The sequence below is a fragment of the Sphingomonas floccifaciens genome (assembly GCF_042681125.1).
GTDB lineage: Bacteria > Pseudomonadota > Alphaproteobacteria > Sphingomonadales > Sphingomonadaceae > Sphingomonas > Sphingomonas floccifaciens.
In genome coordinates this window covers 447,585-504,503 of the sequence record NZ_JBHUFC010000006.1, presented here as the reverse complement: position 1 = coordinate 504,503, position 56,919 = coordinate 447,585, and the positions used below count along the sequence as shown (strand labels likewise).

The window sequence follows — 56,919 nt, the reverse complement described above, 5'->3', positions numbered from 1 at the left end:
TTCCGGACTCTTACTGAGCCTGCCGAAGCCCCGTGCTTTGTGTCGTGAGCCGTGCGCGAGTGTATCGCAGAACGGTGCTTCGACAGGCTCGGCACGAACGGGTTATCACGGAAGCAGCCTTGCGGTGAAAGCAGCGGGAACAGAGTGTGCCGCTTGCTGTGTCGCCGCGAACCGCGGCGCTTTGCGCGTTTCGCGGGGGCCGGGAGTGGCCAATCCGCGAAAAAATGGTGCCCCCGGCGAGATTCGAACTCACGGCCTGCGGTTTAGGAAACCGTCGCTCTATCCGGCTGAGCTACGGGGGCACGCGATGGCCCTGTTAGGCAGCGCAGGCGCAAATGAAAAGGGGCGCCGGCACACGCGTGCCGACGCCCCCGATCATTATCCGGGGATCGTTCAGCCGTTCGCCGGCATCTCGATCGCGCTCGGTTGCTGCGGCGCGCGGCCCGTGGCCATCTGCTTGGCGAACACGTCGCGCATCAGTGCCAGCGAGAACAGGTGCGCATAGACCAGCGGCAGCATGCCCGACTGCGCCATCTTGCGCAGCTGGTCGCCGCGCAGTTCGGACAGCTTCTTCTCGTCGACCATCTGGAAGCCGCGATAGACGAACGGCTGCGCCGAGCCTTCCGGCTGGATCGAGACTTCGCCGTCGATCAGCAGGTCATATTCCTTCAGTTCGCGAACGAACTGCGCGGTCTTCTGGCCGGCCTGTTCGAACTGTTCGGCAAAGCCCAGGATCGCCTTGGTGAATTCGGTCGGCTGGCCGTTCTCGAACAGCTTCTCGCCCTCTTCGAACGCGCCGATCGTCTCCGACGACGGGTCGAAGCACAGGCTCAGCTCGTTGGCGTCCGGGGTCAGGCGCGCGAGCATATAGGGATAGCGGCGGATATAGGCGGGCACGTACAGGTCGTCGTTGACCAGCTTGCCCTCGGCATCGATGAAGACGTTGACGCCCTCGTTCAGGCCCATCAGCGCCAGCGGCACGGGATCGTCGCCGACCGCGAAGATGACCGGCATGTGACGCGCGACCAGCGGAAATTCCTCCACAGTGACCGGCACGGCATGCTGGTTCGCAAGGAAGGGCGCCGCCTGCGCAGGCTTCACGCGCCAGTCGGCATGGGTCTCGCTCGAGAGCGGTACGAGGTCGTTGTAGAACAGCGGGAGGGCTGTGGCGTCAGGCGCAGAGGCCATCGTCAATCTCCGAAAACGAAACCGAAGGAACTAAATGTGCCGCCAGGCGTATGCGCGCTCCGGCGGGCGGTCTGATTAGGACAGGGGGGGAATACGCGCAACGGGTAACCATACCATGAAGCCTCCCGCGCCTGTCGCACTGCTTTACAGATTCCTACCCCTCGACTAAGGCCCGGTTAGCCATGCGACAGGGCGGGGAGCGGCTTCTGGGACAGGGTCTGGGGCGCCGTCCGGGATCGTCGGAGCACCGGTTTCGCGTGATCCTGATGGTTCGCCGAGGCGATAATGGATGTGACAGGAGCACCGCCGTCTTGAGTTTGCGGTCCCGCGGCCGATCGGGTGCGTCGATCCTCTCCGTTGCTCTAGCGCTGTCGCCGGCCGCTGCGGCCGCGCAGATCGTCGCGCCTCCGTCCAATTCGCTCGTCGTCGACCCGCAACAGGGCGCGACGCCGCGGCCGATCACGCCCGCGCCATTGCCCAGCACGCCGGCGACGACGCTGCCGCCGCTCGACGCGCCTGTTCCGACGCCGCCGCAACAGCCGCCGCCCGCCATCCCGCTCCAGTCCCTGCGCGGCGAGATGCCCGATGCGGGCGTTCGGGCACAGCCACTACCCGCACCGCGCGAAGGGGCGTTGCCGACGCCGTCGCGCGACCCGCTGGCGCTCGATCCCAAGAGCGACCCGATCCTGCGGCTCGCCATCGCGTCGGCCGATCCGTCGGCTTTCCGCGACGCCATCCGCGGTGTCGTGGCGCGCAATCCGAATGCGGCAGAGGCGTTGGCGCGGACGGACGAGGCGGAGGCGGTGCGCAACGAGGCGCGGGCCGCGCAATATCCCGTGCTCGACCTGTCCTTCTCGCACTTCCGCGTGCTCGACCGCGCCTTCTCGAACGATCCGCAGAATGTGCTGGAGCGGTCACGACCCTCGCAGCGTACCGATGCGATCGCGCGGGTGCAGCAATCGGTGATCGACTTCGGCACCGCGCGCAACCGCATCGCCGCCGGCAACCGCCGGATCGAGGCTTCGGTCGCGGCGATGGACGATGCAACGACCCAGGTCGCGCTGCGTGGGATTGCGGTCTGGTATCAAGTCTTCGGCTATCGCGCTCTGGTGTCGCTGAGCACCGCCTTCGTCGACAGCCAGACGCAGCTTCGCAGCGCGATCGAGCAGCGGGTCCAGCAGGGTTATGCCGCACCGGGCGACGTCGCGCAGGTCGAAAGCTATATCGCCGCGGCGCAGGCGCAGCTCGCAAACTATCGCCGCCAGCTGTCGAGCGCGGAGGCGCAATATCAGGCGCTGACCGGCATGCCCGCACCGGCAGGGTTCGGGCGAGCACCCGCCGCCGACATGCCGGTGGTATCGCAGGAGCGCGCGAGACAGGACGCTGAGGCGGTTCCCGCCGTCCGTTATGCGAGAGCGGCGGCGGAAGCGGCGCGATTTGACGTGAAGACGGCGAAGGCGAATGCCCTGCCCGGCGTCAGCGTCGGTGTCGATGCCGGTCGCTACGGCGTGTTCGAAACCCAGAAGGACTTCGATATCCGCGGCACGGTGACGTTGGCTGCGCGGCTGGGTGGGGGCGCGAAGCAGCGCGTCGACGCCAGTGCAGCCCGCGCGCGGGGGGCGGAGGCGACCTATGAGCGGATCCGCCAGGACGCCGTCCGCGACGCCGCGATCGCCTGGGCCGACGTCGACGCGCTGGAGGCGAGCGAGGCGGCGATCCGCGACAACTACCTCGCCACTCGCCAGTCGCGCGACGTGCTGGCCGAACGTTTCCGCGTCTCGCGTGGGACCTTGTTCGACCTGCTGGGCGCGGAAGCCAATTATTTCAACGTCGCCGCGCGCTATGTGGAGACGGTGACCGAACTCGACATCGCGCGCTATTCGCTGCTCGCGCGGCGGGGTAAATTGCTCGACGCCTTCGGGATCGAGCCTGCGCGACTGGATCGCTGACCATGACCAACCCCCTCGCGCCGCACGGCGGCGACCATCAGCTGGCCGAGATCCGACCGCCGCGCTTCGCCGCCTGGCTGGCCGAGCCGATGCTCCGCAACAAGTCGGTCTATATCAAGGTCGCGCTGGCCGCGGCGATGATCAACCTGTTCGGGCTGGTCGTGTCGCTGTTCACGATGACGGTCTATGACCGCGTCATCCCGAACATGGCGCTCGAATCGCTGACCGCGCTGACGATCGGCATCGCGATCGTGCTCGTCTTCGATTTCATGTTGCGCATCCTGCGCGCCTATTTCGTCGATATAGCCGGCGCCGATATCGACCGGGAAGTCGGCGGCACCGTCTTCGACCGGCTGATGCGCATCCGCCTCGACATGAAGCGCGGGTCGACCGGGGCACTCGCCAGCATGATGCGCGAGCTGGAGACGCTGCGCGACTTCTTCGCCTCCGCCTCGATGACCGCGCTGGTCGACGTGCCGTTCATCCTCATCACGCTGATCTTCATCGGCGTCATCGGCGGCTGGCTGGTGATGGTGCCGCTGCTGGTCGTGCCGCTCATCATCGGCGCAGGCTATTTCACCCAGCCCGCGATGGACCGGCTGTCGGCGCGGACGATGAACGAGGGGATGCTGAAGCAATCGGTCCTCGTCGAATCGCTCGGCAGCCTGGAGATGGTGAAGACCTCCAACGCCGCTCCGCTGCTGCGCCGGCGCTGGCTGAAGGCGATCGACGAACATGCCGACAGCTCGCTGCGCGGACGTCTCGTATCGAACATCGCGGTCACCATCGCGTCGTCGGGCAATTCGATCGCCTATATCGGCGTCGTCGTGGCCGGTGTCTTCATGATCGCCAGCCGCGACCTCACGACCGGTGGGCTCGTCGCCTGTTCGATCCTGTCGGGCCGCGCGGTGCAGCCGCTGGCGACGATCGCGCAGCTGCTGTCCCGCCTGTCGGCGACGCGCACCGCGTACAAGCAACTGAACGCCGTGATGCAGAGCCCGCCCGAAGGGCCGGTCGCGGGCGGCGGTCTTTCGCCGGCGCGGCTGTCGGGCAAAATCGAGTTCCGCGGCGTCGCCTTCAAATATCCGGGTGCGCCGGAAAAGACGCTCGACGGGATCAGCTTCACGGTCGAGCCATGGCAGAAGGTCGCGCTGCTCGGCCGCGTCGGATCGGGCAAGTCGACGCTGCTGCGCCTGCTGGTCGGGCTGTACGAGCCGCAGGAGGGGGTGATCCTGCTCGACGGCACCGACACGCGCCAGTTCGACCCCATCGCCCTGCGCAACCAGATCGGCATGGCGATCCAAGAGCCGGTCCTGCTCTCCGGCACGGTGCGCGAGAATATCCTGCTCGACCGACCCGGCTTCGGCGACGAAGAGATGCTGCGCGTCTCGCAATTGTCGGGCAGTCACGGCTTCATGGGGCAGATCACGAACGGCTATGACCTGAAACTCGCCGACCGTGGCGAGGGGTTGTCGGGCGGCCAGCGCCAGTCGATCACCATCGCGCGGTCGCTGGTCGGCAGCCCGCCGATCCTGCTGTTCGACGAACCCACCAGTTCGATGGACGCACAGACCGAGAATGCGCTGATCGACCGGTTGCAGGAGGAGTTGAAGGGCCGCACGATGATCCTCGTCTCGCATCGCAACGCGCTGCTGCGCCTGGTCGACCGGATCATCATCGTCGAAGGCGGCAAGATCGCCCATGACGGTCCGCGCGACCAGGTGCTTGCCGCCCTCCAGCGCCCGCGCGCCGCCTGACCCCGTGTCCGAGGATCGTTCATGAGCACCGAGATCATCGCGGCACCCGGCCACCGGCTGGAGGACATGGCGACGCGGGTTCGCCCGCGCACCGCGTCCAACCTGCTGCTGTGGGGCATCGTCGCCTTCTTCGTCATCGCCGTCCTGTGGGCGACGCTGGCGACCGTCGATCGCACCGTCCATGCGCCGGGCCGCGTCGTGCCGGGATCGCGGATGCAGGTGATCGGCAACCTGGAAGGCGGCATCGTCAGCGAGATCCTCGTCAAGGCCGGCGACATGGTGAAGAAGGGCCAGCCTTTGCTGCGCCTCGATCGCACCTTGGTCGGCGCCGAACTGGGGGCGGGGGAATCGCAGGCCAATGCGCTGGCGGCGAAGATCGCGCGGCTGGAAGGGCAGATCCAGGGTCGCGCCCCGAGCTATCCGTTCGCCGCAGGCAATCCCGCGCTCGCTCAGCAGATCGAGGTCGAACGCGCGCTCTACGCCGCCTCGCTTGCCGACCTGTCGAGCGCGACCGCCGCGGCCAATGCCCGCGTGTTGCAGAGCCAGCGCGCGGTTGCCGAGGCGCAGTCGACGCTGGCCGCCCGTCGGTCGGCGCGTGATGCCTATGCCCAGCAGATCGCGCTCGTCCGCCCACTCGTCGATCGCGGGATCGAGCCGCGGATGACGCTGGTGCAGCTGGAAAACAATCTGAACGTCGCCAATGCCGAGGTCGCGACCAGCCAGGCGACGATCGCGCGTGCGCAGGCGGGCGTGGCGGAGGCGACATCGGCGCTTGCCCAGCTGCGCCAAGACTGGCGAACGAAGGCGGCGACCGAACTGACCGCCGCGCAGGCCGAATATGCCGCACGCCGCACCGCGCTGCCGGCACTCGCCGATCGCGCCCGTCGCACGACCATCCTCGCGCCGATGGACGGCCGGATCAACCGCGTCGCCGTCACCACCGTCGGAGGTGTCATCGCGGCCGGGGCGCCGGTCGTGGAACTGGTGCCGAGCGGCGATACGCTGATCGTCGAGGCGATGGTCAACCCGAAGGATATCGCCAGCATCCGCATCGGCCAGCCCGCGCGGCTGAACATCTCCGCCTATGAGTCCGCGATCTACGGCGGGATGGACGGATCGGTCATCACGATCTCCCCCGACGCCACCGTCGACGAGCGGACGGGCGAGAGCCATTATACGATCAGGGTCGAGGCGCGGGCGGGGACGCTGAAGGACCAGAACGGGCGTGCGCTGCCGATCGGGCCGGGCATGACCGTCGACGTCAACCTGCTGGGCGACAAAAGGTCAATTCTGTCCTACCTCTTCACGCCGATTACCCGGCTTTCCGAACGAGCACTGCGCGAATGACGATGGTTCGATGGGTGGCGGGCGTGGCGCTGGTCGCCATGTTCGCAAGTGGCGCGGGCGCACAGTCGACGGTGCAGGGGCCGCCGAACCCGCGCGCTGTCCCGGAGGCGACGGTGCCGCGTCCCGCCGCGATCAGCCCGGCGCTGTTCCAGGCGGTCGAGCGCGCGACGGAGAATTATCCCTCGATCCGCGCCACGCGCAGCCTGGTGACCGCGGCGCGCAGCGACGTGCGTGCGGCCAAGAACCTGCGCCTGCCCAGCGTCGGCGTGCAGGGCGTGACGGTCGGCACCGGCGGCGGGCTCGGCAGCCAGTTCGTCGTCGATCAGCCGGTCTATACCTTCGGCCGGCTGGAAGCGCAGATCGATCGCGCGAAGGCGTTCCAGCTGGTGCGCGCCGCACAGGTCGACGAGACGGTGATGGCGGTCGCGCTCGACACGGTGAACGCCTATTTCGACATCGCGCGCATGGCCAAGCGCGAGGCGATCCTGACCGAGAGCCTGACCGAACATCGGATGCTGCTGGATTCGATCGGCCGCCGGGTGGAGCAGGAAGTGAGCGCGCGCTCCGACCTCGAACTCGCCCGCTCGCGCGTGGCTCAGCTCGAACAGGATCTGGCGCTGACGGTGGCGCAGCGGCAGGCGACGACGGCGCGCCTGTACCAGCTGGTCGGGGACGAAGGCTATAATCCCGGCAACGTGCCGTCCTATGATCCTGCGATCCACCACCCCGACCCGACCGGAGCCACGGATCAGGCGGTCGCTTGCTCGCCATCGCGCGACCGGCTGACCGCGCAGACCCTGGTGTCGAAGGCGGAGACCAAGCAGGCGAAGCGTTCCTTCTGGCCCCAGCTTTCGGCGCAGTACAGCTACAACAACATCATCGGCTCCCGCGCGGGGCTGGCCGTCACCGCGCAGACGACCGGCGGCCTGTCGAACCTCGCCGCAGCCGATGCGGCACGCGCGCGGGAAACGGCGACCGAACTCGACGTGCAGACGGCCGAGCGCGAGTTGCGCGAACAGCTCGCCAATGATCTCGTCGAGAACGCCGCCGCCCGCGGGCGCATCACCGCCGGGGTCAGCGCTGCCGGATCGGCCGAGAACGTGACGGAAAGCTTCAAGCGCCAATTCATCGCCGGGCGCCGCACCTGGCTCGACGTGATGAACGCGACACGCGAGGCGACCAGTGCCGAACTCGGCTCTTCCGACGCCGAATTCTCAGCAATGGCTTCGGCCGCGCGGATCCTGCTGCGGACCTGTCGCTGGCAACCCCAGCCGCGGCTGGGTCGCGCGCCGGGCCAGATGACCGTAGGAACGGTGCAATGACCGCACGACTGACCGATATCGTCGCAGACCTCGCGCGCGCGACTGCGACCGACCTGGCGCCGCACTGGCGCGATCGGGTGAGCGACAGCGCGGACGATCGCGATGCGCTGGGGCGGCTGTGCGCCGATCTCGGCTGGCCCGCGCCCGAGCAGCTTCCCCGCCGCCCGCGCGCGCACCAGCTGCCTGCGCTCATCTATAGCGACGACACCGGCTGGGCGATCGCGGAGGAATGGGAAGGCCCCGACCTGCTGCGCGTCCGTGTCGGCCATGCGAGCGAGTTGCGACCGCACGACGGCGCGATGCGCTTCTACCGCGTCCGCTTCCCCGACGCCGCGCGCTCGGGCGAGCAGCCGCCGGCGTCGCGAGTTTTTCGCGAGGCGCTGTGGCGGCGCAAGGGCGCGCTGTCGACTGCGCTGGTCGCGACCGTCGTCGTCAACATCATCGCGCTGGTGACGTCGCTCTATTCGATGCAGGTCTATGACCGCGTCATCCCCCGCGCCGGTTTCGCCACCCTGTGGGTGCTGACGGTCGGCGTGCTCGTTGCGCTGACACTCGACTTCCTGCTGCGCACCGTTCGCTCGCTGCTGATGGATCGCGAGGCGGCGGAAATCGATCTCGAAATCTCCGAATATTTCTTCGCGCGCGCGCAGGCCGTCCGCCTCGATGCCCGCACCGGCGGCGTGGGCACGATGGCGTCGCAGCTGCGTGGCATGGATCAGGTGCGGTCGCTCTATTCCTCCGCCTCGTTGTTCCTGCTCGCCGACTTCCCGTTCGCGATCTTCTTCCTGTTCGTGATCTGGTTCCTGGGCGGGATCATCGTGCTGGTGCCGCTGATCGCCTTCCCGCTATCGCTGGGGATGGCGGCGATCCTAGCGCGGTTGATCCGCGATGCGACCGACCGTGCGCAGGTGACCGGCAACCGCAAGAACGGCCTGCTGGTCGAGATGCTCGACAGCGCCGAGACGGTGAAGGCCAATCGCGGCGGCTGGTTCATGCTCAGCCGCTGGAACGCGCTGATCGAATCGGTGATTGCCAGCGAGGAACCGGTCCGGAAATGGTCATCGATCGCCGGACAGGTGTTCGGGACCGTCCAGCAGGTGTCCTACATCGCCCTCGTCGCGTTCGGCGCGATTGAGGTCGCGAAGGGCGGGATGACGATGGGCGCGCTGATCGCCGCGACGATCGTCGCCGGTCGCGTCAACGGGCCGCTGATGGCGCAACTGCCGCAGATGATCGTGCAATGGGGCTATGCCCGCGCCTCGCTGCGTGCGCTCGACAACATCCTGGCGATGCCGGCCGATGGCCAGCTGGGCGCCGGCGCGCTGCGTCCGGACGCGCTGAAGGGCGCGCTGCGCGTCGAACGTGTCGAGTTCGCCTATCCGGGGACCAAGGACGGGTTGCAGATCCCGATGCTCGACATCCGCGCCGGCGAGCGGGTCGGCCTGATCGGCGGCATCGGGTCGGCCAAGACGACGCTGTTGCGGCTGATGGCCGGCCTCTATGCGCCGATGCGCGGAATCGTGACGCTCGACGGGCTGGACATGAGCCGCATCGCCGAGAGCGTGCTGCGCCGCGACGTCGGCTATCTGCCGCAGGAATTCCGGCTGGTGAACGGAACGCTGCGCGAAAACCTTCTGATGGGCCTGAGCGACCCCGGCGACCAGCAGGTGTTGCAGGCGGCGGCGACGACCGGCCTCATCAACCTCATCTCCGCCCATCCGCTCGGGCTCGACCTGCCGATCTCCGAAGGGGGCAGGGGCCTGTCGGGCGGCCAGCGGACGCTGACCGGCCTCACGCGCCTGCTGCTCGCGACGCCAAAGCTGTGGCTGCTCGACGAGCCGACGTCGAACCTCGACATGGGGACCGAGGCGGCGGTGATGAACGCGCTGACCCGGCGGCTGGGGCCTGACAGCACGATGGTGCTGGTGACGCACAAGATCGCGCTGTTGCAGCTGTGTACGCGCACGATTGTGATGGCGAACGGGCGGATCACGCATGACGGCCCGACCCAGGCCGTGCTGAACGAACTGCAACGCCAGGGCATGGCGCAGGTGAAGACCGCCGAACAGGCCGCCGCGGACGAAGCGGCGGCAGCGGACGCAGCGGCGGCGAAGATGAGCGGAGCGGCATAAGCGATGACCCTGTCCAAGCCCCGGCCCGCCGCGGTCATCGTCCTGTTGACGACGCTGTTCGTCGCCGGCTTTATCGCCTGGTCGCTGTGGGCGAAGCTCGACCAGATCACGCGGGCGCCCGGCGTCGTCATCCCGTCCGGCCGGTTGCAGATCATCCAGTCGACCAATGGCGGCGAAATCGCGAAGATCCTCGTGCGCGAAGGCGACCGGGTGACGCGCGGGCAGGTGCTGCTGACGCTCAACCCGACGCAGGTCACGGCCGGCGTCGACGAGGTCCGCGCCCGCGTCGCCGCGCTGAAAAGCCAGCGCGCCCGGATCGAAGCCGAGCTGTTCAACCGCCCCTTGCGCTTCCCCGCCGACACCGCCGGCTTTCCGCAGTTCGTCGCCAACGAGCGTGCCCTCTACGGCAAGCGTCGCGCGGCGCTGGCCGAGCAGCTGGCGGCGCTGAACCGGATGGAGAGCCTGTCGAAGCAGGAACTCGACCTCAACTATCCGCTGGTCAAGTCGGGCGACGTCAGCCGATCCGAAGTGCTGCGGATGGAACGTGCGGTCAGCGATATCGGCGGCCAGCGGGTCAATATCCGCAACAAGTACAATCAGGACCTGCAGGCCGAATATGCCAAGGTGAACGAGGAACTGGTCGGCGCCGAACAGCAGCTGATCCAGCGCGGCGAAGTGCTGAACGCGACCGAACTCCGCTCGCCGGTCGATGGCATCGTCAAGAATGTGCGGCTGACCACGGTCGGCGGCGTGCTGCGCTCAGGCGACGAGGCGATGCAGATCGTACCCACCGGCGATACGTTGCTGGTCGAGGCCAAGGTGCCGCCGCAGGACATCGCCTTCCTGCGCACCGGCCAGTCCGCCGCGGTCCGCTTCGACGCCTATGACAGTTCGATCTACGGCGTGGGGGAGGGCAAGGTCACCTTCATCAGCCCCGATACGATCAGCGAGCCCGCGTCGACGCCGGGGAGCGCAGGCCAGGTCTATTACCGCGTCCACTTGTCGGTCGATACCCGCGGCATGCGCGTTCCCAATCCTGGCGACCGCATCGCGCTGCAACCCGGCATGACCGCGACCGCCGAGATCAAGACCGGCGAGCACACCGTGTTCCGTTATCTGACGAAGCCGTTGCTGAAGACGGTCGGGGAGTCGATGGGCGAGCGGTAGCCCAGCGTCTTAGAGCGGGTTGTCTGCCCACTTTGCCTTGAACGAAGTCGACGGGGGACTCTCCGGAGGGGGACTTCGACGCCGCTCGGCTCGACAGAAAAGCAAAGCCATCGAGCCCGCCGCCGGCGCGGCGCGGCACCGGTTCGGCCGTTTTCGTAAAGAGTTTATTAACCCAATCCCCTTATCGACGGGGCATGGGTATGCTTGGCCTCGATCTGATACCGTCATCGCATCATGATGGCTCACGCCATGCAGCGCCGCATGCAGATGCCCACCGAGACTGTGTTGCGGCACGTAGAAAAGTTCCACGAAAAGTCTCGGAAATCTGCGGATTTTTTACCGTAGAGGCGCTTAATCCTCGCTTGCAACCGTCGGGCTTTCCGTCAATCATCTCCACCAAACACAGTTCGGGCGCACCCGCGTCTGTCTCTATGCGTCCATAAGGGGTTCTCATGACGAAGCGTATCTCTCAAGCGAACACCGCCGTCGTACCCGGTGCCGCCGCTGCAAAGGCCGTGGCCGCCGCGACCCCGGTCGTTCCGGCTGCCGACGCTGACGTCGCTGCTGCCGACAAGGCCGCCGCCAAGGGTGCGGAAACCACCGAGACGACGGTCGTGACGGAGACGGTCGCCGCCGTCGTCGCGCCGGCGCCGATCGCGATGGTCGCTCAGACCGCCGAACCTGTCGCAACGTCGGCGCCGGCCGCACAGGCCGAACCGACGACGACGGCCGGAGCGGCGGCGAGCGGCGGGGGGAGTTCCACGCTTTACATCGTCGGCGGCGTCCTGCTCGCCGGTGGCGGCCTGGCGCTCGCGCTGTCGGGCAAGTCAGAGCCGACCAATTCGGTGACTTTCTCGTCGTCCGCGAGCGCATCGATCGCCGAGAATTCGGCGGTAGGCGCGAACAATGCGCCCGTGCTGGACGTGAACGCCGCTGCCTCGTCGAGCACGTCGGGCGCGATCACCTATACGCTCGGCGGGGCCGATGCGTCGGCGTTCACGATCAACGCGACGACGGGTGAAGTCCGCTTCGTCACTTCGCCGAATTTCGAGGCGAAGCCGGTCTACAATATCACCGTCACCGCCAGCGTCGAGGCGAGCGGAACGACGCCGGCGGCGTCCGCGTCGCAGGCGATCACGATCAACGTCACCAACGTGAACGAAGCCCCGAGCTTCGCCAACGCGACCGCGACCGCGACGGTCGTCGAGAACACGCCGATCACGACGGCGGTCTACACCTCGACCGCGACCGATCCGGATGCGAACACGACGCTAACCTATACGCTGAGCGGTACGGACGCGGCGGCGTTCGCCGTCTCGACGGCGGGTGTCGTCACGCTGCGCGCGCCGGCCGATTTCGAGACGAAGTCGAGCTACAGCTTCGTCATCACCGCGTCGGACGGCCAGTTCACCACCAGCCAGACGGTGACGGTCAACGTGACCGACGCCAATGATCCGCCCGCCTTCACGTCGACCGCGCGGACGACGACGCTGGCGGAAAACACTGCAGCCGGCTTCGTACTTTATGCAGCCGGCGGTGCGACCGATCAGGATCCGAACAGCACGATCACCTATTCGCTGACCGGCACCGATGCCGCGGCGTTGCGCGTCAATGCGACGACGGGTGCGGTGACGCTGGTCGGATCGCCCGACTTCGAAGCGAAGCCGAGCTATTCGTTCAACTTGGTCGCGACCGATCAGAATGGTGGTTCGACTTCGCAGGCGAACACGCTGACGATCACCAACGTCAACGAAGCGCCGACCTTTGCCGCTGCCACCGCAACGGCGACCGTGGTCGAGAACACCGCAATCGCGACGCCGGTCTATACCGCGACGGCGACCGATCCGGACGCGAACACGACACTGACCTACACGCTGGGCGGCACGGATGCCGCTGCCTTCGCGGTCGCGGCGAACGGTGCCGTGTCGCTGCGCGCGCCGGCCGACTTCGAGACGAAGCCGAGCTATTCGTTCACCGTCACCGCCTCGGACGGCTCGCTGTCCACGACGCAGACGGTCACGCTTAACGTCACCAACGTCAACGAAGCGCCGACCTTCACCTCGGCAACGCGGGCGACGACCGTGGCAGAAAATGTCGCGGCCGGGACCGCGCTGTTCACCGCGGGCGGCGCGACCGACCAGGACGTCGGCAACACCGTCACCTATTCGCTGTCGGGCACCGACGCCTCGGCATTCGCGGTCAATGCGGCGACGGGCGCGGTGACGTTCGTCGCATCGCCGAACTTCGAGGCGAAATCGTCCTATGCCTTCAACCTGGTCGCTACCGACCAGGCCGGTCTTGCCACGACCCAGGCGAATACGGTCACGATCACCAACGTCAACGAGGCGCCCAGTTTCGCGGTGGCGGCGCGGACGGTCAGCATTGACGAGAATGTCGCCGCGGGCACCGTCGTTCCGGGGTCTGCTACGGCGACCGATCCCGACGCGGGCGCGGTACTGACCTACAGCCTCTCGGGCGCGGACGCCGGGGCCTTCACCATCAACGGCTCCACGGGTGTCGTGTCGCTGGTCGGATCGCCCGACTTCGAAACGAAGCCGGTCTATAACTTCAACGTCGTTGCGACCGACCAGGGCGGGCTCAGCGCGTCGCAGGCGGTCACGCTCAACATCAACGACCTCGTCGAGCCGATCCGTCTGGACGGCGGCAATATTCCGGCGGGCAGCAACACCAATTTCGATGCCGCGGTCGGGAACGCCTTCTTCACGGACAGCGCCGCCGTGGGCAACGTCTCGACGATCGCGAACTTCGGTGTCGGTGACATCATCCAGACCGATGTCGAGCGGTCGAACTACACGTTCAGCGCGCAGGGCTCGACGCTCGTTATTTCATCCAACGTGAACGGTGTCGTTTCGCAGATTTCGCTGACCGGCGTGGTGCCTGCCAACACGCAGATCACGAACGAGATTTCGGCGGAGACGGCCCTCGGCTTCGACTTCTTCCGGTCATCGGCCCCGGCTGCATCGGCGGCGACCACGGCTTTGTCGGGAACTGCGTCGTACAATGCGGCGAATTCGGCTGTGACCTACACGGAAGATTCTCAGTCCGCGAACACATCGACCATCACAAACTTCTCGTCTGACGATCGCATCGTTGTGAGCGGTGTGAATGGTGGTTCGTCGGCGACCAGCTACAGCTTCAGCTCGAGTGGGTCGGATCTGATCATCTCATTCAACAACGGTAACGGACAGGCATCGTTGATCACGTTGGTCGGCGTCGCGAACCCGAACGTGTTTGTTCGCGACGAAGCGTCGGCAGAGCAGGCCGTCGGTTTCGACTTCTTCCGCTACGGCTGATCGAGAACGTCTCCCGCTGCGGTCGCTCGGCGGCCGTGGCGGGGCAGGGGTGTCTGCACGTCAGCAATCCCACTACGTTTCATCTACTGAAGACATAAAAAAAGCCGGCCGCGGAGGGTTCCGCGGCCGGCTTTTTTTATCGGCAATCGAAAGAGCGTGTCAGCCCTTCACGTGACCGCTGATGTGCTTGTTCATTTCGAACATCGTGACCTTGTCCTTGCCGAAGACCTTCTTCAGCTTGTCGTCGGCCAGGATTTCCCGCTTGTTTTCCGGGTTCTGCAGGTTGTTCTTCTTGATGTGCTCCCACATCTTGCTAACGATCTCGCTGCGCGGCAGCGGACCCTTGCCGACGACGGCGGCGAGCTCTTCAGAGGGGGTCACCGGCTTCGAGATGCCACCGCGAGCCGCACCCGCTTTCTTCGCTTCTGCCACTTGTGTTCTCCTGTCGTTGCGGACGCCTGCCGGCGCCTGGCTGGTTATTCCTTGGTCAGCGCCGACGGCTTATGCGCCGCCTTGCCGCCCTTGTCGCTCTTGACGATATATTGCGGGTCATCCGGCGACGCGCTCACTTTATGGCCTTTGATCGAGGTGTCCGACGTCACCTTCTTCTCGACCTTGCCGTGTGCGGTCCCACCGGGGGACGTCCACTTTACCTCGTCGCCTTTCTTCAACTGCTTCGCCACCTGATCATCCTCCATCCGGACTCGATGGAGAGACAATCTCGCGGCGCGCTGATGGTTGCATGGCCGAAAGGATCGGTGCTGTCGAGAGGGGCGGGTGAAACCGCCCCCTCGGTGGGGCAAGGCGTCAGAAGCCGAACCGGCCGGTCACGCCGTAGAAGCGCGGCTGGCTGGGATAGCCGGCATAGGTGCCGGTCTGTTCGGGCACCGCGAAGCCCGTCACATTGTAATATTGATTGGTCAGGTTCTCGACCCAGAATTCCAGACGCTTGGTGCGGTCTTCGCTCTGGATGCCGATCCGGGCGTTGATGATCGGATAGCCCGGATTGAAGATCGGCGTGCGGCCCGTGATCGGGTTCGGCGAGGCCGAGGGCACGTTCACTTCCGAATTGTAGCGCATGTCGGCATGGAGCAGCGCGCGCCATTCGCCGGTCAGGTGCGGCGTCCACGTCGTCGCGACCGTCACGACATTTTCGGGCTGGTTGTTGATCCGCTGCCCCTCCGAACCGGCGAACAGCGTGCCGTTGAAGTTGTTCGACGCGTCATAGCGCGCGTCGAGCCACGTGTAGCCCAGGCGGACGTTGAAGTCGCGGATCGGCTGGATGACGGCTTCGGCCTCGACGCCCTTGCTCGTCGTGCGCGGGATGTTGAAGACGACGAAGCTGTTGCCGCTGAACAGCAGGTTCTGCAGATTCTGGAACTTCTGGTAGAAGGCCGCCGCGTTGAAGGTAAAGGCGCGCGACGGGCTTAGCTTGACGCCCAGCTCATACGCATCGACCGTCTCCGCGCCGAAGCGAAGATCGCTCGCCTGGGGGCCGTTGCCCCCCAGAATGACCGAGTCGAAGCTTGCCTGGTCCATGTTGTAGCCGCCCGACTTGTAGCCGCGGTCGTAGCTGACATAGCTCAGCACTTCGTCCGACAGCTTGTACGCCAGCTTGGCCGTACCGGTCAGCTTGTTCTCGGTCCGCTTGTCGGCGTAGCTGCCGTTGAACTCAGTCGATACGGCCGGGTTGCACGACAGCAGGAACAGGTTGTTGAACAGCGCGGTATTCGCCTGTCGGATCGCACTGCGATAGGTGACGGCCCGGGGGTCGGTGCTGTTGAAGAAGCCGCAGGCCGCGGTGTCGTTGCGGATCGTCGCCGTGAAGTCCTTGGTTTCGTGGTTCCAGCGCAGGCCGAGCGTCAGCGACAGTTGGTCGGTCAGACGGATAATGTTGTGCGTGAAGGCGGCGAAGGCGTTGGTCTTCGTGCGATAGTTGTTGCTGTTGCCTTGCCCTGCCGTGTTCCCGGTCAGCGGCGTGTTGAGGTATGCGAACAGTGCCGGGCTGGCGGCGGCAGCGGCCTGAAGCTGCGGGCTGGAGGCGAGCAGCACCTGGCTGAACAACGGCACGCCGCCGCTGGTGCCGGCGGCGGGGAAGGACCCGAAGAACTGCGCGCCTGTCGGCAGCGCTGCACTCGTCGTTGCGCCACGCAGCAGGAAGTCGACATAGCGGTTGGCGTCGTTGCCAAGGCGGACCGTATCGAACAGGCGATTGTCCTCATTCAGGTAGAAACCGCCGATGAGGAAATCGAGCTTGCCGTCGAGCAGCGAGCCCTGGAGGCGGACTTCCTGGGTGAAATCCTTGATGCCGACCGTGTAGTTGTCGCGGTACGCGCGATCGATGCCCGAGAAGTCGATGTCCTGGTCGCGCAGCACGCTCCAGTCGCGATAGGCGGTGATCGACGTGAGCTTCAGGTCGCCGATGTCGGCGTTGAGCTCGCCGGAGACGCCCCAGTCGCGGACCTTCTCGGCATAGTTGCGGTTGGGCGAGATCGCCATCGTCCGGTCCTGCGGCGGGCCATTGTAGATGCCGTCGCGGCCGGACAGTCCGGCGATGGCGTCGATCGCGTTCGCGGTCGGCCCGCGGACGACGGTGACGGCGCCGCAGCATTGTTCGTCGGTGCGGTAATAGTCGCCGATCAGGCGGAAGCTGAAGGTCGAGGTATCGTACAGCGCCTGGCCGCGGACGTACCAGCGGTCGAGGTCGTTAATCGCGCGGCCCGGTGTGTTCGCATCCTTGATATAGCCGTCACGCTGGCGCCAGCCGCCATCGACACGCAGCGCGAGCTGTTCGGTCACCGGCCCGGTAATGCCGCCCTTGACCGAATAGGCGTCGTAATTGCCGTACGTCCCCTCGACGTAGCCGCCGAAATCGAACTTCGGCTGCGCGGTGAAGATGCTGAGTGCGCCGGCGGAGGTGTTGCGACCGAACAGCGTGCCCTGCGGGCCGCGCAGGATCTCGACCCGATCGACTTCGGGCAGTTCGGCGACCGCGATGCCCGCGCGACTGCGGAAGACGCCGTCGATGAAGATGCCGACGGCGGGTTCGAAGCCGGGGTTGTCGCCCGACGTGCCGATGCCGCGGATCGAGATATTGGTGTTGTTCGCGTTCGACTGGCCGGTGACCGTTTGGAGCGACGGCGCCAGCTGCTCCAGTCCGCGCACGTCGGTGACGTTGGCGTTCTGCAACAGGTCGCCGGCGACCGCAGTGATCGCGATCGGCACGTCCTGCACGGTCTCGTCGCGGCGGGTCGCGGTCACGACGATGTCGTTGGCGGACTGATAGTCCTGCTCGCTCGCCGGCGCACCGCCGGTGCCGCCGGTCGGCGCAGTCTGGGCGATCGCAGGCGTGGCGGCGATCAACGCGAGCGCGGAGGCGGTGAACAGGCTGGTCTTCATGGCAGGCATCCCCTCTTCGACACCGGCCGCCCTTGGCGTTCCGGCTGAATAATCTACTGGACTAGGTAACGAATGCGGTTTCGACGCGTCAACAAAAGCGGGCCTTGGCATCGGCGGATTTGCGCCGATGTTGCCCGGATGAAACGATCGACCGTAAAAGGTTGGCGTAAAGCGCGGATGCCGTAGCGGAATGTGGATCGCAAGGGCGAAGGGATAGAATGACCGATCATCACGCAACCGACCCGGCCGACGGCGATCTCGTCGCGCCGGCTCCCAAGATTCCGGTGCCGGACGACGTCGCGGCGGCGGTCGCGACCCTGATTCGCTGGGCCGGGGACGACCCCACGCGCGAAGGCCTGCTCGACACGCCGAAGCGGGTGGCGCGGGCGTGGCGGGAATATTGCCAGGGCTATGGCGAGGATCCGAAGGTCCATCTGTCTCGGGTGTTCGAGGAAGTCGGCGGCTATGACGAGATCGTCCTGCTGAAGGACATTCCGTTCCAGTCGCACTGCGAACACCATATGGCCCCGATCATCGGCCGCGCGCACATCGCCTATCTGCCGCAGGACCATGTTGTCGGCATCTCGAAGCTGGCGCGCGTGCTTCACGGCTTCGCCCGGCGGTTGCAGGTGCAGGAACGGCTGACGGCCGAGGTCGCCGATTGCATCTGGGAGGGGCTGAAACCGCGCGGCGTCGCCGTCGTGATCGAAGCCACCCACGCCTGCATGACCGCGCGCGGCGTCCGCACGCCGGGCGTCGGCATGGTGACCAGCCGGATGATGGGCGTCTTCCGCGACGACGAACGCAGCCGGGCGGAGGTCCTGAAACTGATGGGGATGCGATGATCCTGACCGATCCGGCTGCGATGCATCGGGCTGTATTCGCGGCCTTTCCTGACCTCGCGGAAATGCCGATCACCGTGCATGACGGCGGCTGGGACAGCGTCGCGATCGAGTTGGGGCCTTGGATCTGCAAGTTCCCGCGGGACGAGGACGGTTTCGACGCCCTTCGGCGCGAAGCAGCGGTTCTCGATATCGTGCGATCCGGTCTGACGATACCGGTGCCGGACATGGTCGTGATCGACGGCCCGCCGTTCTTTACCCGGCATCGGATGCTGCTGGGCGGGGCGCTGACCACGCAAGCCTATGCCGCGCTGTCAGCGGAGCGTCGCGCAGCGCTGGCGCAGGATGTTGCGCGGTTCCTGGCCGAACTCCATGCGATCGACGCCGACTGGTCCGCTGTCGGTGTCGAGGCGGAGGATGAGGATGACGACGTTGATCTCGGAGAAGGGCTCGCGCTGCTCCCATCCGAACTCCGGGCCACCGCTGAACGGATGATTGCCGACCACGTTGCGCTCGGCGCCGATCCGCTGGGGGAGGGGTTTTGCTATCTCGATGCACACGGCCGCAATTTCGCGTTCGATGCGCAGGCGGGACGGTTGGCCGGGGTCTATGACTTCGGCGACGTCGCGATCGCTGGCCGGCACGAGGAGTTTATCGAGCCGGCCTATGTCTCCCGGGATCTGGCACGCGATGTAATCGCGGCATACGAGGCGCAAACTGGGCAGGTCGTCGACCGCACGCGGGTCGAAACGCTGATCGGGATGCAGCGGCTGACCGAGCTTGCAGACAATGCGGACCATCCGGCGCATGGCGCGACGGTTCGGGACTATGCGGTCGACTGGTTTGCGCAGCCTACGCTTGCGTAGAAGCTGATCCCACTATCGAGATCGCCTTGTGCTCCGGCGGTCATACTTCAAGACAGAGGAAGCATGAGGTTGAAGGAGCGGTGTTCCCGCGCAGGCGGGAACACCGCTCCTCACCCCGCCCGATTGGCCGCGCTGAGGACGGCGCGGACGCTGGCGGTGGCGACGTCGGCGTCGATGCCCACGCCCCATATCGTGCCGCCATCGGCCGTCCGGCATTCGACATAGGCGGCAGCCTGCGCATCGGACCCGTGGCCAATCGCGTGCTCGCTATAGTCGACCACGTCGAGCGTCGGGCCGGTTGTGTCGGCCAGCGCCGCAATCACGCCGGAGATCAGGCCGTTGCCGCGGCCGGAGATCGAGCGATCCTCGCCATCGACGCGAACCCGGCCGACGAAGATGCGGTCGCCCGCCGTGCCGCTTTCCTCGTAATCGACCAGCGCGAAACGGTCGTCGGGCTTGGCAAGATAGGTATCCTCGAACCGCGACCAGATATCGGCAGCGCCCAGCTCGCGGCTGGTTTCGTCCGCCATCGCCTGGACGTGGCGGCTGAAATCGGCCTGAAGGCGCTTGGGCAGTTTCAGGCCCTTGTCCTGTTCGATCACCCAAGCGACGCCGCCCTTGCCCGACTGCGAATTGACGCGGATCACCGCCTCGTAATCGCGGCCGACGTCCTTGGGATCGATCGGCAGATAGGGGACTTCCCAGAAATCGTCGTTGCGCGCGTCCTGCGCGGCGAAGCCCTTCTTGATCGCGTCCTGGTGACTGCCCGAAAAGGCGGTGAACACCAAGTCGCCGCCATAGGGATGGCGCGGATGGACGGGCAGTTGGGTGCAATATTCGACCGTCTTGATGACTCGATCGATGTCGGAAAAATCAAGCCCCGGATCAATGCCTTGCGTGTACATGTTCAGCGCGACTGTAACCAGGCAGACGTTGCCGGTACGCTCGCCGTTGCCGAATAGGCAGCCCTCGACCCGATCGGCGCCCGCCATCAGCCCCAGTTCGGTCGCGGCGACGCCGGTGCCGCGGTCATTGTGGGTGTGGAGCGAAATGACCACGCTGTCGCGATTGCGGATGTTGCGGCCGAACCATTCAATCTGGTCGGCATAGACGTTAGGCGTCGCGCATTCGACGGTCGCTGGCAGGTTGAAGATGATCGGCTTGTCGGGCGTCGGCTGGAGCACGTCCATCACCGCCTCGCACACGTCCAGGCTGACCTCCAGCTCGGCGGTCGAGAAGGTTTCCGGCGAATATTCGAACCGCCAGTCGGTGCCGGGATATTTCGCCGCCTGATCGCGCAGCACCTTAGCGCCGTCGATCGCGACCTCCCGGACCTGGGCGGGGGTCATGCCGAAGACGATCTTGCGCCACGCCGGGCTGACCGCATTGTAGAGGTGGACGATCGCGGTCTTCGCGCCTTCGAGGCTGGCGAAGCTGGTTTCGATCAGGTCGCGGCGTGACTGGGTCAGCACCTGGACGGTCACGTCGTCGGGGATGCGGCCGTCGCGGACGAGGCTCGAGATGAAGTCGAATTCGGTCGCGCCGGCGCTGGGGAAGCCGACCTCGATCTCCTTCAGCCCGACTGCGACGAGCAGGTCGAAGAAGCGTGCCTTCTTTTCCGCATCCATCGGGTCGATCAGCGCCTGGTTACCGTCGCGCATGTCGGTCGACAGCCAGCGTGGCGCCTGGGTGATGGTGCGCGACGGCCATTGGCGATCGGGCAGGGCAACGGTCGGGAAGGGGCGGTATTTGGCGGATGGATTGCGCAACATGGACTCGGCTCTCGCAGGCGTAAGGCGGTTCGTCGTTATGGTCGAAGCTGGCCCTTAGGCGCGTCGCCGCGGGTCGCCCGCACGGCCGTCGGTCGCGCCTAAGGGCGCGTAAGTCGAAGCAGCGAGAGTGCGCGTGTCGTCGTCATCGAGGGGCGCGCCTACCGCGAATGCCGCGCCGAAGTCCAATGTTTCAATTGTTACGACCGAGGCGATAGATAAAATCGCGCGTGGCTGATGTCGATCAACCGGCAATTTCCACCGATTTAACACTTGCTTGCGCAAAGCTGTCGGCAACGGGCGGGGGCCCTTCATGGATAACGACCGATGCGCCAGATTCTCTATATCAGCACCGCCAGCAATATGGTCGACGCATCGACGGCGGACGCGATCCTCGCGGTGTCACAGCGAAACAATTCGGCCGACGATGTGACCGGCCTGTTGTATTTCGACGGCAAGCGCTTCCTCCAGGCACTGGAGGGCGAGGCGGCGGCGGTGAGCCGCGCGCTGGCGCGAATCGAAGGCGACCCGCGCCACCGGGCGATCGTCATCCTGTCCGACCGCATCGTCGAGGAACGCGAGTTCGGCGCTTGGTCGATGGCCTATCGCGCGCCCGGCACCGATGCCGATCGCTTCGTCGAACGCGTGTCGACTATGGTCGCCGGCGCATCGGCCAACGTCCGCGCGACCTTCACCAGCTTCGCCGAGACGCGCCGCGCCGCGTGAGCGGACGCGCCCCGGCGCTAGAGTTGGTTGCGATCAGCTTTGTTCCACCGTTCCTGCTGAGCGAAGTCGAAGCACCTAGTGGAGGGCTACCCTTCCACTTCGCTCAGGGCGAACGGGAGTGATCAAAGCTGATCGCTTCAGGTTCTAGGGATCACTTCTCGAAGGCGGCGGTGATGTCCAGCCGGACGTCGTCCGACACCAGCGGGATCGCCATCGACACGCCATAGTCGCTGCGCTTGATGACGGTCGTCGCATGGAAGCCGATCGTTTCCTTGCCGCCCATCTGCGCCGGCATCTTGCCCGCGCCTGAGAAAGTGGCGTCGAGCGTCACCGGCTTGGTCACGCCGTTCAGCGTCAGATTGCCGGCGATCTTCGCACGCTGACCGGTCGCGACGACGCTGGTCGACACGAAGCGGGCATCGGCCGGGGCGGGGCCGAAGAAATCGGGCTTGCCGCCGTCCTTGCCGGCGCGCAGCAGGTGCGCGGTCAGACCGGCGCTGGCGGTCGTCACCTTCGACACCGGGATCGTCACGTCGACCTTCGAGGCGTTCGGACGCTTCGGGTCGAGCGTCAGCGTTCCGGTGACGCTGCCGAAGATGCCGAAATAATCGTTGAAGCCGAGGTGATCGACACGCCAGCCGATCAGCGTGTGATTGGGGTCGACGCTGTAGGTGCCACCGGTGATCGCGGCGATGGCGGCGGGGGTCTTCGATCCCGGCTTCTGCATCGCCTGCTGGGCGACGATCGGGGTGGCGACCACGGCGGTGGCGGCGATCAGGATAAGCGGCAGGCGCATGGAAATAATCTCCCTGTTAGGATGCGCGCGACAGTGCGGGCAGGCGGGGCGTGCGTCAAACCCCGTTTGGGAAACGCTGCGTTTGCGCGGCTACCGCACCACGCCGCGGATCAGGTCGAACCGGATGCGCACCCAGACGCCCAGTTGCGGCTTGCCATCGACCGATGGCGGCACGACCAGGAACTGCCACGCCGCGCGCCGCAGGCCGCGGGCGATGCCCGAACCCGGGGTCTCGCCGAGCTCACGGCAATTCTCGACGCGGTAGCGGTCCGTCGTCTGACAGGCGATCATGCCCCAGCCTTCGGTCGCGTTGGGCGGCAGGAAGGGGGCAAGCTCGGCGCGGGTCGGCTCGCGGTACCAGTCGGCGGCATAGAGCGTGCGGCCGCCGGGCGCCTCGCTCGGGCCATAGACGGGCTTGCCGCCGCCCGCCTTGGCGGTCGCGGTGCCTTCGCCGGGTTCGGCCGCCTTCGACTTGAGCTTGCCGATGTCCGACGCGGCGAAATCGTCGCGGGTCAGTACGATCATGCTCGGATCGCGCGGGACGGCGACGGGTACGGGCGGCGGCGGAGGGGGGCGCTCGGACGGCGGGGGCGGCGTCGTCTGCCGCTCAGGCTGCGGCTGGGCCGGGCGGGGTTCGGATTTTGTCGCGCTTTTCTGCACGCTGGGCGGGGTCACGTCGAACGTGGACAGCGGATTGCCGCTATCGCCCATGTCGACGAACTGCGCCGTGGTCGCCCAGAGCAAGGCCAGGACCAGCGCGGCGATGATCGCCAGCGACAGGCCGGACGCCGCCAGACGTTCGCGAAGCGGCGGGCGGGCGTCGTAGGCGGAGATACGGTACGACGCGGGCATTGGCGGCGCGGTAGCTCAGGTCTGGCGGGACGGCAATCGGGGGATGGCGGGCGGGTGCTCGATCCCCAAATGTACCCTGACCGGCGCGAGGGTGTCGGGTGGCGCCATCGGCTGCGATCCACCCGCCGGCCCGTCGGACCCGGCCAAGCCGGGCCCTATGGGCCGGCTCAGCCGGGCCGGCCGGTCGGCCGGCAAGTGCGAAGTAACTCCGTTAATTCTTGGCCTTGTCGACCAACTTATTCGCCCCGATCCACGGCATCATCGCGCGCAGTTCGCTGCCGGTCTTCTCGATCGGATGCGCTTCAGCCAGCTTGCGGGCGGCCTTCAGCTCCGGCTGGCCGGCGCGGTTGTCGAGGACGAAGTTCTTCACGAAGCGGCCCGACTGGATGTCGGCGAGCACGCGCTTCATTTCCTTCTTCGTCTCGTCGGTGATGATCCGCGGACCCGTGACGATGTCGCCATATTCGGCGGTGTTGCTGATCGAATAGCGCATGTTGGCGATGCCGCCCTCATACAGCAGGTCGACGATCAGCTTGGTTTCGTGGAGGCACTCGAAATAGGCCATTTCGGGGGCGTAGCCAGCCTCGACCAGCGTCTCGAACCCGGCCTGGATCAGGTGGGTGATGCCGCCGCACAGCACTGCCTGCTCGCCGAACAGGTCGGTTTCGCACTCCTCGCGGAAGTTCGTCTCGATGATGCCCGACCGGCCGCCGCCGACGCCCGAGGCATAGGCGAGTGCGATGTCGTGGGCGTTGCCCGACTTGTCCTGATGGATCGCGACCAGGCAGGGCACGCCGCCGCCCTTGACGTATTCGCTGCGCACGGTGTGGCCGGGCCCCTTGGGCGCGATCATGATCACGTCGATATCGTTGCGCGGTTCGATCAGGCCGAAGTGGACGTTCAGGCCATGGGCGAACGCGATGGTGCTGCCCGGCTTCAGGTTGGCATGCAGATCCTCGGCATAGATCGCCGCCTGATGCTCGTCGGGCGCCAGGATCATCAGGATGTCGGCCCAGGCGGCCGCGTCCTTGTTGTTCATGACCTTGAAGCCGGCGCCTTCGGCCTTCTTCGCGGTCGGCGAGCCGTCGCGCAACGCGATCGCGACGTCCTTCACGCCCGAATCGCGCAGGTTCTGCGCGTGGGCATGACCCTGCGAGCCATAGCCCAGGATGGCGATCTTCTTGTTCGAGATCAGGTTCAGATCGGCGTCGCGATCGTAATAGACACGCATTGGATGGTCCCTTTAGCTCCCTCTCCCGGTGGGAGAGGATACGAAGGCTTGGCGGCTGTGCCGCCTAGCCGGAGTTGGTGAGGGTGGTGTGGGGCATGGCGGGCGGCTGCCCTCACCCTTCCGCTGCCTTCGGCAGCGGGCCCCTCCCTCTCCCAATGGGAGAGGGGTTGAAACTTACGCCCCCTCGCGGCCCCGCGCGATGGCGACGATGCCGGTGCGGGCGACTTCGACCAGGCCGACTTCGCCCATCAGCTCGACGAACTTGTCGATCTTGTCGCGACCGCCGGTGACTTCGAACACGAAGCTGGACGTCGTCGCGTCGACCACGCGGGCGCGGTAGACGTCGGCCAGACGGAGCGCCTCGATCCGGTGATCGCCGCTGCCGGCAACCTTCACCAGCGCCAGCTCGCGTTCGACATGCTGCCCCTCGGCTGTCAGGTCGCGGACCTTGTGAACGGGGACCAGCCGGTCGAGCTGCGCCACGATCTGTTCGAGCACGTGCGCGCTGGCCGAGGTGACGATGGTGATCCGGCTGACCGCCTTGTCCTCGGTCACTTCGGACACGGTCAGGCTCTCGATATTATAGCCGCGCGCGGTGAACAGGCCGGCGATCCGGGCGAGGATGCCGGGTTCGTTGTCGACGATGACCGCCAAAGTGTGGCGTTCGGTGGCTTCGGATTTGATGTGCATTTCAATCTCTCAGATCCTCCCCGCTGGCGGGGAGGGGGAGTGTCAGGTTGTATTGCCCCCGGCAATTCAAGATCATGCCGGTGGCATGATCGACCTGCCACTCGACGCGTAAGCGGCGTGGTGGAGGGGGTGTGCCGCTGGCGCTGTGCTCGCGGAGGTCCCCCTCCACCAAGCTTCGCTTGGTCCCCCTCCCCGTGCCGGGGAGGATTTTTACACCAAGGCCTTCGCCTCGTCGTCCATCTCGCCCGAGACTTCCGCCGCCTGCAGCAGCATCTCGGTATGTGCCGCGCCGCTCGGGATCATCGGGAAGCAGTTGGCGAGTTTCGCGACGCGGCAATCGACCATCACCGGCCCGTCATGGTCGAGCATCGCGGCGATGCCGTCGTCCAGTTCGCCCATCGTCTCGATGCGGATGCCCTTCCAGCCATAGGCCTCGGCCAGCTTCACGAAGTCGGGCAGCGCGTCCGAATAGCTTTCCGAATAGCGCGACTGGTACGTCAGCTCCTGCCACTGGCGGACCATGCCCATATATTCGTTGTTCAGGATGAAGATCTTGACCGGCAGGCGATATTGGGTCGCCGTCGCCAGTTCCTGAATGTTCATCTGGATCGACGCTTCGCCGGCGATGTCGATGCACAGGGCGTCCCGATTGCCGAGCTGCGCGCCAATCGCGGCGGGCAGGCCATAGCCCATTGTGCCAAGTCCGCCGGAGGTCAGCCACTTGTTCGGCGCCTCGAACCCGAAGTGCTGTGCGGCCCACATCTGGTGCTGGCCGACCTCGGTCGAGACGATCGGCGCGCGGGCCTTGGTCGCTTCGTACAGCGCACGGATCGCGCGCTGCGGCATGATCTCGGTCCCGTCGCCTTCGGGAAAGTCGAGACACTTGGCCTGGCGCCAGCCCTCGATCCGGTTCCACCATTCGGTCGTGTCAGGCTTCGGATGGCCACGCGCCGCCCAGACCTCCAGCATCGCGGCGAGCGCGGCGCCGGCATCGGCGATGATGGGCAGGTCGATGCGCACGGTCTTGTTCACGCTCGACCGGTCGATATCGATATGCACCTTGCGGCTGTTCGGGCTGAACGCGTCCAGCCGCCCGGTCACGCGGTCGTCGAACCGCGATCCGATCGCGATGACCAGATCGGCCTTGTTCATCGCGTAATTGGCTTCGTACGTGCCGTGCATCCCCAGCATCCCCAGCCACTGCGGTGAGGAGGCAGGGAAGGCGCCCAGGCCCATCAGCGTCGACGTGACCGGCGCGCCGGTGATCTCGGCCAGTTCGCGCAGCATCCGCGATGCATCGGGACCGGCATTGATGACGCCGCCGCCGGTGTAGAACACCGGGCGTTCGGCCGCCGCCAGCATGTCGACCGCCTGTTCGATCGCCGCCATGTCGGGCGCGATCTGCGGGCGATAGGTCTTGTGCTGGATCGGGCCGGGCTTTTCGTAGCGCGCGGTCGCGACCTGGACGTCCTTGGGAATGTCCACGACGACCGGGCCGGGACGGCCGGAGGTCGCGATATGGAACGCCTCGTGGATCGTCGCGCCCAGCGTCGCGGGGTCCTTCACCAGATAATTATGCTTGGTGCAGTGGCGCGTGATGCCGACCGTATCCGCTTCCTGAAACGCGTCGGTGCCGATCAGCGCGGTCGGAACCTGCCCGGTGATGACGATCATCGGGATCGAGTCCATCAGCGCGTCGGTGATGCCGGTGACGGCATTGGTCGCGCCGGGGCCGGAGGTGACGAGCACGACCCCCGGCTTGCCGGTGGCGCGGGCATAGCCCTCAGCGGCATGGGTCGCCGCCTGTTCGTGGCGAACCAGGATGTGGCGGATCGTCGACTGCTGGAACAGCGCGTCATAGATCGGCAGGACCGCGCCGCCCGGATAGCCGAACACGACCTCGACACCCAGGTCGGTCAGCGCCTGGATCAGGATGTCGGCTCCACTCTTCTCGGTCACGTCTCGGTCCTTCGCGGTGTTCGCATGTGCAATATCATGCGAACGCCGCGGCTGCTACCGACATGAAAGTGATGCGTCAACCTTTATATTCGCAATAATGTTTCAATTGATCTGCCAAGAGCATCAGTTTGTGTCTCATCGGTTCGTAGCCACTCGCTCGGTGGCTGGTTCCTGAACCAGGTGTACTGGCGCTTGGCGTATTGGCAGGTGGCGACGGCAGCGCGGGCAAGCGCTTCTTTTTCGGAGATTTTTCCGGACAGCCAGTCGCCGATCTCCGGCACCCCGATCGCCCGACGGACGGGCGCGTCGGCGGGCACGTCGCTGCGCGCCAGCAGATGCTCGACTTCCCTGATCCCACCGCTGGCGAACATCGCGTCCAGCCGCGCGTCGCAGCGGTCGAACAGCCAGTCACGCGGGGGGAGCAGGATCATGGCCGCCAGCGTGACGCGATCCCCGATCCCGCCGCTACGTTCGGCCTGCCAGTCGGCGAGAGGGCGGCCGGTCGACAGCACCACCTCCAGCGCACGCGCGACGCGGGTGGTGTCGGCGGGGTTCAGTCGGGCGGCCGCGGCGGGGTCGTGCCGTGTCAGCCGGGCATGGTTGTCGGCGACCGTAGCGTTGCGGACGTCGGCGCGGATCGCCGGATCGATCTCGGGCACCGGCGCGATGCCGTCGATCAGGGTGCGCAGGTACAGGCCGGTTCCGCCCACGAGGATCGGCAGGCCCCCGTTTGCATGGACCTGATCGATCGCCTCTGTCGCCTCGGCCGCCCAGCGCGCCGCGGAATAGCCGGTGTCGGCGCCATCGACATGGCCGAACAGCCTGTGCGGGGCGCGCAATTCTTCCTCCACGCTGGGGCGGGCGGAGAGGATGCGCAGGTCGGCATAGACCTGGCTCGCATCGGCATTGATGACGGTACCGCCGTGACGTTCGGCCAGAGCCAGTGCAATAGCGGTCTTGCCGCCGGCCGTCGGGCCTGCGATGATAGCAAGTCGGGGTTTCACCACCACCACCAAACCCCCCGTTCGTCCTGAGCGTGTCTAAGCGCCATCCATCTCTTCATGGCGCCATAAAGAAGAAGAACGATCTTCCGACAAGCGCGAGTCTGGCGCGCGGAAGCATTTCTGGAGTCGCGATGTTCACGGTCACGTTGATCGCGCCGGGGCGGCTGTCCACCGGCGACATATCCACTGCGCAGGATCGGCTGGCGGCACACGGGTGCGCGCCGGCCGCCTGGGGGTGGATCGACGAGGGCGACGCCGCCGACATCGCCATCGCGCTTTCGCCCGACGCGGCCCGTACTGCGCTGGAAGGGGCGTTCGCGCACACCGACATCGTCGTACAGCCGAGCGAGGGGCGGGCAAAGGCGCTGATCGTCGCCGATATGGATTCGACGATGATCACGGTCGAGTGCATCGACGAACTCGCCGACTATGCCGGGATCAAGCCGCAGATCGCCGAGATCACCGAACGCGCGATGCGCGGCGAACTCGATTTCGCCGGCGCGCTCGATGCGCGGGTCGCGTTGCTAGCGGGCCTGGACGAAGGGGCGATCGACCGGTGCCTCGCCGAACGCGTCACGCTGATGCCCGGCGCGAAGACCCTGGTGCGCACGATGAAGGCGCGCGGGGCTTACGGCGTACTCGTCTCGGGCGGCTTCACCCGCTTTGCCGAGCCGGTGGGGGCGGAGATCGGTTTCGACCGGGTCGTCGCCAACCGCCTGGTGGTGGCGAACGGCCAACTGACCGGCGCGGTCGAACGACCGATCGTCGATTCCGGTACGAAACAGGCTGAATTGACCCGTGCGGTGGCCGCGCGTGGGCTGGTCGCGGCACAGGCGCTCGCGGTCGGCGATGGGGCGAACGATCTTCAAATGATCCAAGTGGCAGGGTTGGGCGTTGCATATCACGCCAAGCCGATCGTTGCGGCGGCTGCTGGCGTCAGGATCGATCATAACGACCTGACTGCGCTGTTGTGGGCGCAGGGAATTCCGCGGTCGGAATGGGTCGAAACGTCGTGAATGACGAATATTATGATATTCAGGCGTGGCCTGAGCGCTGCCGCCTGGAAATCACCTTCCGCGGGATGTGGACCACGTCGGTCGCCGATCGCTTCCGCACGGATCTGCACGCCGACCTGCGACGGATGAGAGCTGCGGGGGTAACTGACGATCGCGTCATCGTTCTGGCTGACATGACCGGTCTGTCGATCCTGTCGGCGATCCTGACACCGGTGTTCGGTAGATTCGCGACAGAGGAAGCCGGGGTCGCCGCAATGGTCGCGGTCGCGTTTTCGTCCGTGATGTCGCTGATGCAGCTGCGGCGGCTGACGGCGGGGCAGGACCAGTTCGCCTTCTTTTCCAACCGCGAAGATGCGATCCACTGCCTGGACCGATACGAAGAGAGCAGACCCTGATCGTCAGAGGTCCGGCTGCGCAAGCAACCACGCGCGCGCACCCGCTTCCTCGTCGAACAGCTCATGTCCGGCCAGGTTCGCCATGCGCTTGGCCTGCAATTTGGACAACGGGCTGGTCATCACGACCGCGGTAGCGGCACGGAGCGCGTCCTTTCCGTACGCGATGATCCGAGCGTGCGCCTGGGCGACCTCCTGCGACTGGATCGGATAGTCCGACATGTCGACCAGTATCCGGCGACACCCGCCAAAGGGTTTCAGCCCCTCTGTCTGGCGATGGAGTTCGGCGATATAGCCCGGAAGGATTTCGCTGGGCCAGAAACCCGAAACCGCGATCCGCATGAGCTGGCATTCCGGCTCTACGGTAATGCTATACACCGGTCATCCTCGCCCCGTCCTTTCGTCTCCAGCGAGTTTAGTCGGCGGCTCTGAAGGAAAGGTTATCGGGCGCGTGCGGCTCGTCTGCGGACGCCTGCACTTTCTGCCTGCGGGTGCAACATGTTGCCTCGCTAACTTCAGCCGGGACGCCGGTCACCGTTAACCCCTTCTTGAGACAGCGTGTGTCATCCCCGTTGGCGTAACAAACGCAAAGGGTGGCAATGCGCGTATTGGCGATGGCATCGCAGAAGGGCGGATCGGGGAAGACGACCCTGTCCGGGCACCTTGCCGTGCAGGCTCAACGGGCGGGCGCCGGTCCCGTCGTCCTCATCGATATCGATCCGCAAGGGTCGCTGAGCGATTGGTGGAACGAACGGCAGACCGAATTCCCGGCCTTTGCCCAGACCACTGTCGCGCGCCTGGCCGCGGACCTGGACGTATTGCGGCAGCAGGGCTTCAAGCTGGCCGTCATCGACACGCCGCCGGCGATCACGATGGCGATCCAGAGCGTCATCGCGGTGGCCGAACTGATCGTCATCCCGACGCGTCCGTCGCCGCACGATCTGCGCGCGGTCGGCGCAACGGTCGACCTGTGCGACCGCGCCGGCAAGCCGCTGATCTTCGTCGTCAATGGCGCAACCCCCAAGGCACGTATCACCAGCGAGGCTGCCGTCGCGCTGTCGCAGCACGGTACCGTGGCGCCGGTGACGATCCACCATCGTACCGATTTCGCCGGGTCGATGATCGACGGCCGTACGGTCATGGAAATCGATCCGCGCGGCAAATCGGCCGCGGAGGTCGAGGCGCTGTGGGGCTATATCTCCGACCGACTGGAAAAGAACTTCCGCCGCACCGTCTTCGCCGCGCCGAATACGATCGGCTATCCGGTGCAACGCCCCGCCGCCGGCTTCGGCCGCCGCGTGGTGAGCTGAGGGGAGGCGAAATGTTCGGATCGAACAAGCCGACCGCATCGCTGTCGTCCGGCCTGCTCGCCCGCAAGGGCCAGGCGCGCCCGGCGATGCGTCCGCAGGGCTTCCACGGGGGTGGCACGACGCTCGACGACCTTGGCTGGAACGACATGGGTGAGGAGGCTTTCCGGCCGGCGCCCGTGATTGCGATCACGCCCGAGGCCGCTCCGGTCGCACCGCCGGTCGCGGTCGTGCCGCCGGTGCTGGTGGAGCGCGAATCGCTGCGCGAGGAAGTCGAGGCGCCGGCCCCGGTCGCTCCTCCCGCCGACGTTTCTAGGGTCGCGGCCACACCGATGACCGCCAAGGGCAAGGCCGCGTTCACGCTGCGCCTCGATTCGGATCGTCACCTGCGTCTGCGTCTGGCGTCGGCCAGTCGCAATCGGTCGTCACAGCAGCTCGTCGTCCAGGCGCTCGACGCGTTTCTCGCGACCCTGCCAGAGGTCGATGGCCTGGCTCAACAGCTGACCGCCGATACCGCTCCGAAGGGGAAGTCATGACCAAGCGCACTCTGATTGCCGCCGCGCTACTGACGAGCGTACCGTTGGCCGGCGGGGTCGCCGCCGGGGACGCCGGCGGAGAACGTCGCGCTGCGTCGCAGGCGAGGGACGCGCAAAAGGCGCTCGACAAGCGCAAGGTGGCAAAGGCCGTCGCCGGTGCCGAGGCCGCGGTCGCGCTCGACCCGCGCAACGCGGGCTATCGCACCTTACTCGGCAAGGCGTATCTCGCGGCCGGGCGCTTCCCCTCCGCGGTCAGTGCGCTCTCTGATGCCCTGTCGCTCGATCCGGCGAACGGGACCGCGGCGCTCCATCTGGCGCTGGCGCAGATCGGGATCGGCCAGTGGGACGTCGCCCGCACGACGCTGACGGCGCATGAGAATGAGATCGGCGCGGCCGACCGTGGCCTCGCCTATGCGCTGGCCGGCGATCCGGTCACGGCGATCGCCGTCCTGACCCAGGCTGCACGCGGCCCGCAATCGGATGCGAAGACGCGCCAGAATCTGGCGCTCAGCCTGGCGCTGGCCGGGCGTTGGAACGAGGCGAAGGCGGTCGCGTCCTTCGACATGTCGCCGGCCGACGTCGATGCGCGCATGGAGCAATGGGCCGCTTTCGCGCGCCCGACCGGTGCGGCCGACCAGGTCGCGGCGCTGCTGGGCGTCGTCCCGGTGGAGGATGGCGGCCAGCCCCAACGCCTGGCACTGAATGCGACCGCCCCGAGCTATGCCGCGGCCGCGCAGGCGATTCCGGCCGCCGAAGGCCTGCCGCAGTCGTCCTCGGTCGCGATCGCGGCGGCAGCGCTGGTTTCGGAGCCTTCGCCCCTCAAGACCACGTCGGCGCCGGTTGCGGGAGCAGCGCCAGTAACCGGGGCAGGGCGCGCAGCCGCCACGATCAGCTTCGCTCCGCGCCGCGAGATCGTCCAGCCGATCCCGACGGGCGTGCTGATGAAGCTGCCAACGACGCCGCGCCTCCGCGCCGTGAAGTTCGGATCGATGCCGCCAGTGCCGGCAAAGCCCGCGACGATGACGGCGTGGACGCCGAACAAAGGCGATTTCTACGTCCAGCTCGGCGCCTATGAGAATGCCGGTGTCGCCAAGGCGGCCTGGGCTCGTCTGACGCACCGTATCCCGGCGCTCGGCGGACATGCCCCAAGCGGCGCGCAGATCGCGAACGGCGGCAAGCAATATTATCGCCTTGCCGTCGGTGGGTTCGCTCGCGCCGATGCCAACGCGCTGTGTCGCAAGGTCCGGACCGGCGGGGCGGGCTGCTTCGTCCGCATCGGGGCGGGCGATGCGACCGCCGCCTGGGTCAAGCCGGCGGGGAGTGTCGCCCTCGCGATGCGCTGACCCGCACCCATCGTTGTCCCCGCCGTCACGGGGATGACGTGGGAGGTCCTCAGCCGACGATCTCGTTGCCGCCCTTGAACAGCCGCAACACCTTGCCCTGAACCGGCAGACCATCGAACGGCGTATTCCCGTCCCGGCTTTCCGAAATCTGCCAGGGCGCGCCGGGATCGAACAGGATCAGGTCGGCAGGCTTTCCCGCCTCCAGTGTGCCGCCATCGAGCCCCAGCACCCGCGCCGGGTTGGCCGCCAGCAGCGCGAACAGGCGGTCCATCGGCAATTCCATACGGAGCGCCAGCGCCAGCAACGTCGTCGCCCCTGCCGCGCCGGACGCCGAATCGGCGAACGGCAGTCGCTTTTCCTCTGGGCCGCGCGGGTCGTGACCCGATCCGATCACGTCGATCGTCCCGTCCTGCACCGCCGCGACACAGGCCTGCCGGTCCGCCTCGCAGCGGAGCGGGGGGGAGAGATGGGCATAGGTGCGGAAGTCGTTCGCCGCGATATCGCTCAGCATCAGATGTGCAGGCGTGATGCCGCAGGTGACGGCGACGCCGCGTCGCTTGGCGGCGCGGACCAGATCCAGGCCCTGGCGTGTCGTCACCTGTCGTATGTGCAGCCGCGCGCCGGTCTCTTCCGCCAGCATAATGTCGCGCGCGATCGCCAGCGCCTCCGCAATGGCGGGAGCGGATGGCAGACCGAGCAATGTCGCGGTCAGTCCGTCGGTCGCAACCGCATCGCCGGTCAGCCCGGCATCCTCGGCATGCGTAATGACGGTCAGCCCGCAATCACCGGCATAGGCCAGCACTTTGCGCATGATGCCCGAATCGGCGATCCACCGCCGTCCGGTCGCCACCGCGCGCGCGCCGGCACCGGCGATGATCGCCATTTCGGCCAGATCTCGCCCCTCCAGCCCCTTGGTCGCGGCGGCCAGCGGGTGGATCCAGAGTTCAGGCTTGCCCATCGTCGCCGCACGGCGGACGATGCCGGGGTCGTCCAGCACCGGCGACTGGTCGGGCATCAAGGCGACCCGCGCGATCCCGCCGCGACGGCACGCGGCCTTGTCCGCGGCGAAGGCGGCGACGTCGATGATCGCCGGCGCCAGCGTATTGCCGCGGCAGTCGATCGTCTCTGCCTCGCCCGACAGCGTCTCGACGATCGTATCGCCCTCGACCAGCAACTCGCCGTCGCGGATGCCGCCTGCCGGACAGACGATGCGCGCGTTGGTGAAGCGGATAGCGCTCATGCCCAGCCCTCCACACCGCGCGACTTGCGCGTCAGCACGTCGAGACATGCCATGCGGACAGCGACCCCCATCTCGACCTGTTCGGTGATGGCGGATCGGGTCGGGTGATCCGCGACCTCCGACGTGATCTCCACCCCGCGGTTCATCGGTCCGGGATGCATCACCAGCGCGTCCGCCTTCGCCCGCGCCAGCCGCTCGGCGGTCAGGCCGTAGCGGAGGTGATACTCCCGGCTCGACGGGATGAAACCGCCCGACATGCGCTCGTTCTGGACACGCAGCATCATCACGACATCGGCACCCTCCAGCGCGGCGTCGAAGTCGGTGAAGGCGGTGACGCCGAACTCCTCGATCGCCGGCGGCATCAGCGTGGAGGGCGCGCAGACGCGAACCTCGGCAGCGAGCGCGGTCAGCGCCAGGATGTTCGACCGCGCAACCCGGCTGTGCAGTACGTCGCCGCAGATGACGACCCGCTGACCCTCGACCGCGCCACGCCGACGGCGGATGGTCAGCGCGTCAAGCAGCGCCTGGGTCGGATGCTCGTGCCGCCCGTCGCCGGCATTCAGTACGGGGCAGTCAACCTTTTCCGCGATCAGCCGCACCGCGCCGCTCGACATATGCCGGATGACGATCACATCGGCGCGCATGGCGTTGAGCGTCACCGCGGTGTCGATCAGCGTCTCGCCCTTCTTCACGCTCGACTGCGCCGCGTGCATGTTCACGACGTCCGCCCCCAGTCGCTTGCCCGCGATCTCGAAGCTCAGCAGTGTGCGTGTCGAGTTTTCGAAGAAGGCGTTGATCTGGGTGATGCCGGCCAGGCGGCCGTCGCCCTTCGCTCGCGTTCGATTGGCTTCGATCCAGCCCTCTGCCTCGTCGAGCAGGAACAGGATCTCATGGGGCTGCAATCCGGCGATGCCGGTCAGGTGGCGATGCGGGAACGCCGCCCGTCCCGGCGGGTAGGCGTGGCGGTGATGCAAGGGACTCGACATTAAAACCGCTGCCTAATGCGCGTCTGGAAAGGGGGCAATCGCCAATCCGCCCCGTCTCGTCGCACGGTAGGTTGTCGGCCATGCACCTTCATGATTTTGCAGGTTTTGCGGGATAATCAGGCAATCTCGGGTTAGAGTGAGGGCGGGATGGCAACGGCATATCGGCCGATACTGGCCAGCGACAGGATCGAACGGCGGCGGACGGCACGGTTCAATGCGGCCGGCAGCGCGCTTGTCGGCAGCGTGGCCGGCGAACTGACCGAGATCTCTGCCTACGGCTGTCGCCTGGTCGCCTCGGTCGATCCGACCCTCGACGGCCCGATCGAACTCAGCCTCGATGGCGCCGCGCCGGTCGCCGCGACGGTGATCTGGAACCGGGCCGGCGTGCTGGCCTGCCGCTTCGACGCGCCGATCAGCCGGGCTCAGCTCCGCGCGCTGACGATCCAGGACAATTGATCTAGACGTTCACCAGCGCATCGATCGCCGCCTGCAGGATATGCGCGGCGGCGAGGGAGTCGACGCGTTCGGCGCGCTTGGCGCGGCTCAGATCCTGTTCGATCATCACCCGCTCGACCGCGACGGTCGACCAGCGTTCGTCCCACAGCAGGATCGGAAGATCCCAGTCCGCGATGTTGCGCGCGAAGGCGCGGGTCGACTGGGTTCGCGGGCTGTCGCTGCCGTCGAGGTTGAGCGGCAGGCCGACGATGACACCCTTCACCGATTGCGGCGCGAGCATCGCGGCGAGGATGGACTTGTCCGCGGTGAACTTGGTTCGCCGCACCAGCGGGGCGGGGGAGGCAAAGCTCCATCCCGCATCACACAGCGCGGTGCCGATCGTCTTGGTCCCGACGTCCAGGCCCAGCAAACGCCCGCCCGTGGGCAGGGCCGCGCGAAACTCGGCGGTCACGGTGGTGATCATCGCGCCTCCCCGCGAAACGCGGCCAGCCGTCGCGCGGCATCGGCGCGCACGTTCGCCCAGAACAGGCTGTAGTCGTAGACGTGGTAATTGTTGCCCGGCAGCACGTATGGACCGACATCGGGTCCCTCGCCGATCATCAGCAGGCCGCGTCCCTCGCACGCTGCCGGCACCCGGCCCGGCTCCAGCGCAGCGTTGGTCAGGTCCTTGGTCGGAAACAGCGTGCCCAGGTTCGCGCTTGCCGGGGCGGCGCTGGCTGCGGTGCCGGTGATCGGATTGGTGCAGACCATCGGCGTGCCGCGCCGCGACTGGCCGTTGAAGCCGGTCGTCGCATCGAATGTGTCGAAGATCAGCGACGCGTCGGCCGGCGCGGCGAAGGTCTGCCACGACAGGAGGCATCCCGCCTGTCCGGCGCGCACGCATTCGGGCAGGCCGAGCGCGGCGATGTCGGTCGTCCGCGAGACCGGCCAGCCCACGACATAGGCGGCGACGATCCGCCGGGCGAGCGGCTTGCCCGCCACCCGTTCGCGCAGCAACCGCGTCAGGTGCAGCGCGCCCTGGCTATGCCCGGCCAGGATGATCGGCCGGTCGGGATTGGCGGCGAGGAACGCGTCGAACGCCATCGCCACGTCGCGATAGGCGAGGTCGAGCGCGCGCTCGGCATCGACCCGCGTTGTAAGGAACGCCCCGAACGCCGCCTGGCGATAGCGCGGCGCCCAGACCTGTCCGGCGGCGTTGAAGGCGCTGGCCTGGCCGCGCAGGAACAGCTTCGCACGATCGTTCGCTTCCGCATTGTCGAGCGGCGCGTTCCAGTGATCGGTCGCCAGGTAACTGGTCGGGTGGATGAAGAACACCGCTGCGCCCGCATCCTCCGGCCGCTGCCCCGCGGGCATCCACAGCGCCGGATTGTTCGCGATGTCTGGGCGGGCCAGCCACATGCCGGGGGCGGCATAGGCATCGCGCGCCAATCCGGGCTGCGCCTCGAACGCGACGTCGGGCGTCATGTAGCGCCGGATCAGATCGACGCCCCAGATGCGATAGGCGAACAGCGCCACGATCACGAGCGTGACGAGCGCGGCGATGACGTACAGGAACTTGCGGACCACGCGGGCGACCTTCAGTCTATGGGGCAGACATGCCACCGATCGGGCAATCGCCACGGTCCGTGCCCCAGGAACGTCGGCCGCGCAATCCGGACACGCGAGAGGTTGCGCTGCAACAACACGCGGTGCTAGCCGCAGATCATGTCCGTAGACGCCGCAACCGTGAAGAAGGTCGCCAGCCTCGCCCGTATCGCCATCACCGATGACGATGCCGAGCGGATGGTGCCGGAGCTCAACAACATCCTCGGCTGGATCGAGCAGCTGGGCCAGGTCGACACCTCCACCGCCGCGCCGATGACCGCCGTGATCCCCAACCATCTGCGCCTGCGCGACGATGTCGTCACCGACGGCGGCGTGCGCGACAAGGTGCTGGCGAATGCGCCGGTGGCCGAGCACGGCTTCTTCGGCGTGCCCAAGGTGATCGAGTGATGATGCAACTCCACACCGTTCGCACTGAGCTTGGCGGGCACCCATCGAAGTATGACTTCGATGGGATCCTGGCCGAAGTGCGGTCCTTCTTCGTGCCGCGCGCGGAGAAGCTCGGAGAAGAAGGGCAGGGCTTCGACAAGCGCAGCCCAAACGGAATTTGGATCGACGGATGACCACTCTCACCGACCTTGGCGTGCGCGAAATCCGCGACGGCGTGCGCGACGGCAGCTTTTCCGCGGTCGAGGTGGCCGAAGCCTTCACCGCGCGCGTCGCCGCCGCCAGCCAGCTGAACGCCTTCATCGTCGAAACCCCCGACCATGCGCTGACCGCCGCGCGCGAAGCCGACCGCGCGAAGGCTGCGGGCGAGGAGCTGAAGCCGCTGGCCGGCGTGCCGATCGGCATGAAGGATCTGTTCTGCACCAAGGGCGTCCAGACGACCGCCGCCAGCCACATGCTCGAAGGTTTCGTGCCGGAGTATGAATCAACCGTCTCGCAGAAGCTCTGGGATGCGGGCGCCGGCATGCTCGGCAAGCTGAACCTCGATCAGTTCGCGATGGGGTCGTCGAACGAGACATCCTATTTCGGCAATGTCCTGTCGCCCTGGCGGCGCAACGACGGCGGCAATGCGCCGCTCGCGCCGGGCGGTTCGTCGGGCGGTTCGTCGTCGGCGATCGCGGCACGGCTGTGCCCGGCGGCGACCGGGACCGACACCGGCGGCTCGATCCGCCAGCCGGCCGCCTTCACCGGCATTTCAGGCATCAAGCCGACCTATGGCCGTTGCTCGCGCTGGGGCGTGGTCGCGTTTGCCTCGTCACTCGACCAGGCAGGGCCGATGGCGCGCGACGTCACCGACTGCGCGATCATGCTGGAGGCAATGGCGGGCTTCGACGCCAAGGACGCGACCTCTCTCAAGCTCGACGTGCCGCAGTGGGAGAAGGGACTGAACCCGTCTCTCGCCGGCAAGCGCATCGGCATCCCCCGCGAATATCGCGTCGACGGCATGCCGGAAGAGATCGAGGCGCTGTGGGCGCAGGGTATCGAATGGGCGAAGGATGCGGGCGCGGAGATCGTCGAGGTCTCGCTGCCGCACACCAAATACGCGCTGCCGGCCTATTACATCATCGCGCCGGCGGAGGCGTCGTCCAACCTCGCGCGCTATGACGGCGTGCGTTATGGTCTGCGTGACCTGCCCGAAGGCGCCAATCTCCAGGCGATGTACGCCGCGACCCGCGCGGCGGGCTTCGGCGACGAAGTGAAGCGCCGCATCCTGATCGGCACCTATGTGCTGTCAGCCGGCTTCTACGACGCCTATTTCACCCAGGCGTCGAAGGTCCGCACGCTGATCGCGCGCGATTTCGAGAAGGCTTGGGAAAGCTGCGACCTGCTGCTCACCCCGACCGCACCGTCGTCGGCGTTCGCGCTGGGCGAAAAGTCGGCCGATCCGCTGGCGATGTACCTCAACGACGTGTTCACAGTGCCGTCGTCGCTGGCGGGCCTGCCGGCGATGAGCGTGCCGGGCGGGCTCGACAAGGCCGGGCTGCCGCTGGGCCTCCAGATCATCGGCAAGCCGCTCGACGAACAGGGCGTGCTCAACGCCGGCCTCGCGCTCGAACAGCGCGCGGGCTTCGTCGCCCGGGCGGAGCAGTGGTGGTAGATTAGGACTATCCCGTTCGCCCTGAGCTTGTCGAAGGGCTGTACTTTCTTCGTGCCAAGAAGGGCAGGGCTTCGACAAGCTCAGCCCGAACGGAAACCAGATTATGACCGAAGCATCCACCTATCGCATCCAGGGCCAGACCGGCGAGTGGGAGGTCGTGATCGGCCTGGAGGTCCACGCCCAGGTCACGTCCAACGCCAAGCTGTTCTCCGGCGCGCCGACCGCGTTCGGGGCGGAGCCGAATACGCAGGTCAGCCTGGTCGACGCCGCGATGCCGGGCATGCTTCCGGTGCCGAACCGCGAGTGCATCCGCCAGGCGGTGCGGACCGGCATGGCGATCGAGGCGCAGATCAACAAATGGTCGCGGTTCGATCGCAAGAATTACTTCTACGCCGACCTGCCGCAGGGCTATCAGATCAGCCAGCTTTACCACCCGCTAGTGGGCGAGGGAAAGCTGGAGGTCGATGTCGATGGCCAGACCAAGACGATCGGCGTCGAGCGCATCCACGTCGAGCAGGACGCCGGCAAGCTGATGCACGACCAGCATCCGACCATGTCCTATGTCGACCTCAACCGATCGGGCGTCGCGCTGATGGAGATCGTCAGCCGTCCGGACATGCGCTCGCCGGCCGAGGCGGGGGCGTATCTGACCAAGCTGCGCTCGATCCTGCGCTATGTCGGGTCGTGCGACGGCAACATGGACCAGGGGTCGATGCGCGCCGACGTCAACGTCTCGGTCCGCAAGCCCGGCGACGAGTTTGGCACGCGGACGGAGACGAAGAACGTCAACTCGGTCCGCTTCGTCATGGCGGTCGTCGAGCAGGAGGCGCTGCGTCAGGTCGAGGTGCTGGAGAGCGGCGGAACGATCGTTCAGGAAACGCGTCTCTACGATCCCGACAAGAACACCACGCGGTCGATGCGATCGAAGGAAGACGCGCATGATTACCGCTACTTCCCCGATCCCGACCTGCTGCCGCTGGAGCTGGACGACGCGTTCCTGGAGGAATGTCGCGCCAGCCTGCCCGAACTGCCCGATGCCAAGCGCGCGCGCTATGAGGCGCAGGGCGTCACGCCGTATAACGCGGGCGTACTGACCGCCGAGGTCGAGACAGCCCGCTGGTTCGACGCGCTGCTGGAGGCGGGCGTCGACGGCAAGCAGGCGTCGAACTGGGTCGCATCCGAACTGTTCGGCGCGCTCAACCGTCTCGGCAAAGACATCACCGAATCGCCGGTGTCGCCCAAGCAGGCAGCCGAACTGCTCGCCTTGGTCGCCGACGGCACGCTGTCGGGCAGTCTGGCCAAGCAGGTGTTCGAGGTGATGCTCGAAACCGGCGACGATCCCGCCAAGATCGTCGACGACCGCGGCCTGAAGCAGACCAGCGACACCGGTGCGATCGAGGCGGTGATCGCCGAGGTGCTGGCGAAGAACCCCAACCAGCTCGAGCAATATCGCGGCGGCAAGGAAGCGCTGTTCGGCTTCTTCGTCGGCCAGACGATGAAGGCGATGGGCGGCAAGGCCAACCCGGGCGTGGTCAACGACCTGCTCAAGAAGGCGCTTGCCGGCTGATTTCCGCCGCCATAGGCTCGACCCGATTCCGCCAGACACGCGGGCGCGTTTCGACGTGTGCCCGTCAGATGGCGGTCGGGTGAGGGGCGAGGGGACTATGCGGATCAGCTTCACGATTGCGGCCGTCGTCGGAATGGCGATCGCGACACCGGCCATTGCCGGCGACAAGATGTATTCGTGGAAGGCGAACCAGACGCCCGAAGCCTATGACGCCGACATGGCCCGCTGCCTCGACGCCGCCAAGGAGGCGATGAAGAAACCGACCGTTCCCAATCCCTATTTCAACCCCGTGACCAACGGCACGGCGGCGGGGCAGGCGGGATCGGCGCTGGCCAGCGGCTTCGCGCTCGGACTGATGCAAGGGAAGGCGTTCAAGGCGACCTATTACGGGTGTCTGGCACAGGCCGGCTATTCGCAGCGGCGCTTTCCCGAGGCCGAATACAAATTGTTCAAGAAGCTGAAGCCGGAGGAGCGCAAGGCCAAGCTGATGACGCTCGCGCTTAGCCCGACGCCGCTGCATCCGGAAATGCCGCTCGACGAATATGATTGATCGCCGAGCGGCGGGTTGGATTACTGTCCCAAGTCGCGGTCCTGGTTCTTGACGACGCCGTCCGCGCCGCCTTCGCCCATCTGAGCGTCCGCCTCCTTGCCACCTTCGCCGCGCTCCAGTGCATCGCGGCGGGCGTCGACCGCCTGCTCGATATCGCTGCGGTCGTCGGGTTTCGACGTGTCATTCTGTTCGTTCATGGTCGTGCCTCCTGCGTAGCATAACCATTCATTCCGGCTTTGGTTTGGGGCTTGCGGAGTATTTTTCGGCTCGATAGCCTCTTGATGACTCGCCGGGGGGCGGATCGTGAGGGGATAACGGCGGGGGCGCTGGTCGATGAGGATATCGGGGTACGCGGTCGCTGCGATCGCGCTGGGCACGGCTGTGGTTCCGGCAGCGGCTCAGGAGCGCACGGCAACGAAGCAGGGCTTCGAACTGCCGGCCAGGAGCGGCAAGAAAATCCTGGTGTTTCGCCCGGCGGTCAGCGTGGGCGCGCAATCGACCGGCGGTATGTTCGAACCGAACGCCGACTGGACCGACAAGGCGCGCGCGAACATCGCCACGCGCTGGCAAAGCGTCAGGCGATGCTGGGCAACAGCGTGATCGATGCGCCCCAGGCATTCGGCGAGCAGGCCCGACTGGTCGAGGAATATACCAACCTGTTCGGCGCGGTCGCGCGGGCGGTGGTCAATTACCAGTTTTTCGTCGGCAACCGCCTGCCGACCAAGAAGCGCGATAACAAGGCCGGAGTCTTCGACTGGTCGCTGGGGGCGGGTGTGCAGGACCTGCCGGGCGCCCGCGACGCCGACTATGCGCTCTTCATCTACAACAAGGACGCTTATGGCTCGACCGGCCGCAAGGTTCTGCAGGTGCTCGCGATGCTGGGGCCGCGGATTTCGATCCAGTCGGGCGAGCATCTCGGCTATGCCGGACTGGTCGACCTGAAGACCGGCGACATCCTGTGGCTCAACGCGGACGCCGCGATGGGTGGCGACGTACGCGAGGTCGATGGCGCGGAAAAGCGCGTGGGCCAGTTGCTGGAAGATTTCCCGGGCAGCACCAAGCCTGCGGCCGCGACGACGACGGCGGCGGTCCAGCGGTGAAACTGCGGATCGCCCTGGCTATCGTCGCGACGTTCGCGTCACCCCTGAACGCGCAGCAGAAGGCGTCGACCAAGCCCGCGCCACCGCCACCGCCGTTCACGGGTGCCTATCAGCCGCAGGGTGTCGACGAGATCGGCATATGGCGTGAGGATGACGAGAGCGAGCGCGCGATGCAGAATTCGCCGCTCGTGATCCGTGACGAGGCGCTCAACGCCTATGTTCGCCGCGTCCTGTGCGCGACCGTGGGTGCCGATCGCTGTGCGTCGGTGCGCACCTATATCCTGCGCGTACCCCTGTTCAACGCGTCGATGTCGCCTAACGGGACGATGCGGATCTACACTGGCCTGTTGCTTCGGGCGAGCAGCGAGGCCGAATTGGGCGCGGTGCTGGGGCATGAATTCGGTCATTTCGAACGGCGGCACTCGCTTCAGCGCTTCAAGGCGCAGCGATCGAGCGCCGACGTGCTGAGCTGGGCGGCGCTGCTGACCTCGATGGCCGGGACGCGCCAGGCGTATCGCGATTTCAATTCGATCCAGATTTCCGTCCTCGGGACGCTGCAACGCTTCAACCGGGATCAGGAGCGGGAAGCCGATATGCTGGGCATCGGCTATCTCAACGGCGGCGAATTGCGACCGCATTCGGCCTCGCGCATGTGGCGCACGCTGATCATGGAAAGCGAGGCGTCGGCCAGCGCGCGGGGACTGCGCAAACCCGATTTCGAACATAACAGCTTCTTCTCCTCCCATCCGGCGAGCGGGGAACGGGCCGACTATCTCTATGCCCTGGCCGCGCCCGACACCGAGGCGCGGCAGGATGGGGCCGATCGCTATGCCGCGGCGCTCGGGCCGTGGCGAACGATGTTCCTCGACGATCAGATCGCGCTCAACGACTTCGGAGCGAGCGACTTCATCATTACCCATCTGGCCGAGGCGGGATGGACGGCAGACCTTTGGCGCGCGCGGGGCGACCTGTTCCGCGGCCGCGGTCATCCGCGCGACTTGATGAACGCCGCCGATTTCTACGGCAAGGCGGTCGCGATGCAGCCCGACCTCGCGTCGGCGCAGCGCGGGCTGGGTCTGTCGCTCGTGAAGACGGGCCGGATTGCGGAGGGACGCGCGGCCCTGCAACGCTATCTGCAACTGGCCCCCGATGCGCCGGATGCGGCGATGATCGGCATGACCATCGCGTCGCTGGGAGAGAAGTGATGAAGACGGTAGCTGCCCGAACTCTGATCGCCGCAACGCTGTGCCTGGCGATCGCCACGCCGGCGTGGTCGAACGCGTATCGGGAGAAGGGCAAGGCGGTGAAGGTCGCCGATTCCAACCTGACCGTCACGCCGACGCGCGACTGGAACCGGCTGGACATCAAGCCGGGCAAGAATGCCGAGACCTGGACGCTGGACGGCGAACAGCTGAACGACGTCACCTTCTACGGCGGCATCGCACCGGGCGAACCACTGGTGCGGGAACGGAGCAAGCGGCGCGAGCCGCTGCCGAAATTCACCTCGACCACCCTGCTGGTCGAGGTGCCAGAATTGCTCGGCGGCACCTATCGCGCGTTCAAGGGGATCAGCAAGTTCACGGTCACCAATTCGAAGCCCGACCGCTTCCTCGATCAGCCGGGCGTGCGATTTACCTATGATTACACCGACGAGGACGACCTGCCGCGCAAGGGCGAGGCCATTGCGGCGCTGGTGCGCGGGCAGCTGTACATGGTGACCTTTGACGCCCCCCGGCTGCATTATCACGACCGCACGATCGGCGACTTCCGGGCCTTGGTGCAGACCGCGGCTCTGACGCAGTAAGCTTTACGGCACGATCGTCGTGAAGAGATAGGCGGCGAAGATCACCAGATGCACTGCGCCGCCCAGGATGGTCGTGCGGCCGGTGCCGAGCGACAGCGTGATCGTGAACAGCGACAGGATCAGCAGCGTGATCCCCTTCGGCCCGATGCCCAGCGCCAGCGGCAGGTCGAGGATCAGGCTGACGATCGCGACCGACGGGATGGTCAGTCCGATCGTCGCGAGCGCCGACCCGAGCGCGAGGTTGAGGCTGGTCTGCAAACGGTTGCGCTTCGCGGCGCGATAGGCGGCCAAGCTCTCGGGCGCGAGGACGAGCCCTGCGATCACCACACCGACGATCGCCAGCGGTAGCCCCGCGTCGAGGATCGCGCGCTCGACCGTCACCGACAGCCCCTTCGCCAGCAGCACCACGCCCACGAGCGATACAAGCAACGTGCCGAACGCGGTCCAGGCGGTCGCGTTAGACGGCGGTTCGGCGTGCGCATCCTTCGGCATGGTCTCGTCGGGCAGGAAATATTCGCGGTGGCGGACGGTCTGGACCAAGACGAAGGTCAGATAGAGGATCAGCGAGACGATCGCGACGAAGATCAACTGCGACGTCGCATAGGTCGGCCCCGGCGCGCTCGAAACGTAATTCGGCAGCACCAGCGATAGCACCACCATCGCCGTCAGCACGCTGAGCGCGGTGCTGACCCCGCGCAGGGTGAAGCGCTGCTCGCCGTGACGCAATCCGCCCGCCAGCAGGCACAGGCCGACGATGCCGTTCAGGATGATCATGATCGCCGCGAACACCGTGTCGCGCGCGAGGCTGGAGGCGTCGCCGGCGTCCGACAGCATCAGGCTGACGATCAGCGACACTTCGATGACCGTCACGGCGACGGCCAGCACCAGCGTTCCGAACGGCTCGCCGACCCGGTGCGCGACCACCTCCGCATGATGCACCGCCGCCAGCACCGCGCCGATCAGGATGACGGTCGCCGCGATCGTGCCGACCAGTCCCAGCTTGGCCAGCCCGATCGCGACCGCGGCCAGACCGAGCAGCGGGAAGGCGAGCGACCAAAGCGGCAAGCCGGTGCGGCGCAACAGCGCACGCTTGGTCGACTGGGGCGGAACGGCAGAGACGTCGTCGGCGTGGGTCAAATCTTGCTCCGTGTAACTGTCCTTCGACCAATGCACGGAACCGCACCGGGTTTCATCCGTGCGGATGCCTGCGGTCGACGGGCGGCCTGTCGTGCTTATTGGCGCGCAGTCATGCGACGGCAAGCGGGCGACGTGCCGATCCAAATGACGTGCGACACGTAGGCAGTCCTGCCAGCGCCCGCTGAAAAATGCCCTTCCGTGCTCCCGCGAAGGTGGAAGCCCAGAGTCCCGATGGAAACACGTCGGCGTCTTTTTGGCCCTGGGCTCCCGCCTTCGCGGGAGCACGGAAGGGCGGGGTATGCAGGGACAGCGATATTCAGAAGCGTGGTTCCAAAAGTCGGCCACGACCGGTGAATGGGACTTATCGCGGAGGGCAAAGTGGACCGAGAGGACGCATCACCCAACTCCGGCCCGCCCAAAAAAGAAACAGGCGCCGGTTTCCCGACGCCCGCTCTTTAATTTTAGACCGAAAGAAAATCAGGCGGCGTCGCCGGCCTTTTCCTTTTCCTTCTTGGCATAGACCCGCACCGGCTCCTTCGAGCCGCCGACGACGTCCTTGTCGATCATCACTTCGTCGACGCCGTCCATGCTGGGCAGGTCGAACATCGTGTCGAGCAATATGCCCTCCAGGATCGAGCGGAGGCCACGCGCGCCGGTCTTGCGGTCGATCGCCTTCTTGGCAATCGTCGTCAGCGCCTCGTCGTTGAAGCCGAGCTTCACGTCCTCCATCTCGAACAGCTTCTGATACTGCTTGACCAGGGCGTTCTTCGGCTCGGTCAGGATCTTGATCAGCGCGGCGGTGTCGAGGTCCTCCAACGTCGCGATGACGGGCAGGCGGCCGACGAATTCGGGGATCAGGCCGAACTTCAGCAGATCCTCCGGCTCGACCGACTTGAGCGCCTCACCGGTCTTGCGCTCGTCCGGCCCGGCGACATGCGCGCCGAAGCCGATCGACTTGCCTTGCAGGCGATCGCCGATGATCTTCTCAAGGCCCGCAAACGCGCCGCCGCAGATGAACAAGATGTTGGTCGTGTCGACCTGCAGGAATTCCTGCTGCGGATGCTTGCGCCCGCCCTGCGGCGGAACGCTGGCGACCGTTCCTTCCATCATCTTGAGCAGCGCCTGCTGCACGCCTTCGCCCGACACGTCGCGGGTGATCGACGGATTCTCGGCCTTGCGGCTGATCTTGTCGATCTCGTCGATATAGACGATGCCGCGCTGCGCCCGCTCGACGTTGTAGTCGGACGCCTGGAGCAGCTTGAGGATGATGTTCTCGACGTCCTCGCCGACATAACCGGCTTCGGTCAGCGTCGTCGCATCGGCCATGGTGAACGGCACGTCGAGGATGCGCGCCAGCGTCTGGGCGAGCAGCGTCTTGCCGCAACCGGTCGGGCCGACGAGCAGGATGTTCGACTTGGCGAGTTCGACGTCAGCACCCTTGGCGCCGTGATTCAACCGCTTGTAGTGGTTGTGCACCGCGACCGACAGGACGCGCTTGGCGCGGCGCTGGCCGATGACATAATCGTCGAGCACGTCGCAGATTTCCTGCGGCGTCGGGACGCCGCCGTCCTTCTTGCTGACGAGTGCCGACTTCGTCTCTTCGCGGATGATGTCGTTGCACAGCTCGACGCATTCATCGCAGATGAACACGGTTGGCCCTGCGATAAGCTTGCGGACCTCGTGCTGCGACTTGCCGCAGAACGAGCAGTAGAGGGTGCTCTTGGAGTCGCCACCGCTCAATTTCGTCATTCAATCACCTCGTCGCGCGAAGGGGGATCGCGCTTGAAAATGGCCCGTCATTCTACACGGCGGGCCGGGTCCGGCAAACCCAAATACCGGACCCTTACGCAAAACACGTTAAGCCGCCGGAGTGGCCTCGCCGTCCGGCACGCCCGGACGCTTGTCGAACACCTCGTCGACCAGGCCGAACGCCTTGGCCTCGTCGGCCTCCAGGAAGGTGTCGCGGTCCATCGCACGCTCGATTTCTTCCAGGCTCTTGCCGGTGTACTTGACGTACAGGTCGTTCATCCGGCGCTTGATGCGCAGGATTTCCTTGGCCTGGATTTCGATGTCCGACGCCATGCCCTGCGCACCGCCCGACGGCTGGTGGATCATGATGCGCGCGTTGGTCAGAGCGACGCGCATGCCCGGCTCACCGGCGGCGAGCAGGAAGCTGCCCATCGACGCGGCCTGACCGATGCAGACCGTGCCGACCTTCGGCCGGATATACTGCATCGTGTCGTGGATCGCCATGCCGGCGGTCACGACGCCGCCCGGCGAATTGATGTACATCCAGATGTCCTTCTTCGGGTTCTCGGACTCGAGGAAGAGCAGCTGGGCGGTGATGAGCGAGGCCATGTGATCCTCGACCGGTCCCACGACGAAGATGATCCGCTCCCGCAGCAGGCGCGAATAGATGTCGAAGCTGCGCTCGCCGCGGCTCGACTGTTCGATGACGATGGGGACGAGGGCGTTCTGGATGACGCTCATAGGGTCGTGCATGGGATTCCCGCTCTTGGATTGGCAAGCGCCTACATCGGCGTTCGGGCAGGGGGGCGCAAGGGGTCAGGCTTGCGGCCCGGGGATCGCCAGATAGGCCAGCCGCTTCATTTCACGACGGCCGCGCACCACGGTGTCGAGGATCAGGCCGGCGAACAGGTTGAGGACTGCGACGATCATCAGCCCGGTCGCCAGGATCGCGGTCGGGAAGCGGGGGACCAGGCCGGTCTGCGCATAGGTGATCGCCAGCGGAATGGTCAGCAGGATCGCGGCGAGCGTGAGCACCCCGGCGATCGCGCCGAAGAACCACAAAGGTCGCTCGATCCGGTACAGCGTCGCGATGGTACGGGCGATGCGCAGCCCGTCGCGATAGGTGTTGAGCTTCGACGCCGACCCTTCCAGCCGTGCCAGGTAGCGCGTCTCCACCTCGCCGACCGGCATCTTGAGTTCCAGTGCGTGGACCGAGATTTCGGTTTCCGTCTCGAACCCCGCCGCCAGCGCCGGGAAGCTCTTCACGAACCGGCGCGAAAAGACGCGGTAACCCGAGAAGATGTCGGTGAAGCTGCGTCCGAACAGCGACGCCAGCAGGCCCGTCATCGCGCGGTTACCGAGGACATGGCCGCGGCGATAGGCCTCGGCCGCCTCATGCACGCGCGTGCCGACGATCATGTCCAGGCCGTCGTCGACCAGGCGCGCGACCATGGCCGGCGCCGAGGCGGGATCATAGGTCAGGTCGCCATCGGCCATGATATAGATATCCGCCTCGACGTCGGCGAACATGCGGCGGACGACATTGCCCTTGCCCTGCATCCGTTCGGTACGCACGACCGCGCCGGCGGCTCGCGCGACCTCGACCGTGCGATCGCGGCTGTTGTTGTCGTAGACATAGATGGTCGCGTCCGGCAGCTCGGCGCGAAAGCCCGCGATCGTCTGCGCGATCGCGGCTTCCTCGTTATAGCATGGCAGCAGGACGGCGACGGACGGACGCCGCTCCCTCAACCGGTCATCGTCGTACGTGCTCGCTGTCGAATTCATCATTGCCCCCAGTTCGCCGTCATTATGCTTCACGGCGAATTAATAGACAGTTTAAGGTTCGGCGTATATAGGGCGGCGTTCGCAGTTGACGTTCGGGGGAATTGTGAAGCCAGCTGCTATCAGCGCGATGAAGTATCGGCAATTCTTTCTAGTTTTGACCTTTGTTCTTTTGCTCTGGCCTGCCACTTACAATGGCGGGCCGTTTATATTTCCCGATACGCCATCCTATATCCGGGCGATCGACGCTCTTGTGGTACGCACGACAGGTCATGCGACCTATTGGAGCAACGAGGATGTCCAGGCGGTCGTCGATGTATCGCGTGCGGCGAAGGTCTCGAACGGAACGGTAGCAGTAACGACGGATGTGAAACCGATCCTGCTTGGACGGTCGATCTACTATGCTGCGTTGATCTACACAGGTGTGCTGCTCAAGTCTTTGTGGTTCAGTATTGTCCTGCAGGCGCTATTGGTCGGCGCGGTGATGATCGGCGCGCTTCGGCACTTCATCGATCCTGCCGATCGACGATTCGGCATCGCCGCCATCAGCCTTGCGGTAGCGTTGGCAACGACTTCGCTTGCATGGTTCACATCGATGCTCATGCCAGACTTTCTGACCGGGCTGGCCGTGGTTTCCGCGGCGGTAATGGTCACGGGATGGCAAAGGGAAACGCGGCTCGGTCGACTGTTCTGGGTCGCCGTCGCGGTGCTGGCGGCGCTGTGTCACAGCAGCCATCTGCTGATCCTTGGCGCGATCGCGGCCATCGCGCTTGCGGTCGGCCTGCTCAAGCTGTCGGCGTGGCGTCCCGGCGCCATCGCTCTCTTTGCAGTGGTGCTGGTCGGTATCTGCGGCGAATCCGCCTTCATGTTCGGCGTCACCAAGGCGACCGGCGCCGAGCCGATCCGCCCGCCGTTCCTGACGGCGCGCCTGGTCGAGGACGGTCCCGGTACCGCATATCTCGACGCGCATTGCGGCGAAAGCCGGTTCCTGTTGTGCCGCTATCGCGATCGCCTGCCGATGGGGAGCGACGCATTCCTGTGGGGCGGCTCTGCTCCGAACGGCGTGTTCAAGACCTTGTCGAATGCCGACCAACGACGCCTGGCTGCCGAGCAGAAGGATTTCGTGCTGGCGGTGGTGGCGGATCGGCCATTCGCGGTCATCACAAGCTCGGCCGGCGCGATCCTGCGACAGTTCGGCGCCTGGACATTGATGGAATTCAATTACGGGGCGGACGATTCGGCGCTGATGATGCCGAAGATCCCGGAGCCGGATCGCACCGCCTTCCGCGCCAGCCGCGGCTACGCCGGTACGATGCCAATCGACATTGCGACCATCGCAAATTGCCTCTGGAGCGGTCTCGGCCTCATCGCGCTGGCGGTTGCGTGGCGGCGGCGATGGCAGGGCGTGGCGCAGTTCGGGACCGTGCTGACGCTCGGATGGATCATCAATACCGTGATCTGCGGCGCGATGTCGACGCCGCACGACCGCTATCAGAGCCGCATCATCTGGGTGCTGTCGCTGATCGTTCTCGCATCCGCAGCCCGCTTGTGGGCGCAGCGTTCGCGGGGCACCGAAGCCCCAGCAGTGCATACCGGCGACACAAACGCGGCATAGTCCGCTAGCCCGCGAAAGGGGCCGTTCTTTCGCCGCGGGATCATTTCGCGGCATTTGCAAGGTGTGTTGTCGCTACGGTCTGACGGGTGATCCGTCTGACGAGCGGCATAGCTGTACGCCGGCGAAGGCCGGAGCGTTGGCGGGCGAGAGGTCTTCGACAGCCAAGGCTCCGGCCTGCGCCGGGGCACAGGTTGGTTCAACCTGGCTGGATCACACTCTAGACCCTACGCAACGAAGATACGTTCTCCGGCTTTCACGGACCGGGCCTGGACGCAATTCTCGATGAGAGATGCGGCGACGCGCCGGCACCGCATCGCGTGCGGGTCGGCGGCAGTCGCCGACCCGCGCCGATCGGCTTACGCCTCGGTCTTCTTCTTGGCCGGGGCCTTCTTCGGCTTGGCAGCGGCAGCGACGTCTTCGCCTTCCGCGGTCGGCTCGACGGCAGCGGCCTTCTTGGCCGGCGCCTTCTTGGTCGCGGCCTTCTTCACCGGCTCGGCTTCGACCAGTTCGGTTTCGGTCGCGGCAGGCGCCGGAACAGCCTCCTCGGTCGCCTCGGCATCGGCCTTCTTCTTGGCCGGAGCCTTCTTCGGTGCGGCGGCCGGCTTGTCGCCCGCGTCCGCCTTCTTCGACTTGCGCGGCGTCGGCTTGTCGTGGTCGTGGGTGTGCGTGCCGGTGTCGAAGCCGTCCTCGCTCTCGATCGCGGCTTCCAGCTCCTCGCGGGTCACTTCGCGGTCGGTGACCTCGGCCTTGCCGAACAGGAAGTCGACGACCTTGTCCTCATAGAGCGGTGCGCGCAGCTGGGCGGCCGCCATCGGCTCCTGCTGGACATACTGGATGAACCGCTCGCGCTGATCCTGCGGATACTGCTGGGCAGCTGCCATGATCAGCTGGTTCATCTCGTTGTTGCTGACCTCGACGCCGTTCGCCTGGCCGATCTCGGAGAGCAGCAGGCCCAGGCGCACGCGGCGCTCGGCGATCTTGCGGTAATCGTCCTTCTCGGCTTCCAGCTCGGCCTTGGCGGCGTCGACGTCGGCCTCATGCTCGGCCTCGTGCTGCAGCTGGTGCCAGATCTGGTCGAACTCGGCCTCGACCATTGACGGCGGCACGGCGAAGTCGTGGCCGGCGGCGAGCTGGTCGAGCAGCTTGCGCTTCATGTGGGTGCGGGTCAGGCCGTTCAGCTCCTGCTCCGCCTGGCCCTTCAGGATGCCACGCAGCTGCTCCAGGCTCTCGAGGCCAAGGTTCTTCGCCAGGCTGTCGTCGATCTTGGTTTCACCCGCGACGCGGACGTCCTTGATCGTCAGGTCGAAGGTCGCGGGCTGGCCGGCCAGGTTCTTGGCGCCGTAGTCTTCCGGGAATGTGACCGAGATCTGCTTCTCGTCGCCCTTCTTCACGCCGATGATCTGGTCCTCGAAGCCCGGGATCAGGCGGCCCGAGCCGATTTCGACCGACATGTCGGTGCCGGTGCCGCCGTCGAAGGCGACGCCGTCGGCGGTCTTGCCGACGAAGTCCATGACGACCAGGTCGCCGGTCTGCGCCTTGTGGCCCTTCTTGGCGTCGTCATAGGACTTGGCGCCCTGCGCGAGCTCGGCGATGCGGGCGTCGATCTGGGCTTCGTCCGGCTGGACGGTCAGGCGTTCCAGCTTCAGGCCGTCGATCGCGGGCGTCGGGACGTCGGGCAGGACTTCCAGCTCGACGGTGACTTCGGCGTCCTTGCCGGCCGCATAGTCGTCGTTCAGGCGGACCGAGGGCTGCATCGCGGGACGCAGCGCCTTTTCGGCCATCAGCTGCTGGACGCCCGACTGGATCGCCGAGTTCAGCGCGTCGGCGGCGATCGCTTCGCCATGCATCTTGCGGATCAGGTTGGCCGGCACCTTGCCGGGGCGGAAGCCGGGCATGCGGATCTGCGGGGCCATGCGCTTCACCTCGGCGTCGACCTTCGCGTCGATGTCCTTGGCGGTGATGGTCAGCGTGTAGGCGCGCTTGAGGCCTTCGTTCAGCGTCTCGACGGTCTGCATGATTGCGGGTTGGCTTTCTGAACTACAAAGAGGAATCGATATCGACGGCTTGCCCCCGCGCGAACCGCGTTGGCGGAGATTGGCTGGTGCGGGCGAAGGGACTCGAACCCCCACATCTTGCGATACTGGTACCTAAAACCAGCGCGTCTACCAATTCCGCCACGCCCGCGCGGCGGGATGAGCCGCCGGTTGCGGCGGGCTCTATAGCAAAGCGCATCGGCTGCGCAACCGTGTGCGATGGGCAGACGTTGGACAGGCTAAAGGAGATCAGTCGATGCCCGTCGAACCGCCCATCCCCCAACCCGACGCCCCACCGCCCGAAGCGCCGCCGCCACCGACCCCAGGCCAGCCAGCGCCGGGCCAGCCGGCGCCCGGTCAGCCGGAAGCGCCGCCGATGCCGGGAACGCCCGCGCAGCCAACGACCCCGCCGCCGGAGGTTTCGCCGCCGACGCCGGATATCGATGTGCCTTCGCCTGGGACTGTCGTCGGGTAGGGTAAGAAGATTTTATTCACGTAAAGGCGCGAAGGCGCAAAGATATTATCTCGATTTGGCGCTAAGCCAACTCTTGCAAGATGAATCTGTAATCTTCGCGCCTTAGCGCCTTTGCGTGAAATAAACTTTCTATTTCTTTCTGGCGGTAGCCGCCAAAGCCAATCCCGCCGCGATCTGTGCTATGCCGTAGAGCCGTCGTCGTCCGGGCTTCCCACGAAATGGTGCGACGAGCACTTCCGTCCCCGCCGCTTTCTCTTCCCACAGTTCGACGTGCCGCCGCGGCTGGAGCAGGCCGAGCAGCCCGTCGCCGATCATGAACACGGCCGCCATCTCGACCGCGCGGCCGGTCCAGTTGGCGCCGCTTCCGGTTTCGTCGCTCACGGTCGCGCCTTCGCCCGCGCCGCCTGCGCCTGCACCGCCTCGATCGCTTCGGAGCGGCGAAGCACGCGGGCCATCGGGTCGATCACGACATGCGCGCCCTCCGGCACGGTCAGCGTGTCACGCCCGCCGGTCATCGCCAGGCGTGAGACCTTGCCGTCCACCTCCACCTCGACCGGCATCGGGAAGGGCTTGTTCCGCGGCGTCTTCCATTGGAGCGTCAGGCGATTGCCCTGCCGCGTCTCGACGAGGTCGGGGAGCGCAGCTTCGTCGAGATAGACGTCGAAGAACCAGCTGTAATCCGCCCCCGTCACCTGATTGACGATCTGGCGATATTCCTTGCTCGACGAGAAGCGGGGGCGGAAATTGCCCGGTCGCGGGTCGGGGCGGCCATAGACCGCGCGGCGGGTGATCTCGAAGAAGGCCGGGTCGCCGACCAGGCCGCGCAGCGTATGCAGCATCCACGACCCCTTGACGTAGATGTCGCCGCCCGGCCCGTTCTTGTCGGCGTCATAGACGTCTTCCTCGGCCCGCGGCTGGCCTGACACCAGTGGCGCCTTGTTGAGGATCGTCTCGCGCGATTTCAGCAGCATCGCGACATACCGCGCGTCGCCTTCCCGCCATTTGCCGTAGAGCGGCTGCATGTAGGCGCCATAGCCCTCGTGCAGCCAGAAATCGTCCCAGTCGGCCGCGGTCAGCTGGTTGGCGAACCATTCGTGGCTGAACTCGTGCTGGAACAGCCAGTCGAAGCCCTCGGGCGCCTTCTTATAGCCGTTGCCATAGGCGTTGATCGTCTGGTGCTCCATGCCCAGGTGCGGCGTCTCGACCACCCCCAGCTTCTCATCGCCGAAGGGGAAGGGGCCGATCGTGCTTTCGAAGAAGTCGAGCGTCGGCGCGAATTCGGCGAACAGGCCCTTCGCCTGTTCCGCCTCGCCCGGCAGATACCAGTAATACATCGGGATCGTGTTGCCGAAGCGGCTTTTGTAGCTGCCCTTCATCTCCTCATAGGGCGCTATATTGAGGGCGATGGCATAGGTGTTCGGGTTGCGCGCCGACCAGTTCCAGGTCGTGCGGCCATCGGGCAGCGTATCGACCGATTTGAGCACGCCGTTCGATGGCGCCTTCAGCCCCTTCGGCACTGTGATGTGCAGGTCCATGCGGCTGGGCTCGAACGTCGGCGAATCGATGCAGGGCCAGAACAGGTCGCAGCCTTCGCCCTGCACCGCGGTCGCGATCCAGGGCTGGCCGTCCTTCGTCTTCGACCAGACGAAGCCGCCGTCCCAGGGCGCCCGGACCGCGACGCGCGGCGTGCCGGCATAGGCGATGCGGACCGAGAAGCGCGCGCCGGCGGGGATGCGGCGGGGCGGGGTGATCGTCAGCCGGCCGTCGGGATTGGCCCAGGCGGAGGCGGGGAGGGCGCGACCATCGATGCTGATGGCACTCGCGGGCAGATTCTTGTCCAGATCGATCGGGATGCGGTCGACCGCCCCCTTGGCGACGAAGTTCAGCGTGACGACGCCGGAAATCTGCTCGCGTGCCGGAAACACCTCGATCGACAGGTCGACGGTGTCGAGCGTCAGCTTCGCTTGGTCCGGCGTCACCGCACCGCCCGATCGCGCGGTCTGGGCAGTGATTTCGGGCTCGCCGGCTTCGGGCGCGGCGGCAAGCGTCAGCAACATGGGGAGGATTGCGATCATGCCGGCAAGTCTTGCGGCGCGGGGCGTGCCAGGCAAGCCCCATTGGTGACGCGGGGAGTGCAGCCTGCCGGATGCCCGACGTTGATCGCGGGCCGGCAGCGTCCCATATAGCGCAGGTCAGGCGGCCGGACGGGCCGCTTTCGGAGATTCCATGAAGACCACCTACCCCGTTCTTCCGCTGCGTGACATCGTCGTGTTCCCGCATATGATCGTGCCGCTGTTCGTCGGCCGCGATAAGTCGGTGGCGGCGCTCGAAGCCGCCATGGCGGACGACAAGGAAATCCTGCTGATCGCGCAGCTCGATCCAAGCGAGGACGATCCCGGCCGCGACGATTTGTACGACATCGGTGTGACGGCCGAGGTGATGCAGATGCTGAAGCTGCCCGACGGCACCGTTCGCGTGCTGGTCGCGGGTCGCAAGCGCGCGCAACTCGACGTGCTGGAGGAGGGCGGCCCCTTCCTGACGGCGAGCGTCCTTGCGGTCGGTGACGATGGCGCGTTGGAAGCGGCGAGCGACGAGTTGCAGAGCAAGGTCGAAGCGACAACCCCGGCCGACCTCAGCCCCGAGTTCAAGGCGCTGATGCGGTCGGTCGTCGACCAGTTCGAGAATTACGCCAAGCTCAACCGCAAGCTGCCGGCGGAGACCGCGGTGCAGCTGGGCGAGCTGGACGATCCGTCGCGTTTGGCCGATGCGGTTGCCGGCAACCTGAGCCTCAAGGTCGCCGACAAACAGTCGCTGCTGATCGAGACCGATCCTCAGAAGCGGCTGGAAATGGTCTTCGCCTTCATGGAAGGCGAGCTGGGCGTGTTGCAGGTCGAGAAGAAGATCCGCAGCCGCGTGAAGCGCCAGATGGAGAAGACCCAGCGCGAATATTACCTCAACGAACAGTTGAAGGCGATCCAGCGCGAGCTCGGCAACGAGGGTGAGGACGGCGACGGCTCGGACGAGGTCGCCGAGCTGACCCAGAAGATCGCGACGCTTAAGCTGTCGAAGGAGGCGCGGACCAAGGCGACCGCCGAGCTCAAGAAGCTCAAGACCATGGCGCCGATGAGTGCCGAGGCGACGGTCGTGCGCAACTATCTCGACGTGTTGCTGGGCCTGCCGTGGGGCAAGAAGAGCAAGATCAAGAAGGACATTGCGGCTGCACAGGCGATCCTCGACGAGGATCACTATGCGCTGGAGAAGGTGAAGGACCGGATCGTCGAATATCTCGCGGTCCAGGCGCGCACCAACAAGCTGAAAGGCCCTATCCTGTGCCTCGTCGGCCCGCCCGGCGTCGGCAAGACGTCGCTGGGCAAGTCGATCGCCAAGGCGACCGGGCGCGAATTTATCCGCCAGTCGCTGGGCGGTGTGCGCGATGAAGCAGAAATTCGCGGCCATCGCCGCACTTACATCGGTTCTCTGCCGGGCAAGGTCGTGTCGAACCTGAAGAAGGCCGGCACCAGCAATCCGCTGTTCCTGCTCGACGAGATCGACAAGCTCGGCCAGGATTTCCGCGGCGATCCGGCGTCGGCGCTGCTCGAAGTGCTCGACCCCGAACAGAACGGCAAGTTCAACGACCATTATCTGGAGATCGACATCGATCTGTCGGACGTGATGTTCGTCACGACCGCTAACTCGCTGAACCTGCCGCAGCCTTTGCTCGACCGCATGGAGATCATCCGGCTGGAGGGGTACACCGAGGACGAGAAGGTCGAGATCGCCGAGCGCCATCTGGTCGCCAAGCAGATCGAGGCACATGGCCTGAAGGACGGCGAGTTTACGCTCACCACCGAGGGCCTGCGCGCGCTGATCCAGAA

The 56,919-nt window shown here is 66.2% G+C and carries 51 protein-coding genes and 2 tRNA genes (1 of these 53 cut by a window edge); 27 read left to right on the top strand and 26 right to left on the bottom strand.

Annotated features, from left to right (window positions below):
- Window positions 1-225 precede the first annotated feature (225 nt).
- Window positions 226-302, bottom strand: a tRNA-Arg gene (locus ACFSC3_RS15975).
- Window positions 303-393: 91 nt separating this feature from the next.
- Window positions 394-1,188: a SapC family protein gene (locus ACFSC3_RS15970; protein ID WP_380941419.1), complete on the bottom strand. Its 795-nt coding sequence runs from the start codon at window positions 1,186-1,188 to the stop codon at window positions 394-396.
- A 311-nt stretch (window positions 1,189-1,499) separates the two neighbouring features.
- Between ACFSC3_RS15970 and ACFSC3_RS15965 the strand changes: the two genes are divergently transcribed.
- The 7 genes from ACFSC3_RS15965 to ACFSC3_RS15935 all read left to right on the top strand — a co-directional run bounded on the left by ACFSC3_RS15965 (window position 1,500) and on the right by ACFSC3_RS15935 (window position 14,176).
- The gene (locus tag ACFSC3_RS15965; RefSeq protein WP_380941418.1) at window positions 1,500-3,137 is read left to right on the top strand and encodes a TolC family protein; all 1,638 of its coding nucleotides are present in this window, start codon (window positions 1,500-1,502) and stop codon (window positions 3,135-3,137) included.
- 2 nt (window positions 3,138-3,139) lie between these two features.
- Window positions 3,140-4,894, top strand: coding sequence for a type I secretion system permease/ATPase (locus ACFSC3_RS15960; protein WP_380941417.1), 1,755 nt, complete (start codon window positions 3,140-3,142; stop codon window positions 4,892-4,894).
- 21 nt (window positions 4,895-4,915) lie between these two features.
- Entirely contained in the window at window positions 4,916-6,241 is a 1,326-nt protein-coding gene (locus tag ACFSC3_RS15955; RefSeq protein ID WP_380941416.1) for an HlyD family type I secretion periplasmic adaptor subunit, read from the top strand.
- Window positions 6,238-7,563, top strand: coding sequence for a TolC family protein (locus ACFSC3_RS15950; protein WP_380941415.1), 1,326 nt, complete (start codon window positions 6,238-6,240; stop codon window positions 7,561-7,563). Before ACFSC3_RS15955 ends, ACFSC3_RS15950 begins: the two co-directional genes overlap by 4 nt.
- On the top strand, window positions 7,560-9,695 hold the full coding sequence (locus ACFSC3_RS15945) for an ATP-binding cassette domain-containing protein (RefSeq protein ID WP_380941414.1): 2,136 nt from the start codon (window positions 7,560-7,562) through the stop codon (window positions 9,693-9,695). Before ACFSC3_RS15950 ends, ACFSC3_RS15945 begins: the two co-directional genes overlap by 4 nt.
- 3 nt (window positions 9,696-9,698) lie before the next feature.
- Window positions 9,699-10,862: a beta-barrel domain-containing protein gene (locus ACFSC3_RS15940; RefSeq protein ID WP_380941413.1), complete on the top strand. Its 1,164-nt coding sequence runs from the start codon at window positions 9,699-9,701 to the stop codon at window positions 10,860-10,862.
- Window positions 10,863-11,314: 452 nt separating this feature from the next.
- Window positions 11,315-14,176: a cadherin domain-containing protein gene (locus tag ACFSC3_RS15935; RefSeq protein WP_380941412.1), complete on the top strand. Its 2,862-nt coding sequence runs from the start codon at window positions 11,315-11,317 to the stop codon at window positions 14,174-14,176.
- A gap of 159 nt (window positions 14,177-14,335) precedes the next feature.
- Here the strand turns inward: ACFSC3_RS15935 and ACFSC3_RS15930 are convergent, their stop codons facing one another.
- The 3 genes from ACFSC3_RS15930 to ACFSC3_RS15920 form a co-directional block, all read right to left on the bottom strand.
- Window positions 14,336-14,608, bottom strand: coding sequence for an SWIB/MDM2 domain-containing protein (locus ACFSC3_RS15930; protein WP_380941411.1), 273 nt, complete (start codon window positions 14,606-14,608; stop codon window positions 14,336-14,338).
- 44 nt (window positions 14,609-14,652) lie between these two features.
- The gene (locus ACFSC3_RS15925) at window positions 14,653-14,874 is read right to left on the bottom strand and encodes a hypervirulence associated TUDOR domain-containing protein (protein ID WP_380941410.1); all 222 of its coding nucleotides are present in this window, start codon (window positions 14,872-14,874) and stop codon (window positions 14,653-14,655) included.
- Between the two features lie 109 nt (window positions 14,875-14,983).
- Complete coding sequence (locus ACFSC3_RS15920; protein ID WP_380941409.1) at window positions 14,984-17,575, bottom strand: TonB-dependent receptor; 2,592 nt, start codon at window positions 17,573-17,575, stop codon at window positions 14,984-14,986.
- Between the two features lie 218 nt (window positions 17,576-17,793).
- Here ACFSC3_RS15920 and folE point away from each other — a divergent pair, with 218 nt between their 5' ends.
- Both folE and ACFSC3_RS15910 read left to right on the top strand, forming a co-directional pair.
- Window positions 17,794-18,420: a GTP cyclohydrolase I FolE gene (gene folE, locus ACFSC3_RS15915; RefSeq protein ID WP_380941408.1), complete on the top strand. Its 627-nt coding sequence runs from the start codon at window positions 17,794-17,796 to the stop codon at window positions 18,418-18,420.
- A complete protein-coding gene (locus ACFSC3_RS15910; protein WP_380941407.1) occupies window positions 18,417-19,283 on the top strand; it encodes a phosphotransferase family protein in 867 nt (288 codons plus the stop codon). The genes folE and ACFSC3_RS15910 overlap by 4 nt, the downstream gene beginning before the upstream one ends.
- A 110-nt stretch (window positions 19,284-19,393) precedes the next feature.
- Here ACFSC3_RS15910 and leuA read toward each other — a convergent pair whose 3' ends face one another.
- Window positions 19,394-21,055, bottom strand: a complete 1,662-nt coding sequence (leuA, locus tag ACFSC3_RS15905) for a 2-isopropylmalate synthase (protein ID WP_380941406.1) — start codon at window positions 21,053-21,055, stop codon at window positions 19,394-19,396.
- Window positions 21,056-21,379: 324 nt separating this feature from the next.
- On the opposite strand from leuA, the gene ACFSC3_RS15900 reads away from it, so the two are divergent.
- Window positions 21,380-21,778, top strand: coding sequence for a BLUF domain-containing protein (locus ACFSC3_RS15900; protein WP_380941405.1), 399 nt, complete (start codon window positions 21,380-21,382; stop codon window positions 21,776-21,778).
- A 151-nt stretch (window positions 21,779-21,929) separates the two neighbouring features.
- On the opposite strand, the gene ACFSC3_RS15895 is transcribed toward ACFSC3_RS15900, so the two are convergent.
- From ACFSC3_RS15895 to miaA, 6 genes are all read right to left on the bottom strand, one after another.
- A complete protein-coding gene (locus ACFSC3_RS15895) occupies window positions 21,930-22,574 on the bottom strand; it encodes a YceI family protein (protein WP_380941404.1) in 645 nt (214 codons plus the stop codon).
- A 90-nt stretch (window positions 22,575-22,664) separates the two neighbouring features.
- The gene (locus ACFSC3_RS15890) at window positions 22,665-23,426 is read right to left on the bottom strand and encodes a hypothetical protein (RefSeq protein ID WP_380941403.1); all 762 of its coding nucleotides are present in this window, start codon (window positions 23,424-23,426) and stop codon (window positions 22,665-22,667) included.
- A gap of 211 nt (window positions 23,427-23,637) precedes the next feature.
- Window positions 23,638-24,657, bottom strand: coding sequence for a ketol-acid reductoisomerase (gene ilvC, locus ACFSC3_RS15885; RefSeq protein ID WP_380941402.1), 1,020 nt, complete (start codon window positions 24,655-24,657; stop codon window positions 23,638-23,640).
- Between the two features lie 174 nt (window positions 24,658-24,831).
- Window positions 24,832-25,347, bottom strand: a complete 516-nt coding sequence (gene ilvN, locus ACFSC3_RS15880; RefSeq protein ID WP_380941401.1) for an acetolactate synthase small subunit — start codon at window positions 25,345-25,347, stop codon at window positions 24,832-24,834.
- Window positions 25,348-25,557: 210 nt separating this feature from the next.
- Window positions 25,558-27,306 carry an acetolactate synthase 3 large subunit gene (locus ACFSC3_RS15875; protein WP_380941400.1) on the bottom strand — a complete coding sequence of 583 codons (1,749 nt, stop codon included), beginning with the start codon at window positions 27,304-27,306 and terminating at the stop codon, window positions 25,558-25,560.
- Between the two features lie 83 nt (window positions 27,307-27,389).
- Entirely contained in the window at window positions 27,390-28,310 is a 921-nt protein-coding gene (gene miaA, locus ACFSC3_RS15870) for a tRNA (adenosine(37)-N6)-dimethylallyltransferase MiaA (RefSeq protein WP_380941399.1), read from the bottom strand.
- Between the two features lie 131 nt (window positions 28,311-28,441).
- On the opposite strand from miaA, the gene serB reads away from it, so the two are divergent.
- Entirely contained in the window at window positions 28,442-29,326 is an 885-nt protein-coding gene (gene serB, locus ACFSC3_RS15865) for a phosphoserine phosphatase SerB (RefSeq protein ID WP_380941398.1), read from the top strand.
- A complete protein-coding gene (locus tag ACFSC3_RS15860) occupies window positions 29,323-29,721 on the top strand; it encodes a hypothetical protein (RefSeq protein WP_380941397.1) in 399 nt (132 codons plus the stop codon). The genes serB and ACFSC3_RS15860 overlap by 4 nt, the downstream gene beginning before the upstream one ends.
- A gap of 3 nt (window positions 29,722-29,724) precedes the next feature.
- Here ACFSC3_RS15860 and ACFSC3_RS15855 read toward each other — a convergent pair whose 3' ends face one another.
- The gene (locus tag ACFSC3_RS15855) at window positions 29,725-30,096 is read right to left on the bottom strand and encodes a hypothetical protein (protein WP_380941396.1); all 372 of its coding nucleotides are present in this window, start codon (window positions 30,094-30,096) and stop codon (window positions 29,725-29,727) included.
- Window positions 30,097-30,317: 221 nt separating this feature from the next.
- Here ACFSC3_RS15855 and ACFSC3_RS15850 point away from each other — a divergent pair, with 221 nt between their 5' ends.
- The 3 genes from ACFSC3_RS15850 to ACFSC3_RS15840 are packed head-to-tail and all read left to right on the top strand — an operon-like array spanning window position 30,318 to window position 32,904.
- Window positions 30,318-31,028, top strand: coding sequence for an AAA family ATPase (locus ACFSC3_RS15850; RefSeq protein WP_380941395.1), 711 nt, complete (start codon window positions 30,318-30,320; stop codon window positions 31,026-31,028).
- 11 nt (window positions 31,029-31,039) lie between these two features.
- Window positions 31,040-31,561, top strand: a complete 522-nt coding sequence (locus tag ACFSC3_RS15845) for a hypothetical protein (protein WP_380941394.1) — start codon at window positions 31,040-31,042, stop codon at window positions 31,559-31,561.
- On the top strand, window positions 31,558-32,904 hold the full coding sequence (locus ACFSC3_RS15840; RefSeq protein ID WP_380941393.1) for a tetratricopeptide repeat protein: 1,347 nt from the start codon (window positions 31,558-31,560) through the stop codon (window positions 32,902-32,904). The genes ACFSC3_RS15845 and ACFSC3_RS15840 overlap by 4 nt, the downstream gene beginning before the upstream one ends.
- Window positions 32,905-32,953: 49 nt before the next feature.
- Here ACFSC3_RS15840 and ACFSC3_RS15835 read toward each other — a convergent pair whose 3' ends face one another.
- Complete coding sequence (locus ACFSC3_RS15835; RefSeq protein WP_380941392.1) at window positions 32,954-34,144, bottom strand: dihydroorotase; 1,191 nt, start codon at window positions 34,142-34,144, stop codon at window positions 32,954-32,956.
- Window positions 34,141-35,130: an aspartate carbamoyltransferase catalytic subunit gene (locus ACFSC3_RS15830; protein ID WP_380941391.1), complete on the bottom strand. Its 990-nt coding sequence runs from the start codon at window positions 35,128-35,130 to the stop codon at window positions 34,141-34,143. Before ACFSC3_RS15830 ends, ACFSC3_RS15835 begins: the two co-directional genes overlap by 4 nt.
- A gap of 147 nt (window positions 35,131-35,277) precedes the next feature.
- Between ACFSC3_RS15830 and ACFSC3_RS15825 the strand changes: the two genes are divergently transcribed.
- Entirely contained in the window at window positions 35,278-35,586 is a 309-nt protein-coding gene (locus ACFSC3_RS15825) for a PilZ domain-containing protein (RefSeq protein ID WP_380941390.1), read from the top strand.
- 1 nt (window position 35,587) lies between these two features.
- On the opposite strand, the gene ruvX is transcribed toward ACFSC3_RS15825, so the two are convergent.
- Together ruvX and ACFSC3_RS15815 are read right to left on the bottom strand one after the other, a co-directional pair.
- A complete protein-coding gene (ruvX, locus tag ACFSC3_RS15820; protein ID WP_380941389.1) occupies window positions 35,588-36,049 on the bottom strand; it encodes a Holliday junction resolvase RuvX in 462 nt (153 codons plus the stop codon).
- Window positions 36,046-37,152 carry a DUF3089 domain-containing protein gene (locus ACFSC3_RS15815; RefSeq protein WP_380941484.1) on the bottom strand — a complete coding sequence of 369 codons (1,107 nt, stop codon included), beginning with the start codon at window positions 37,150-37,152 and terminating at the stop codon, window positions 36,046-36,048. Before ACFSC3_RS15815 ends, ruvX begins: the two co-directional genes overlap by 4 nt.
- A 138-nt stretch (window positions 37,153-37,290) precedes the next feature.
- Between ACFSC3_RS15815 and gatC the strand changes: the two genes are divergently transcribed.
- From gatC to ACFSC3_RS15790, 5 genes are all read left to right on the top strand, one after another.
- Complete coding sequence (gene gatC / locus ACFSC3_RS15810) at window positions 37,291-37,578, top strand: Asp-tRNA(Asn)/Glu-tRNA(Gln) amidotransferase subunit GatC (protein ID WP_380941388.1); 288 nt, start codon at window positions 37,291-37,293, stop codon at window positions 37,576-37,578.
- Window positions 37,575-37,751 carry a hypothetical protein gene (locus ACFSC3_RS15805; RefSeq protein ID WP_380941387.1) on the top strand — a complete coding sequence of 59 codons (177 nt, stop codon included), beginning with the start codon at window positions 37,575-37,577 and terminating at the stop codon, window positions 37,749-37,751. The genes gatC and ACFSC3_RS15805 overlap by 4 nt, the downstream gene beginning before the upstream one ends.
- Window positions 37,748-39,232, top strand: coding sequence for an Asp-tRNA(Asn)/Glu-tRNA(Gln) amidotransferase subunit GatA (gene gatA / locus ACFSC3_RS15800; RefSeq protein WP_380941386.1), 1,485 nt, complete (start codon window positions 37,748-37,750; stop codon window positions 39,230-39,232). Before ACFSC3_RS15805 ends, gatA begins: the two co-directional genes overlap by 4 nt.
- 103 nt (window positions 39,233-39,335) lie before the next feature.
- Complete coding sequence (gene gatB, locus ACFSC3_RS15795; RefSeq protein ID WP_380941385.1) at window positions 39,336-40,799, top strand: Asp-tRNA(Asn)/Glu-tRNA(Gln) amidotransferase subunit GatB; 1,464 nt, start codon at window positions 39,336-39,338, stop codon at window positions 40,797-40,799.
- Between the two features lie 97 nt (window positions 40,800-40,896).
- Window positions 40,897-41,349, top strand: coding sequence for a hypothetical protein (locus ACFSC3_RS15790; RefSeq protein WP_380941384.1), 453 nt, complete (start codon window positions 40,897-40,899; stop codon window positions 41,347-41,349).
- Window positions 41,350-41,369: 20 nt separating this feature from the next.
- Here ACFSC3_RS15790 and ACFSC3_RS15785 read toward each other — a convergent pair whose 3' ends face one another.
- Entirely contained in the window at window positions 41,370-41,546 is a 177-nt protein-coding gene (locus tag ACFSC3_RS15785; protein ID WP_380941383.1) for a hypothetical protein, read from the bottom strand.
- A 136-nt stretch (window positions 41,547-41,682) separates the two neighbouring features.
- Between ACFSC3_RS15785 and ACFSC3_RS15780 the strand changes: the two genes are divergently transcribed.
- The 4 genes from ACFSC3_RS15780 to ACFSC3_RS15765 are packed head-to-tail and all read left to right on the top strand — an operon-like array spanning window position 41,683 to window position 44,253.
- Window positions 41,683-41,949, top strand: coding sequence for a hypothetical protein (locus ACFSC3_RS15780; protein ID WP_380941382.1), 267 nt, complete (start codon window positions 41,683-41,685; stop codon window positions 41,947-41,949).
- Complete coding sequence (locus ACFSC3_RS15775; protein ID WP_380941381.1) at window positions 41,931-42,449, top strand: hypothetical protein; 519 nt, start codon at window positions 41,931-41,933, stop codon at window positions 42,447-42,449. Before ACFSC3_RS15780 ends, ACFSC3_RS15775 begins: the two co-directional genes overlap by 19 nt.
- Entirely contained in the window at window positions 42,446-43,654 is a 1,209-nt protein-coding gene (locus ACFSC3_RS15770) for a M48 family metallopeptidase (protein WP_380941380.1), read from the top strand. Before ACFSC3_RS15775 ends, ACFSC3_RS15770 begins: the two co-directional genes overlap by 4 nt.
- The gene (locus tag ACFSC3_RS15765) at window positions 43,654-44,253 is read left to right on the top strand and encodes a hypothetical protein (protein WP_380941379.1); all 600 of its coding nucleotides are present in this window, start codon (window positions 43,654-43,656) and stop codon (window positions 44,251-44,253) included. The genes ACFSC3_RS15770 and ACFSC3_RS15765 overlap by 1 nt, the downstream gene beginning before the upstream one ends.
- Window positions 44,254-44,256: 3 nt before the next feature.
- Here the strand turns inward: ACFSC3_RS15765 and ACFSC3_RS15760 are convergent, their stop codons facing one another.
- The 4 genes from ACFSC3_RS15760 to ACFSC3_RS15745 form a co-directional block, all read right to left on the bottom strand.
- On the bottom strand, window positions 44,257-45,390 hold the full coding sequence (locus ACFSC3_RS15760) for a calcium:cation antiporter (RefSeq protein ID WP_380941378.1): 1,134 nt from the start codon (window positions 45,388-45,390) through the stop codon (window positions 44,257-44,259).
- A 477-nt stretch (window positions 45,391-45,867) separates the two neighbouring features.
- Entirely contained in the window at window positions 45,868-47,139 is a 1,272-nt protein-coding gene (gene clpX / locus ACFSC3_RS15755; protein WP_380941377.1) for an ATP-dependent Clp protease ATP-binding subunit ClpX, read from the bottom strand.
- Window positions 47,140-47,247: 108 nt separating this feature from the next.
- Window positions 47,248-47,892 carry an ATP-dependent Clp endopeptidase proteolytic subunit ClpP gene (gene clpP, locus ACFSC3_RS15750; RefSeq protein ID WP_380941376.1) on the bottom strand — a complete coding sequence of 215 codons (645 nt, stop codon included), beginning with the start codon at window positions 47,890-47,892 and terminating at the stop codon, window positions 47,248-47,250.
- 63 nt (window positions 47,893-47,955) lie between these two features.
- Window positions 47,956-48,924 (bottom strand): glycosyltransferase family 2 protein, encoded by a 969-nt coding sequence (locus tag ACFSC3_RS15745; protein WP_380941483.1) that lies wholly within the window; start codon window positions 48,922-48,924, stop codon window positions 47,956-47,958.
- A 250-nt stretch (window positions 48,925-49,174) separates the two neighbouring features.
- Here ACFSC3_RS15745 and ACFSC3_RS15740 point away from each other — a divergent pair, with 250 nt between their 5' ends.
- Entirely contained in the window at window positions 49,175-50,536 is a 1,362-nt protein-coding gene (locus ACFSC3_RS15740) for a hypothetical protein (RefSeq protein ID WP_380941375.1), read from the top strand.
- Window positions 50,537-50,892: 356 nt separating this feature from the next.
- On the opposite strand, the gene tig is transcribed toward ACFSC3_RS15740, so the two are convergent.
- From tig to ACFSC3_RS15720, 4 genes are all read right to left on the bottom strand, one after another.
- Entirely contained in the window at window positions 50,893-52,551 is a 1,659-nt protein-coding gene (gene tig, locus ACFSC3_RS15735; RefSeq protein WP_380941374.1) for a trigger factor, read from the bottom strand.
- A gap of 84 nt (window positions 52,552-52,635) precedes the next feature.
- A tRNA-Leu gene (locus ACFSC3_RS15730) sits at window positions 52,636-52,720 on the bottom strand.
- A 453-nt stretch (window positions 52,721-53,173) separates the two neighbouring features.
- Window positions 53,174-53,425 carry a hypothetical protein gene (locus ACFSC3_RS15725; RefSeq protein WP_380941373.1) on the bottom strand — a complete coding sequence of 84 codons (252 nt, stop codon included), beginning with the start codon at window positions 53,423-53,425 and terminating at the stop codon, window positions 53,174-53,176.
- Window positions 53,422-55,119, bottom strand: a complete 1,698-nt coding sequence (locus ACFSC3_RS15720; protein WP_380941372.1) for a M1 family metallopeptidase — start codon at window positions 55,117-55,119, stop codon at window positions 53,422-53,424. The genes ACFSC3_RS15725 and ACFSC3_RS15720 overlap by 4 nt, the downstream gene beginning before the upstream one ends.
- 151 nt (window positions 55,120-55,270) lie before the next feature.
- On the opposite strand from ACFSC3_RS15720, the gene lon reads away from it, so the two are divergent.
- Window positions 55,271-56,919: the 5' portion of an endopeptidase La gene (gene lon / locus ACFSC3_RS15715; RefSeq protein WP_380941371.1), read on the top strand. The gene runs 808 nt beyond the window's last position; only the first 1,649 of its 2,457 coding nucleotides appear in the window; it begins with the start codon at window positions 55,271-55,273; the stop codon falls past the right edge of the window.

Coding starts and splice junctions, on each gene's coding strand:
- tig (WP_380941374.1), bottom strand. CDS start 52,551: ATGCAGACCGTCGAGACGCTGAACGAAGGCCTCAAGCGCGCCTACACG.
- clpX (WP_380941377.1), bottom strand. CDS start 47,139: ATGACGAAATTGAGCGGTGGCGACTCCAAGAGCACCCTCTACTGCTCG.
- ACFSC3_RS15950 (WP_380941415.1), top strand. CDS start 6,238: ATGACGATGGTTCGATGGGTGGCGGGCGTGGCGCTGGTCGCCATGTTC.
- ACFSC3_RS15830 (WP_380941391.1), bottom strand. CDS start 35,130: ATGTCGAGTCCCTTGCATCACCGCCACGCCTACCCGCCGGGACGGGCG.
- leuA (WP_380941406.1), bottom strand. CDS start 21,055: ATGTTGCGCAATCCATCCGCCAAATACCGCCCCTTCCCGACCGTTGCC.
- ACFSC3_RS15920 (WP_380941409.1), bottom strand. CDS start 17,575: ATGAAGACCAGCCTGTTCACCGCCTCCGCGCTCGCGTTGATCGCCGCC.
- clpP (WP_380941376.1), bottom strand. CDS start 47,892: ATGCACGACCCTATGAGCGTCATCCAGAACGCCCTCGTCCCCATCGTC.
- folE (WP_380941408.1), top strand. CDS start 17,794: ATGACCGATCATCACGCAACCGACCCGGCCGACGGCGATCTCGTCGCG.
- ilvN (WP_380941401.1), bottom strand. CDS start 25,347: ATGCACATCAAATCCGAAGCCACCGAACGCCACACTTTGGCGGTCATC.
- ACFSC3_RS15960 (WP_380941417.1), top strand. CDS start 3,140: ATGACCAACCCCCTCGCGCCGCACGGCGGCGACCATCAGCTGGCCGAG.
- ACFSC3_RS15970 (WP_380941419.1), bottom strand. CDS start 1,188: ATGGCCTCTGCGCCTGACGCCACAGCCCTCCCGCTGTTCTACAACGAC.
- ACFSC3_RS15840 (WP_380941393.1), top strand. CDS start 31,558: ATGACCAAGCGCACTCTGATTGCCGCCGCGCTACTGACGAGCGTACCG.
- ACFSC3_RS15955 (WP_380941416.1), top strand. CDS start 4,916: ATGAGCACCGAGATCATCGCGGCACCCGGCCACCGGCTGGAGGACATG.
- ACFSC3_RS15900 (WP_380941405.1), top strand. CDS start 21,380: ATGCGCCAGATTCTCTATATCAGCACCGCCAGCAATATGGTCGACGCA.
- ACFSC3_RS15845 (WP_380941394.1), top strand. CDS start 31,040: ATGTTCGGATCGAACAAGCCGACCGCATCGCTGTCGTCCGGCCTGCTC.
- ACFSC3_RS15765 (WP_380941379.1), top strand. CDS start 43,654: ATGAAGACGGTAGCTGCCCGAACTCTGATCGCCGCAACGCTGTGCCTG.
- ACFSC3_RS15780 (WP_380941382.1), top strand. CDS start 41,683: ATGAGGATATCGGGGTACGCGGTCGCTGCGATCGCGCTGGGCACGGCT.
- ACFSC3_RS15745 (WP_380941483.1), bottom strand. CDS start 48,924: ATGAATTCGACAGCGAGCACGTACGACGATGACCGGTTGAGGGAGCGG.
- ACFSC3_RS15945 (WP_380941414.1), top strand. CDS start 7,560: ATGACCGCACGACTGACCGATATCGTCGCAGACCTCGCGCGCGCGACT.
- ACFSC3_RS15935 (WP_380941412.1), top strand. CDS start 11,315: ATGACGAAGCGTATCTCTCAAGCGAACACCGCCGTCGTACCCGGTGCC.
- ruvX (WP_380941389.1), bottom strand. CDS start 36,049: ATGATCACCACCGTGACCGCCGAGTTTCGCGCGGCCCTGCCCACGGGC.
- serB (WP_380941398.1), top strand. CDS start 28,442: ATGTTCACGGTCACGTTGATCGCGCCGGGGCGGCTGTCCACCGGCGAC.
- ACFSC3_RS15825 (WP_380941390.1), top strand. CDS start 35,278: ATGGCAACGGCATATCGGCCGATACTGGCCAGCGACAGGATCGAACGG.
- ACFSC3_RS15890 (WP_380941403.1), bottom strand. CDS start 23,426: ATGCCCGCGTCGTACCGTATCTCCGCCTACGACGCCCGCCCGCCGCTT.
- ACFSC3_RS15720 (WP_380941372.1), bottom strand. CDS start 55,119: ATGATCGCAATCCTCCCCATGTTGCTGACGCTTGCCGCCGCGCCCGAA.
- ACFSC3_RS15850 (WP_380941395.1), top strand. CDS start 30,318: ATGCGCGTATTGGCGATGGCATCGCAGAAGGGCGGATCGGGGAAGACG.
- ACFSC3_RS15785 (WP_380941383.1), bottom strand. CDS start 41,546: ATGAACGAACAGAATGACACGTCGAAACCCGACGACCGCAGCGATATC.
- ACFSC3_RS15940 (WP_380941413.1), top strand. CDS start 9,699: ATGACCCTGTCCAAGCCCCGGCCCGCCGCGGTCATCGTCCTGTTGACG.
- ACFSC3_RS15910 (WP_380941407.1), top strand. CDS start 18,417: ATGATCCTGACCGATCCGGCTGCGATGCATCGGGCTGTATTCGCGGCC.
- gatA (WP_380941386.1), top strand. CDS start 37,748: ATGACCACTCTCACCGACCTTGGCGTGCGCGAAATCCGCGACGGCGTG.
- ACFSC3_RS15925 (WP_380941410.1), bottom strand. CDS start 14,874: ATGGAGGATGATCAGGTGGCGAAGCAGTTGAAGAAAGGCGACGAGGTA.
- ACFSC3_RS15775 (WP_380941381.1), top strand. CDS start 41,931: ATGCTGGGCAACAGCGTGATCGATGCGCCCCAGGCATTCGGCGAGCAG.
- ACFSC3_RS15790 (WP_380941384.1), top strand. CDS start 40,897: ATGCGGATCAGCTTCACGATTGCGGCCGTCGTCGGAATGGCGATCGCG.
- ilvC (WP_380941402.1), bottom strand. CDS start 24,657: ATGCGTGTCTATTACGATCGCGACGCCGATCTGAACCTGATCTCGAAC.
- ACFSC3_RS15895 (WP_380941404.1), bottom strand. CDS start 22,574: ATGCGCCTGCCGCTTATCCTGATCGCCGCCACCGCCGTGGTCGCCACC.
- gatB (WP_380941385.1), top strand. CDS start 39,336: ATGACCGAAGCATCCACCTATCGCATCCAGGGCCAGACCGGCGAGTGG.
- ACFSC3_RS15835 (WP_380941392.1), bottom strand. CDS start 34,144: ATGAGCGCTATCCGCTTCACCAACGCGCGCATCGTCTGTCCGGCAGGC.
- gatC (WP_380941388.1), top strand. CDS start 37,291: ATGTCCGTAGACGCCGCAACCGTGAAGAAGGTCGCCAGCCTCGCCCGT.